Genomic DNA, 56,321 nt, shown 5'->3' with positions numbered 1-56,321 from the left:
ATAGTCCCAGAAAGTGTAGAGCCCGGACGCATCGGTCGTGCTGCGCAGGGCTTCGGTCAGGCCGAGATTGAGGAGATCGCGGAAGGCCGCCCGCGTCTGCGGCAGGAAGAGCGCGTCGCTGACCCAGGCGGCCGGGTCGCGGGCGTCGCGCGGTTCGGGGATGACGTTGTAGTCGCCGGCCAGCACCAGCGGTTCCTCATGCTCCAGCAGCATCCGCGCATGGGCGGTCAGGCGATGCATCCAGCCGAGCTTGTAGGGGTATTTCTCGGTATTGGGCGGGTTGCCATTGGGCAGGTAGATCGAGGCGACGCGCACCACGCCGTCGCCCAGGGGCAATACACCCTCGAGATAGCGCGCCTGCTCGTCGCCATCATCGCCCGGCAGGCCGCGGCGGACATCCTCCAACCGCGAACGACTGAGGATTGCAACGCCGTTGAAGGTCTTCTGCCCGTGGATCTCGACCTGCCAGCCGGCCGCCTCGATCTCGGTGCGCGGGAAATCGGCATCGACACATTTGATCTCCTGCAGGCAGAGCGCGTCGGGCTCGGCCTCCTTCAGGAAGTCCAGGAGATGGCCGAGGCGCTGCCTGACCGAATTGACGTTCCACGTGGCGATCCGCACGAGATGCTCCGATTCAGACGAGCCGCAGATAAGCGGTAGCGCCGCCGCCAAGGCAAGCCGGTTTCGACCGCAAACGAAAAACTCCCCGCATCGCTGCGGGGAGTCGTTGTCTACGATCGCGCTGTCGCCTGCTGTCAGGGGCAGGCGCGGACGACGCCGCCTGAGGCGATATAGGTCCCGGTCTCCGGATTGTAGCTGCGGAAGCGGCGCGAGCAGTAGGCGACTGCGTCGGTGTCCTCAACGCTATAGCCATAGGCGCGCGGTACAGGCCGAGCATAGACCACCGGCGGCGCGACATAGACCGGCTCCGGTTCGTAGTAGACTGGCGGCGGGGCGGCCAATGCGCCGGCGGCGAGCGCACCACCGACGATTCCGGCCGCGATGCCAGCTCCTACGGCCGGACCGCGACGATAGCCGTAATAACGCGGGCCATAGCCATAGCGACCATAGTACTGCACGTTCTGGACGAGATCGCTGCCGGGCTGCACGGCCGCGACGGCCGAGGCTGCGGGAGCGAGCGGGGCCGCCGCAGCCGGAAGGGCGAGTAGAGTGCCACCGGCAAGGGCGGCAGCGACGGCGAGCGTCCTGATCATGACGAAACTCCTCTGCGATACCTGGCGAGCGGAACTCCGCATGTTCCCCCGTTTGGCTTCGAATGTAGCGGTCCGGTGACCACAAGGAAAGTTAGCAGTCAATCCGGGCTTAAATGGGTCGTCACGCTCGCGTCGCTTTTGCCCTCGAAAGCAGCTTCGGAGTGCTTGCACCGGCGGAAATTCCCCGTCATCTAGCGTTGCACTCACGTATCGATGATCTGCTTGAAAGGATCGGAACCCGACTATGGCGCAACCGCGCGAACCGTCCGCCCAGCCTGCCGCGCTTGGTCCCCTGAGGCCGCTACCGGCCTTGATCTTCAGCTCGCGCTGGTTGCAGCTGCCGCTCTATATCGGCCTCATCGTAGCGCAGTGCGTCTATGTCTTCCTGTTCCTCAAGGAGCTCTGGCATCTCGTCACCCACGCCTTCGATTTCAGCGAGCAGCAGATCATGCTGGTCGTGCTGGGGCTGATCGATGTGGTGATGATCTCGAACCTGCTCATCATGGTCATCGTCGGTGGCTACGAGACCTTCGTCTCGCGGCTGCGACTCCAGGGCCATCCCGATCAACCGGAATGGCTGAGCCACGTCAACGCGAGCATCCTCAAGATCAAGCTCGCCATGGCGATCATCGGCATCTCGTCGATCCATCTGCTGAGGACCTTTATCGAGGCCGGCAATATCGGCATCGAGGGCAAGGCGAACTACACCGAGACCGGCGTCCTGCTGCAGACGCTGATCCATGTCGTCTTCATCCTCTCGGCGCTCGGCATCGCCTGGGTCGACAGGATGACGTCGACGCCCGGCAAGGGGCACTGAGAACGACCTTTCGAAACAGAAACGCCCCGCCGATCCGGCGGGGCGTTTTACTTTTGGGTGCGCAGGTCTTTGACGGAACGATGCCGTCATCCCGGACAAGCTGCGGAGCAGCGCAGCTCCGGGATCCATCGTAGAATTCCGGAGTCCTCCGATGGATCCCGGGGCAAGCCCGGGATGACGCGGCGGTTCCGGGAAGAGCTAGCCGCGTTCATGGCCAGCTCGGATGCCTATTGCCCGCGGCCGCTGCGGGCGGCGAAGCGGATCGCCTCCTCGGCGGCGCGGAACAGGGCCTTAGCCTTGTTGATGCATTCCTCCTGCTCGGAGGCCGGGTTCGAATCGTAGACGATGCCGGCGCCGGCCTGGACATGCATGCGCCCGTCCTTGACCACCGCCGTGCGCAGCACGATGCAGGTATCCATCTCGCCATTGGCGCCGAAATAGCCGATGCAGCCGGCATAGGCGCCGCGCGCATCGCGCTCCAGCTCGTCGATGATCTCCATCGCCCGGACCTTCGGCGCGCCCGACACTGTCCCGGCCGGGAAACCGGCGATGAGGGCGGCGAGCGAATCGTGCTTCGGGTCGATCCTGCCTTCGACATTCGAGACGATGTGCATCACCTGGCTGTAGCGCTCGATGAAGAACGAATCGGTGACCTTGACCGAGCCGATCTCGGCGACGCGGCCGACATCGTTGCGCCCGAGATCGAGCAGCATCAGGTGCTCGGCGCGCTCCTTCGGGTCGGCGAGCAACTCCTCGGCCAGGGCATTGTCCTCAGCCTCGGTCGCGCCGCGCCGTCGCGTGCCGGCGATCGGCCGGATCGTGACCGTATCGTCGCGCAAGCGCACCAGGATCTCGGGGCTGGAGCAGACGATCTGGAAGTCGCAGAAATCGAGATAGCAGAGGAAAGGCGCCGGATTGACGCGCCGCAGCGCCCGGTAGAGCGCGAAGGGCGGTAGCGCGAAGGGCGCCTCGAAGCGCTGCGACAGCACGACCTGGAAGATGTCGCCGGCGCGGATGTATTCCTTCGCCTTGTCGACCATCTCCAGATACGCGGCCTCGCTCGTGTTCGAGGTGGTGACCGGCTCCGGCAGGTTGGCGATGTCGACCTCGGCCTCGGCGGGGAGGGCGCCTTCCAGCGCCTGCACCACGGCTTCCAGCCGCTCCTGCGCCCGTTCATAGGCATGGCGCGCGCCGACGCCCGGCATATGCCGGACTGGTGTTACGACATGGATCTCGTCGCGCACCGCGTCGAAGACCACCATCAGCGTCGGCCGGGTCAGGATAGCGTCGGGCACGCCAGTGCCTGTTTCCTTCGGCTCCGGCAAGCGCTCCATCAGGCGAACCATGTCGTAGCCGAGATAGCCGAAGACGCCGGACGCCATCGGCGGCAGCCCTTCGGCCTCCGGAATGGCGCTCTCCTCGAGCAGAGCGCGCAGGCTCTCGAAGGCCGGGCGCGGATCGGCAAGGAAGCTCTCGCCCAGCGCCGGCCGGCAGAGCGAGGCCTGACCGTGATGGCAGCGCCAGATCAGGTCGGGCTCCAGCCCGATCATCGAATAGCGGCCGCGCACTGCGCCGCCCTCGACCGATTCGAGCAGGAAGGCCGGGCCGCTGGTGGCATGGCGCAGCTTCAGGAAGGCGGCGACCGGCGTCTCGCAATCGCCAACCAGCACCCGTCGCAGCAATTGCGGGGCGCCGGTCTCGTAGGTCTGCGCGAAGCGCTCGAACTCCTGGAGCGGCTGCATCGTCAGTTCTGCGCCCCGCCCGTCGCGTTGCGGAAGGCCGCCTCGTTGATGCTGACGCCGAGCTCGGCCTGCCGCTTCGCGACATATTGCAGCATGATGTCCTCGCTCACGCTCTGCGAAAGCAGGCGCTCGAAATTGCCGGCTTCCTGCGTGGTCCGGACATAAGGCGCGACGGTGGCCGAATCGACCCGGAACAGGATGCGCGAACCGTCGACCCCGGCGGCCGAACCGCTCTTGCCGGCGGCGGTGCCGAAGACCTGCGCGACGACCGTGCCCGGCAGCTCAGGGCGCTGGTCCTGGCGGCCGATATCGGCGGCGGTCTCGATGGTGAGCCCGGCCGAGGCGGCGACCGCGTCGAAGTTCTCGCCCTTGTCGAGCCGCTCCGACAGCTCACGCGCCTTGGCGGAAAGCCTGGATGCCGTCTCGTCGGCGCGCCACTGCTTCTCGACCTCGGCCTTGACCTCGTCGAAGGTCCGCTCGCGCGCCGGATCGATCTTGGTGACGTCGAACCAGACATAGCCGGTGTCGCGGCCCAGGCGGATCGCCTCGTTGTCGACGCCGATATCAGAACGGAAGATGGCCTGCAGCGTGGCGTCGGCGCCCGGCAGTGCCTCCTCCTTCGAGCCGTCCGGACGCGTGAGGCTCGCGCTCATCGGGCCGGCATTGCGCAGCTTGAGATTGAGCTCCTTGGCGATCTCGGCGAGCGGCCGGGCCGAGGCGCGCTGATCCTCGATCTTGTCGTGAAGCTCGGTGACCTGGCTCGCGGCGCGGCTCGTCGCCAGTTCCTGCTTCACCTCGGCCGCGACCTCCTCGAACGGGCGGACATGCGCGGCGTCGACCTTGGTGACGCGCAGCAGCACGGTGCCGAAGGCGCCCTTGACCGGGGCGCTGACGGCGCCTTCCTCCAGCGCGAAGACTGCCTCGCGCACCACGGGGTCAACCATCTGCGCGCGGGTGAAAGTGCCCAGCGTCAGGTCGTTGAAGGCGACGTTCCGCTCGGTCGCGATCTCGTCGAAGGTCTCGCCGCCGTCGATCTTGGCCTTGGCCGCCTTCGCTTCCTCTTCGTTCGGAAACTGGATCTGCTGCACGGTGCGGGTTTCGACCGCGGTGAAGCGCTGGGCCTTGGTTGCTTCGTAGCGGGCCTTGGCCTCCTCGTCGGTGACCTTGGCCGGATCGGCCAGCGTTTCGGCGGTGATCGAGAGGATGGCGGCCGTGCGGAACTCCGGCGCGCGGAAGGCGATCTTGCGGTCGTTGAAGAAGGTCTTGAGCTGGTCCTCGCTCGGCGCCGCGATCTCGCCGGCCGCGCTCGCTGGCATCCGGGCGAAGGTGATGGAGCGCTTCTCGTTGCGCAGTCGGCTGCCAAGCTCCTGCAGCGCGACCGGAGCGACGAGGCCGCCGGTCAGCATCTCGGACAGCTGCTGGCGCAGGATGGTCGAGCGCTGGAGCGCGACATAGCTCTGCTCGGTATAGCCGTTCGAACGCAGCAATTCGTTGAAGCGGGCGGGCGAGAATTGGCCGGAAGCGTCGCGGAAGACCTGGTCGTCGAAGATCAGGTTACGGATCGTCTCGTCGGAGACCGCAAGCCGCATGCTCCGCGCCGTCTGGTCGAGCGTCGACTCGGTGAGCAGGCGGGAGAGCACCTGCCGGTCGAGACCAAGCGCGCGCGCCATCTCAGGGGAGATCTGGCGGCGCTGCTGGCGGATCAGGTTCTGGATCTCGTTCTGATAGGCCGTGCGCATCTGCTCGATGCCGATCTCGGCCTTGCCGATCTTGGCGACTTCGTTGCGGCCATAGCCGCGGAAGATGTCACCCACGCCCCAGATCGCGAAGGCGAGGATCAGGATGCCGAACAGGACACTGATGACGAGCTTGCCGAGCAAACCCTGACTCGCCTTGCGGATGCCCTGCATCATCATGGAAGCTGTCTTTCCCTGAACCTGTTCGTGGCGCGCAAACGAGCCCGCGCGCGTATTTTCCGGCGCTGCTTATAGGAACCGATGGCGAAAGCCGCAATCGCCCTGCCGCCGCTGGTCGCGTTTCGCCTTTCGAGCCCTCATCCTGAGGAGCCGCGTCAGCGGCGTCTCGAAGGATGCTTCAGGAGGCTCCCGAACCATCTGGAACATCCTTCGAGACGCCATTCCTCTTGGAATGGCTCCTCAGGATGAGGGTTGAAGGGGACAAAGCGAGCGTTCTGCTTCACGACCACGCGATTGCGGCGCCGGCCGGGCGTTGCTAGAGCCGGGATAACGAATTTCGGAGGATCGACGTGACGCGCAGCATCAAGCCGCTGGTGGCGGGCAACTGGAAGATGAACGGCCTGAAGGCCGACCTTGTCATCGCGGCCGAGGTGGCCAAGGGCTACGACGCCACCCTGAAGCCGAATGTCGACCTCGCCATCTGCCCGCCCGCCAGCCTGCTGTTCACGGCGACCGCTGCCCTGATCGGCTCGCGCATCGCGACCGGCGGGCAGGATTGCAGCACGCAAGCCTCCGGCGCCTTCACCGGCGAGGTCTCCGCCGCCATGCTGGCGGACGCCGGCGCAAGCTTCTGCATCGTCGGCCATTCCGAGCGCCGCACGCTCCATGGCGAGACCAATGCCACGGTCAAGGCCAAGGCCGAGGCCGCGCAGAGGGCGCTGCTGGTGCCGATCGTCTGCGTCGGCGAAACCAAGGACGAGCGCGAGGCCGGCAAGGCGCTTGCCGTCGTCAAGAAGCAGTTGCGCGGCTCGGTGCCGGACGGCGCGACACCTGATACGCTCGTCGTCGCCTATGAGCCGGTCTGGGCGATCGGCACGGGGCTGACGCCGACGGCGGCGGATGTCGCCGAGATGCACGAGGCGATCCGCGCCGAGCTCGGCCGCTTGCTGGGCAAGCAGGCCGCTGCCGGTGTGCGGCTGCTCTATGGCGGCTCGGTCAAGCCCTCGAATGCCGCCGAATTGATGAATGTCGCGAATGTCGACGGAGCGCTTGTCGGCGGCGCCAGCCTCAAGGCCGAGGAGTTCCTGGCAATCGCGCGGGCCTGCGCCGGCTGATCACAGGCTGCAAATCGGCCGTCGTGCAGGGGTGGCGCTGCCGGTCGGCACATGTTATGTGCCCCGCCGAATTCGCCTCGACCTTTCGAGGAGGAGCGGGTAGCCCTTGGCGGCGGCCCGCGCCATGCCCATTTCGTGAGACCATGCAGAACGTTCTCATCGTCATCCACCTGATCATCGTCGTCGCGCTCGTCGGCGTCGTGCTGCTGCAACGCTCCGAAGGCGGCGGCCTCGGCATGGGTTCCGGCGGCGGAGGCGGCGTCGGCGGCTTCATGACCGGACGCGGCCAGGCCAATGCCCTGACCCGCGCGACCGCGATTCTCGCCGGCCTGTTCTTCCTGACCTCCATCGTGCTGGCCGTGATGGCCACGCGCGGCCGCGTCCAGCGCTCCATCATCGACGGCGCGCCTGCGACCTCTGCCCCGGCCACGCCCGGCGCGCCTGCGGGGCCGAGCGCCCCGAATGCCGGCGGCGTCCTCGACCAGCTGCGCCAGATGCAAAACCAGAATCAGGGCGGTGCACAGCCGCCGACGCCGCCAGCGGCGCCGCAGCAATAAGATGGGGCAGGGCCGGGAAACCGGCCCTTCTCTTTTGAGTTTGGAGGGGCCGGGCGACCGGCCTTCTCTTTTGTGGACAAGCGCGCAGGGCAAGGCGGGACTGCTCAGAACGCGCTTAGCGAATCGAACCCGTGGCGATAGAGGTGAACTCCCATGACGCGGTATGTTTTCATCACCGGCGGCGTGGTGTCCTCGCTTGGCAAAGGCCTGGCGGCGGCGGCTCTCGCAGCCCTTCTCCAAGCGCGCGGCCATACGGTCCGCCTGCGCAAGCTCGACCCTTACCTGAACGTCGATCCGGGCACGATGAGTCCGTATCAGCACGGCGAGGTCTTCGTCACCGACGATGGTGCCGAGACCGATCTCGACCTCGGCCATTACGAGCGCTTCACCGGCCGGCCCTGCAACCGGGGTGACAATATCACCACCGGCCGCATCTACATGGACATCCTGACCAAGGAGCGCCGCGGCGACTATCTCGGCGCGACCATTCAGGTCGTTCCCCATGTCACGAACGCCATCAAGGAATTCGTGCTCACCGGCAACGAGGGCTACGACTTCACGCTGGTCGAGATCGGCGGCACGGTCGGCGATATCGAGAGCCTGCCCTTCCTCGAATCGATCCGCCAGATCAGCCAGCAGCTCCCGCGCGGCCAGTGCATCTTCGTGCACCTGACGCTGCTGCCCTATATCCCGACAGCCGGCGAACTGAAGACCAAGCCGACCCAGCATTCGGTCGCTGAACTGCGTTCGATCGGCATCCAGCCCGACATCCTGCTCTGCCGTACCGACCGCGAGATCCCGCGCGAGGAACGCCGCAAGCTCGCGCTGTTCTGCAATGTCCGCGAGACTGCGGTCATCGAGGCCCGCGACGTCGCCTCGATCTACGACGTGCCGCTCTCCTACCATGCCGAGGGGCTCGACACCGAGGTGCTTGCCGCCTTCGGCATGGACGCCAAGGCCGAGCCCGACGTGACCGGCTGGAAGCGCATCTCCGACCGGGTGAAGAACCCCGAGGGCGAGGTCACCATCGCCGTCGTCGGCAAGTATACCGGCATGAAGGACGCCTATAAGTCCCTCATCGAGGCGCTGACCCATGGTGGCATCGCCAACAATGTGAAGGTCAATCTCGACTGGATCGAGTCGGAGGTTTTCGAGAAAGAGGACCCGGCGCCCTTCCTCGAGCATGTCCACGGCATCCTCGTGCCCGGCGGCTTTGGCCATCGCGGCGCCGAAGGCAAGATCAAGGCGGCGACCTTCGCGCGCAACCGCAAGGTGCCCTATTTCGGCATCTGCTTCGGCATGCAGATGGCGGTGATCGAGGCGGCTCGTTCGCTGGCCGGCATCGAGAACGCCAATTCGACCGAGTTCGGCCCGACGCAGGAGCCCGTCGTCGGCCTGATGACCGAGTGGATGCGCGGCAACGAGCTGGAAGAGCGCGCAGCCGGTGGCAATCTCGGTGGCACGATGCGCCTCGGCGCCTATGCCTCGACGCTGGCGGCCGGATCGAAGATCGCCGAGATCTACGGCTCGACCGAGATCTCCGAGCGCCATCGACACCGCTACGAGGTGAATATGGGCTATCGCGAGCAGCTCGAAGCCAAGGGCCTGCGCTTCGCCGGCCTCTCGCCTGACGGCCTGCTGCCCGAGACGGTCGAATATCCCGACCATCCCTGGTTCATCGGCGTGCAGTACCATCCCGAGCTGAAGTCGCGCCCCTTCGAGCCGCATCCGCTCTTCGCCAGCTTCATCGAGGCGGCGAAGGCCCAGAGCCGCCTGGTCTGACGCAAGAGGTTGCCTGGACAATTGCGGGGGAGCCCCCGCTCGGAAGCGCCCTTGTCGTTCCGGGGCATCGCGTCAGCGAAGAGCCCGGAACGACAATCGTGTGGCGCGAAGCCGCTATGACCAAGCGCCCGGCGCATCCTCCTTTTAGATGATGGCTTGCGCAGTTTTCTTGCTAACCTGACTATTCGGCATCGTGGACTTGGTGTCCTCGCAGCGGCACGGGGCAGGGCGGCATGACGATCTCGATGGCGGGCCTGCCCGCATTCCTCCTCTATTTCGTCGTCGGAGCGGCCCTGATCGCCGCTTTCGTCGCGATCTACCTGCGCATGACAACCCATGACGAGATCGCCCTGATCCGCGGCGGCAATCTCTCGGCGGCTATCGCGCTCGGCGGCAACACGGTCGGCTTCTCCTTGCCGCTGGAGCAGGCGATCTCGCAGGCCAGCAGCATTCCCGACTGCGTGCTCTGGGCGGTTGCCGCGATGATCATCCAGTTCGCAGCCTATGGTGTCGCGCGCCTTCTGATCCCGGAGCTGTCTCGGAAGATCGAGGAGGACCGCTTGCCTTCGGCTGTGATGCTCGCCGTGATCGCCGTCGTATCCGGGACGCTGGCCGCGGCCAGCATGACGGAATGAGGTGGCGATGAAGCGCTCCTCGCAGATCGGACTCGGGGCTGCCGGCGTCCTCCTCGTCGCCACCGTCTGGTCAATGACCGGCGACAGCCAGGAGGAGAACCTCGTCTACAACAGCCTGAGTGATTGCCGCGCCGCGGGGCAGCTCACGGCGCAGCAATGCGAGACCGCCTTTTCGGAGGCGACCGCCACGCGTCTGAAGGATGCGCCGAAATTCCAGAGCCAGAGCGCATGCGAGGCGCAGTATGGCGCCAATGGCTGCGGTTCGGCGACCATCGGCGGCGCGCAATACTTTATCCCGGCGCTGGCCGGCTTCATGCTGGCGCGCGGCCTTGCCGGCGGCCCGGCGCAGCCTCTGATGCCGCCGACCGCCGCCGCCTGCCCGCCGGGCTCGGCGCAGCCGGAATGCCAGCAGGCCCGCGCCGCGACGTCGTCCTCGTCTTCGGGCTCATCAGGCGGCAGCAGCTCCTATCGCAGCAGCCGGTCGCGTGCCTATTCAACGACATCCGGGAGCAACGTCACAGCCGCCTTCGCCGGTGGCGCCCGCGGCGGCAGCGTCTCGACGACAAGTGTCTCCTCGCGCGGCGGCTTCGGCTCGACGGCGCGCTCCTATTCCTCGCATTCCTCGTCCTGACATGCGGCGCGTCACCTTGTCTCCACGCTCCGACTGGGTCGAGCAGGTCGAGCGCCTGGGCTTTGCCTTCCATACGATCGACGGCGAGACCTATTGGGACGAAAGCGCCGCTTTCGCCTTCACGCTCGAGGAGATCGAGCGCGATATCGAGGGGCCGACGGATGCGATCGAGCAGCTCTGCTTCGCCTTCATCGAGACGGCGCTCGACCACGAGGAAGCGCTGACCAAGCTCGCGATTCCCGCCGAGCACTGGGACTATATCCGCGAGAGCTGGAAGCGCGGCGAGCGCAATCTCTATGGCCGACTCGATCTCGCCTATGACGGGCGGGGGCCGGCCAAGCTCCTCGAATACAATGCCGATACGCCGACCGCGCTCTTCGAATCGAGCGTCGTGCAGTGGGACTGGCTGGAACAAGCGATGGCGCGCGGCGCGATCCCGAAGGGTAGCGACCAGTTCAATTCGTTGCATGAGCGCCTGATCGCGGCCTTCAAGGGCCTGCGAGAGCCGTCGCCCTACCGCCTGCACCTGACCTGCGTGCAGGGCAGCCCCGAGGACAAGGGCACGGTCGATTACCTCACCGATTGCGCCGTGCAGGCCGGGCTCGACGCGCGCTTCACCTATATCGAGGAGCTCGGGCTGCTCAGCGACGGACGTTTCTGCGACGGCGCCAACCAGCCGATCGAGACCTTGTTCAAGCTCTATCCCTGGGAATGGATGTTCCGCGAGAGCTATGGCAAGGCGCTCGCCGGCTCTGGCTGCCAGTTCATCGAACCGCCCTGGAAGGCGATCCTGTCGAACAAGGGCCTGCTCGCCTGCCTCTGGGAGATGGAGCCCGGCCATCCCAACCTGTTGCCGGCCTTCTTCGAGGGCGATCCGCGCTGCGCGACGCTCTCAGGCAAGCATGTGCGCAAGCCGCTCTATTCGCGCGAGGGCGCCAATGTCACGCTCATGGAGCGCGGCCGCGTGCTGGACAGCGATGACGGACCCTATGGCGCCGAGGGCCACATCCTGCAGGATGCCGCGACCAATCTGTTCTCCGCTGAGGGCAAATACGCCGTGCTCGGCTCCTGGCTCGTCGCCTCGCAGGCCTGCGGGCTCTGCGTCCGCGAGGATGCCTCGCCGATCACCAAGAATACGTCGCGCTTCCTGCCGCACTATATCGAGCCCTGAACGCGCGACATGACCGCGCCCCGATCTGTGCTAGCCTTGGGCTCCGATACGCCTGTCGACGGAGCCTGCCATGTCTGCAACAGCCTCAACGCCCCGCGGTCTCGACCATCTCGTCATCGGCGTCCGTGACCTCGATGCCGCCTGGCACTTCTATGAGAAGCTCGGCTTCCGCGTCGGATCCCGCAACCGTCACCCCTGGGGCACCGAGAATCGGATCGTGCAGTTTCCCGGCTCCTTCCTCGAGTTGGTGACGATCGCCGACGATGCCGCCATCCCGCCCCATGGCGAGCGCCGCTTCTCGTTCGGCGCCTTCGTGCGGGAGGCGCTGGCGGGGCAGGGCGAGGGGCTCTCCATGCTGGTGCTGGAGAGCAAGGACGCCAAGGCCGATTCTGCGGCCTTCAAGGCACTAGGGATCGGCGATTTCGAGCCCTTCTTCTTCGAGCGCCGGGCGAGGCGCCCGGACGGCAGCGATGTCCGCGTCGCCTTCGAGCTGGCCTTCGCCGCCGATTCGCGCGCCCCCGAATGTGGCTTCTTCGTCTGCCAGCAATTCGAGCCACAGAATTTCTGGAACCCCGAGTTCCAGCAGCACCCGAACGGTGCGACCTCGCTTTCCGCCGTGGTGATGCTGGCGGAGGAGCCCGCCCTCCACCGCAGCTTCCTCTCGGCCTTCAGCGGCGGTGCCGAGGTGCTGGAGGGCAATGAGGACTACGTCCTCGCCCTGCCGCGCGGGCGCATCGACGTGCTCGATCCCGAGGCGGCGCAGGGCGCCTATCTCGTCGAGCCCGATACGACGCCGGCCCGCTTCCTCGGCTTCTGCGTCTCCGTGCCCGACCTCGAAGCCGTGGCAGAGCGCCTCACCGAGAATGAAGTGTCATTCCAGCGTGGCGAGGAGCGGCTCTTCGTGCCAGCCGAAGAGGCTTTCGGCTGCATGGTGGCGTTCGAGCAGGGGTAGGGCGCGCTGATTTCTGACGGAACCACGCCGTCATCCCGGACAAGCTGCGCAGCAGCGCCGATCCGGGATCCATCGTAGAGCTCCGGAGCCCTCCGATGGATCCCGGGGCAAGCCCGGGATGACGGCGGTGGTTCCGCGGAGAACTGCCGGCGTCAACCCTTCGCCTCGACCGGCGGCAGCGAAGCCAGCAGCCCGATCAGGGCACGGTCATGCAGCACGACCATGCGCTCCTTCGGCTTCAGCCAGATCGCGGCGTCGTCGACCGTCTCGGCATCGACGAGCTTGGCCTGCGCCACGGCGCGGTCGGGCTCGATCTCGCCACGACGGCGCGACTGGCCATAGGGCAGCATCAGCTCATGGGCGTGACGCAATTCGGCATCGCCATGGAGCGCCTTGATCGCGTCTGCATCATCATAGCCGGCCTTCTCGAACTCGGCCTGCAATTCGTTGGCGCGGGTGGCGATCGCGGGCGGGGCGCCTTCCTCCGGCGTCATCAGGAGCTTGTGACGCTTGAGCCAGAGGCCGATGGCGAGCTGACCCGAGGCCCAGGAGAGCGGGATCGCCAGCACGAGACCGACGATCGTCGGCGACATCCAGGCAAAGAGCGAGGTCGCGATCATGAAGGCCGAGAGGCCGGTGACGACGCCGAGCACAGTGTGAGTTCGGTGACGGCGGATGATGTCCTTGAGCGGGATAGAGCCGTCGTCTCGCCGCTGCGGGTTCCAGCCGGTGTCGCGGCCGAGCAGGATCTGGAAGACCGAGCCGGACTGGATCAGCATCATGATCGGCGCGAAGAAGGCCGAGAACAAAACCTCGATCAGCGCCGAGACGATCAGGCGGATCGCGCCGCCGCCGGCCTGTCGGAGCTTGGTGTTGAACAGCGTCAGCAGGAGGCCGAACAGCTTCGGCGCCAGCAGGATCGCCATGGTGATCGCGAACAGGCGCAAGGCGCGCTCGGGGTCGAAACGCGGCCAGACCGGGAAGAGCGTGAATTCCTGCGTGAAGTACTCGGGCCGCGCGTAGTTGACCTGCAGCACGATCAGGATGCCGACCACGAGCTGCATCAACCAGAGCGGCGAGGCTAGATAGCCCATGATGCCGGTGGCGAAATGCTGGCGCGTCGGCAGGATGAAACCCTTGGCGCCCATGATCCGCGAATGCTGGAGATTGCCCTGGCACCAGCGCCGGTCGCGCACGGAGATGTCGATCAGCGAGGGCGGGCTTTCCTCATAGGAGCCCGTCAGGTCCGGCAGCATGTAGACCGACCAGCCGGCGCGGCGGATCAGCGCCGCCTCGACGAAATCGTGGCTCAGCACATGCCCGCCGAAGGGTGGCTTGCCCTTCAGGTCCGGCAGGCCGCAATGATCGGCGAAGGCCCGCGTCCTGATGATCGCGTTATGGCCCCAGTAGTTGCCGTCGCGGCCGGACCACATGGCAAGGCCCGTCGCGATCACCGGCCCGTAGACCCGTGCCGCGAATTGTTGGAGCCGCGCGAAGAAGGTGTTGCGGTTGATGATCAGCGGCAGCGACTGGATGATGCCGGCGTCGGGGTCGTTCTCCATCGCGGCGGCGAGGCGCACGATGCAGGTGCCGGTCATCAGGCTGTCGGCGTCGAGCACGACCATGTGCTCGTAGAGCCCGCCCCAGCGTGTGACGAAATCGGCGATGTTGCCGGCCTTGCGGTGGTGGTTCTTCGGCCGGTGTCGGTAATAGACACGGCTATTCGGTCCGAGCCGCTCGCGCAGCGCCAGGAAGGCGCGCTCCTCCGCCACCCAGACATCCGGATTGGTCGTGTCGGAGACGATGAAATAGTCGAAATGGTCGCCGAGCCCTGTCGCCTCGACTGATTCGCGAATCGCCGCCACCGCCGCGAAGATGCGCGCCGACGACTCGTTGTAGATCGGCATCACCACGACGGTGCGGTGTTTCAGGCTTTCCGCCCGGTCCGCCCGGCCGGCGCCGAAGAGCACGCCGAAGAAACCGAGCAGCGCGCTGGTGAAGGCGAGCGCGATCCAGGAGAAGTTGATCGTGAACAGCACAAGCAAGGCGTACTGCAACGAGGTCGTGCGGCTGACCGACACGACATTGTACATTTCCCAGGCGCCATAGGCGGTCAGCGCGAGCCCGCCGCCGAAGACGAAGAGGCGCTTCAGCCAGGGCGTCTTCCAGTTGGCCGGCGCGGCCGGCATGCGGCGATCCGAAGCCTTCCAGCTCCGGAACGACTGCACGGGCATGACGAGCGGCTCTTCGGGAGGCGTAGCCGGCTCGCGGGCCGCGCTGTAGCTGCGCTGTTCCGTTTCCATGGCGTCGCGGCGGGTTGCCGTTACCAGGTCCATCGATTCAACCAGGTCTCAGAGACGGGCTGACCGCCCGATTGCAGGACGAGCCGGAGCTCGGAGAGATTATCGTTGCCGGGGTCGACCTCGAAGCCCACCCGCATCAGCTTGCGCTCGGGATAGGGCCAGAGTCTGACATTATGCACGGCGCCGGGCTGGGCCGTGATCGTCGCCCGCGTCGAGGCGACGAGGGCGGCGTCCGCGAGCTTGTCGCCGGTGAAGTCGATGACGAAGCGCCGGCGGCGCCCCTGTGAGCCCTTGCCCTGCCGGGTGCGCGTCGCGATTGCCAATGGCGGACGCTCCGGCGGCTGCCAGCACCAGGCCTGGCGATAGCTCAGCGAGGTCTCGCTGCCGGCCGCGAGCGGCTGCTTCGGCCGCCAATAGGTGATGATGTTCTTGTTGACCTCGGAATCGCTGGGTATCTCGATCAACTGGACCGAGCCCGCGCCCCAATCGCCGAGCGGCTCGTTCCAGACACTGGGCCTGAGCTCGAAGCGCTGGTCGTCGTCCTGGAAGGCCGCCGGATCGCGCTCGCGCTGGACCAGGCCGAAGCCCTTGGGGTTCTCGTCGACGAAGGAGGAGACCTGCAGGGTCGCGGGATTGTTGACCGGCCGGTAGATCCACTCGCCGCCGCCCGACTGCATCTGCACGCCGGAGACCTCGCCGATCGAGGGGCGGATGTCGTCGAAGGCGCGCCGGCTCTGCGGACCGGAGAGGAAGGTCGCGCTGGTGCAGCCGAAGCCGACATGGTCCAATGCCTGGCGCGCGAACAGCGTCATCTCGACATCGATGAAGGTGACGTCGCCCGGGCGCAGCGTCATCCGCACGGCGCCGGCGACGCTCTCCGAATCGAGCAGGCCGTGAATCACCAGCGAGCCCACGGCGGGGCTCGGACGCTCGATCCAGAACGCCCGGAAGAAGGGCAGTTCCTCGCCGCGCGTCTCGCCCGGGCGCAGAATCAGCGCACGCGCCATCGCGCCGAAATTCTGGCCGCGCGCCAGGGCGCGGAAGAAGGTGCCGCCCTGGAAGACCGCGACCTCGAAGGGGCGTTCCAGCCCGGCCGCGATCCGCATGCCCGAGAACTGCAGGTCGGCATTGCCCGTCGGCGGTGCGACACGCCCATAGTCGAACTTGCTACGATCGAAGCCGATGCGGCGCACCGTGCCATCCTCGATCGTGAACAGGCTGACGGGATTCGAGAAGACGAAGCCGCGATGCAGCGGCTCGAGCGTGAAGCCGCGATTCTCGCCGGCCCAGACCGTGGCGCCCGGCTGCATCCGAATCCCGGCATATTGATCCGCGGGCAGGGCGGTGTAGCCCTCCGGCAGGTCGTTCGTGGCCAGCGGAATCAGCGGGCGCTGGGCCAGGGCCCTGGCGGCATCGACGACTGCCGCGGGGTCGAAACGCTGTCCGTCCACGAGCGTGGGGATATTGAAGGAAGCCGCGCCCGTCGGGGCCTGTGCCGCGGCAGGCCCGGCCAGCGAGAGCAGCGCTGCGCCGCCAGCGGCGCCTTCCAGAAACTGCCTACGATTCAAGGGTTTCGACATGGGATCCATACTACGCGGGCGACGCCCTCGCCCTTCGCGCTTCTAGAGCATTTCCAGTTCGCCTGAAAAGCCTTTCCGATCGGGAAGATGCACGCCTTTTGGAGGGTGCGATCTTTCGAAATCAGGCCGGAGCAAACCTGTCGCGAGAGCCGCCCCCGAAAGCACCTTGCGCTGCGATTGAACTTTGCCAAAAGGCGAGCGGATCGGCTATCCACGGCGCCTGCAACGCCAGCATGCGTGAATGCGACAGTGATGCGCGGGCAGTGGTGCAACCATGCCCTGCAAGGGAAACGAGAAACATGACCGAAATGCAGCCGGCCCGATCCTGCCTCGCGATCGTCCTGGCCGCCGGAGAGGGCACCCGCATGAAATCGCGGCGCCCCAAAGTGCTCCATGCGGTCGCTGGACGGTCGCTACTAGGCCATGTGCTCGCGGCGGTCTCGGAAGCCGGCGCCGACGACGTCGCCGTCGTGATCTCCTCGGAGCGCCCCGAGGTAGGCGAGGAGGCGCACAGGCTTGTTCCGCATGCGCAGATCGCGATCCAGCACGAGCGCCGGGGCACGGCGCATGCGGCGCTCGCGGCGAAGGCTGCACTCGCCAAGGCTCATGACGATGTTATCATCGCCTTCGGCGACACGCCGCTTGTGCGCCCGGAGACCTTCGCGGCCCTGCGTCAGGCCTTGTCGGGCGGGGTTGCTGTCGCCGTGCTTGGCTTCGAGGCGAAGGATCCGACAGGCTATGGCCGGCTCGTCGAGAATGACGGCCATCTCGAGGCCATTGTCGAGCACAAGGACGCGACGCCGAAACAGCGCCGCATCACGCTCTGCAACGCAGGCCTGATGGCGCTCTCCGGCGAGCACGCCCTGTCGATCCTGGAGGCGATCGGCGACGACAATGCCCAGCGCGAGTTCTACCTGACCGATGCGGTCGAAGTCGCCCGCGCACGCGGGCTCGACGCGGTCGCGCTGCGGGCGCCGGAGAACGAGGTTCAGGGCGTCAACGATCGTGCCCAGCTCGCCGCCGCGGAGGCTGAATTCCAGCGCCGCAAGCGCCTCGCCGTCATGCTCGGCGGCGCGACGCTGATCGCACCCGAAACCGTCTTCTTCAGCTACGACACCGAGATCGGTTGCGATGTCGTGGTCGAGCCGAACGCCGTCTTCGGGCCGGGCGTGCAGGTTGCCGACGGCGCCGTGATCCACGCCTTCTCGCATCTGGAAGGAGCCCGGATCGGTCCCGATGCCAATATCGGCCCGTTCGCGCGGCTGCGGCCGGGAACAAAGCTGGCCGAGAAAGCGAAGGTCGGCAATTTCGTCGAGGTGAAGGCGGCCGATATCGGCCCCGGCGCCAAAGTCAACCACCTCACCTATATCGGCGATGCCTCGGTGGGCGCGGCGGCGAATATCGGCGCCGGCACGATCACCTGCAACTACGACGGTTTCAACAAGTCGAAGACGACGATCGGCGCGAATGCCTTCATCGGCTCGAATTCGTCGCTGGTGGCTCCGGTGACGATCGGCGAGGGCGCCTATATCGGCTCCGGCTCGGTGATCACCGACGATGTCGCGCCGGACGCGCTCGCCATCGGCCGCGGCAAGCAGGTCGAGAAAGAAGGCTGGGCGAAGTCGTTCCGCGCCGCCGCTGCGGCCCGGAAAGCCGCCAAGAAGGCGGCCGAATAGCACGGAATCGTGGCGGTTCGGGCCATTCGCCGTTCACAGTTCGTCATGTAGATTGATTGGGCACGCGCGCCGTTCGCGGCTATGCGCTTTGCCGACAACAACGGCTTGAGGGGGTGACCCATGTGCGGCATCGTCGGGATTCTGGGCAAGGAAGCGGTCGCGACGCAGGTCGTCGACGCACTGCGCCGACTGGAGTATCGCGGCTACGATTCAGCAGGTGTCGCGACGCTGGAAGGTGGACAGCTCACCCGCCGCCGTGCCGAGGGCAAGCTCAAGAATCTCGAAACCCGCCTGTCGAGCGAGCCGCTCGAGGGCCTGATCGGCATCGGCCACACCCGCTGGGCCACGCATGGCAAGCCCAACGAGACGAATGCCCATCCGCATGCGACCGCGAAACTCGCCGTCGTCCATAACGGCATCATCGAGAATTTCCGCGAATTGCGCGCCGGGCTCCAGGCCGACGGCTACGTCTTCGAGACGGAGACCGATACCGAGATCGTCGCCCATCTCGTCACCCGCGAGCTCGACCGTGGCAAGAGCCCCGTCGATGCAGTCGCGGCCAGCCTGCCGCTTCTGCGCGGCGCTTTCGCGCTCGCCTTCCTGTTCCAGGGTGAGGAAGACCTGCTGATCGGCGCCCGCAAAGGCTCGCCGCTGGCGGTCGGCATCGGCGACGGCGAGATGTATCTCGGCTCGGACGCGCTGGCGCTCGCGCCCTTCACCAATCTCATCGCCTATCTCGAAGAGGGCGACTGGGTCGTGCTCCATCGCCGTGGCGCGACCTTCTACGACCGGACCAACACACAGGTGGAACGCCGCGCGCAGCGCGTCGCTGCCGGTGCTTTCCTGGTCGAGAAGGGCAATCACCGCCACTTCATGGCCAAGGAGATCTACGAGCAGCCGGAGGTCGTCGGCCATACGCTGACGCAATATCTCGACATGGCCGCCGGCAAGGTGCGCCTGCCCTTCGGCGACAAGATCGACTGGAAGGGCCTCTCGCGCCTGACGATCAGCGCCTGCGGCACGTCCTACTATGCCGGCCTCATCGCGAAATACTGGTTCGAGAAGCTGGCGCGCCTGCCGGTCGAGATCGATGTCGCCTCCGAGTTCCGCTATCGCGAGGCGCCGCTGCCGGAGCAGGGCCTGGCGCTCTTCATCTCGCAGTCCGGTGAAACCGCCGACACGCTGGCTGGGCTGCGCTACGCCCGCCAGAATGGGCAGGCCATCCTCTCGGTCGTCAACGTGCCGACCTCGACGATCGCGCGCGAGAGCGACGCCGTCGCGCAGACGCTCGCCGGCCCGGAGATCGGCGTCGCCTCGACCAAAGCCTTCGTCTGCCAACTCGCCGTGTTCGCCGCGCTCGCGCTTGCTGCGGCGCGTGCCCGCGGCACGCTCTCGGCCGAGGAGGAAGCCGGCCATGTGCAGCATCTGATCGCGCTGCCCGGCCTGATCGCCAGGGCGCTGGAACTGGAGCCCGAGATCGAGAAGCTCGCGCGCGAGCTCTCCAAGGCCAAGGACGTGCTTTATCTCGGCCGCGGCACCAGCTTCCCGCTGGCGCTCGAAGGCGCACTGAAGCTCAAGGAAATCAGCTATATCCATGCGGAAGGTTATCCGGCGGGTGAACTCAAGCACGGGCCGATCGCGCTCATCGACGAGGACATGCCGGTCATCGTCGTAGCCCCGCATGACGCGCTGTTCGAGAAGACGGCGTCCAATATGCAGGAGGTCGCCGCGCGCGGCGGCCGGATCATCCTGATCACCGATGCCAGGGGCGCCGCCGAAAGCGGCATCGAGCCCGAGGCGACGATCATCATGCCGGACATGGACCCGACCTTCGCGCCGATCGTCTACGCCCTGCCGATCCAGATGATCGCCTACCAGACAGCGGTTTTCATGGGCAAGGACGTCGACCAGCCGCGCAACCTGGCGAAATCCGTCACGGTGGAGTGACGGCGGGCGGGTTTGCCGTCATTCTCGGGCTTGCCCCGAGAATCTCCGCCCGACGGAGGCGCTAGAACCTCCTCATCATGAGATGCTCGGGTCAAGCCCGAGCATGACGCGCTCCGTCAGCCCTCCGGCCGGGTCGAAACGTAAAGACCCGCGCCGACCAGACACAGCGCCGTCGTCGCCAAAGCGACCGGCGGCGCACTTGTTTGCGTCAGCAGTGCGAAACTCAGCGCCATCGAACCGCAGGCCAGATATTTCGCTTGCCGCGCGATGGCGCCGGTCTCGCGCCAGCGCAGGACATGCGGGCCCAGCCTCGGATGGCCGACGAGCCAGGCCTCGAATCGCGGCGAGGATTGCGAGAAGCACCAGGCTGCCGCGATCAGGAAGACGGTGCCGGGCATCAGCGGCAAAATGAGTCCGACCGCGCCGAGCCCGGTAAAGACCCAGCCCGCGGCGAACAGCAACGGCCGCGACCATCGGCGTCGCGGCTGATCGTTCTCGCTCACGGCCCTATCCTTGCTTGCCCGAAATGCGGGGATGGCGGATGCCGCCGCCTCGCTTATCTTTGTCATATCGCGGCGCGATACGGCGTCCGCAAGGGAATTGGAGATCGCAGCGGTGGGGTGGGACAACGAATGACAGCCGGCCCACCCGATCCCCGGCTCATCCTGCCCACGGAAATCCTGCGCCCGACCTGGGGCGCGCGCCTGCGCCGCTATTTCCTGACCGGGCTGGTCATCGCTGCGCCGCTCGCCATCACCGCCTCGGTGACCTGGTGGTTCATCAACTTCATCGATGGGCTGGTGAAGCCGCTCATCCCGAATTCCTACCTGCCCGATGCCTATCTGTCCTATCCGGTTCCCGGATTAGGCCTCATCATCGCGCTGGTCGGGCTGACGCTGCTCGGTTTTCTCACGGCCAATCTCGTCGGCCGCTCGCTGATCAATGCCGGCGAGGCGATCCTCGACCGCATGCCGGTGGTGCGCAGCCTCTACAAGGGCGTGAAGCAGGTCTTCGAGACGATCTTCTCGCAGTCCGGCACCTCGTTCCGGAAGGTCGGTATGGTGCAGTTCCCACAGCCGGGCATGTGGTCGATCGTCTTCATCGCCCAGGAGGCGGCGCCCGAGATCGCCGGGCGCCTGCCGGATGGCCAAGAGCCTGGCGACGAGCAGATCGGTGTCTTCCTGCCTTGCACCCCGAACCCAACCACCGGCTTCTTCTTCTACCTGCCGCGGCGCGAGGTCATCGAACTCTCGATCTCGGTCGAGGACGGCGCCAAGCTGATCATGTCGGCCGGGCTGATCCAGCCCGGCGATCAGAACGGCAAGCCGAAGCTGGACGTGAAGCCCCCGGTCAGCGCTTGAGCGGCACCCAGATCTCGACGGTGCCGTTACCCGTCGCGCCGTCGAAGCGCTCGTCCATGCGCTCAAGCGTGACACCCATCGCTGGCTCGCGCCCCGATTTCGGGAGCCAATCCTGCCAGATCGCCTTGTAGGTCTGGGCGATGCCGGTGATATGGCCGCGATGCTCGAACACGGCGCAGAGCTGCTCCGGCACGCTCAGCCGTGCGAACTCGTCGCTGAGATCGCCGAAGGACGAGACTTCCGCCCCGGCGATATAGTCGAAGGCGCCGCTGTCGTCGCAATTATAGCTCGCGCCATAGGCGACATAGCCGCGCTGGCCGGGGATATGGCCGAAATGCGGGGCGATCTTCTGCCAGAGCAGCGGGATGCCTTGCGTCTTGTCCATCGAGAAATGGCCACTGAAACCGGCGATCAGCACCGGCTTGCCGGTGACGATGCGCGGCTCGGCAATGGGAGCAGGGGTGATGTCATGCATGTTCAGCGACTCCACGAGAGCGAGCGAAGAGAGGTCGCGCCGGGCGCGTAGCTCTTCCGGCGTGAGGCCGAACTGCTCGCGAAAGGCGCGGGTGAAGGCTTCGTGGGAGCCATAGCCCCAGTCGAGCGCGACCGAGAGGATATCGGGCGCGCCATCGGCGAGCTGGCGTGCCGCCTCCGACAGTCGGCGCTCGCGCACATAGCGCATCACCGAACGGCCGGTCGCCACGCCGAAGGCGCGACTGAGATGGAAGCGCGAGACGCCGCTGACCTCCGCGATCTCGTCGAGCGTGAGCTCGGCGGTGAAGCGGCTCTCGATGCACCAGATGGCTGCCTTGACCGGGTCCATGTTCTCTCCACGAAGCGCCGGCACCATGGCGGATGCGGGACGGCCGCGCTTGATCAGGATTGCTCTTGGTCTTGGCCGTCATTCTCGGGCGAAGCGAAGCGCGGACCCGAGAATCTCTTTCAGAAGGAGGCCTGGAGCCCCCGCGTCACAAGGTGCTCGGGTCAAGCCCGAGCATGACGGCGAGCTTTACCCCGCCCTGAGCAACCGGATCGCGACGTCGCGCTCGAACAGGTAGAGCAGCACCCTTATCGCCTGGCCGCGCGGTGTCTCCAGATGCGGATCGCGCTCGATCAGGAGCCGCGCGTCATCGCGGGCGGCAGCCAGCAGGTCGCCGTCGATCTCCGGCCGGGCGATGCGCCAGTCCGGCGAGCCCGACTGCTTGGTGCCGAGCACCTCGCCTTCACCGCGCAGGCGCAGGTCTTCCTCAGCGATGCGGAAGCCGTCCTCGGTCTCGCGCATGATTGTAAGGCGGGCTTCCGCGATCGGCCCGAGCGGCCCCTTGTAGAGCAGCAGGCAGGTCGAGGCGGCCGAGCCGCGCCCGATCCGCCCGCGCAACTGGTGCAACTGGGCGAGACCGAAGCGCTCGGCATGCTCGATCACCATGACGCTGGCATTGGGCACGTCGACGCCGACCTCGATCACCGTGGTCGAGACCAGGATGCGCGTCTCGCCCGCGACGAAGGCGGCCATGGCGGCGTCCTTTTCCCGGCCCGGCATCTGGCCGTGCAGCAGGCCGACCTTGTCGCCGAAGATGTCGCGCAGGGCGTCATAGCGCTCTTGCGCGGCGGCGACGTCGAGCGTGTCGGATTCCTGCACGAGCGGGCAGACCCAATAGGCCTGCGCGCCGCTCTCGACGGCCCGGCCGATGGCGCCGACGACCTCGTCATAGCGTTCGGACGAGATCGCGCGGGTGACGATCGGCTTCCGGCCCGCCGGCTTCTCGGAGAGGATCGAGATATCCATGTCGCCGAACCAGGTCAGCGAGAGCGTCCGCGGGATCGGCGTCGCGGTCATCACCAGCACGTCGACGGCCTCGCCCTTCGATCCCAGCAACAGGCGCTGATGCACGCCGAAACGGTGCTGCTCGTCGACCACGGCGAGCGCGAGATCATAGAAGGCGACGCCTTCCTGAAAGAGCGCATGGGTACCGACTGCGATGTCGATCGAGCCATCGGCCAAACCGGCGAGTACCTGCTTACGGCCGGCGCCTTTCTCGCGCCCGGTCAGCAAAGCAAGCTTCAGCCCGGCCTTCTCGGCCAGCGGCGCCAAGCGCTCGGCGTGCTGGCGGGCGAGGATTTCGGTCGGCGCCATCAGCACCGATTGCCGTCCGGCCTCGGCGGCGGCGGCCATCGCCATCAGCGCGACCACTGTCTTGCCGGAACCGACATCACCCTGAAGCAGCCGCAGCATCTTCTCCGGCCTGGCCATATCGGCGTGAATATCAGCGATGGCCTTGCGCTGGCCCTCGGTCAATTCGAAGGGCAGGGCGGACTGGATACGGAAGCGCACCCCCCCGTCGCCGGTGGTGGCACGCCCCGCGATCTTCTTCTGCTGGCGGCGCACGAGGGCGAGGGCGATCTGGCTCGCCAGCAATTCGTCATAGCCGATACGTCGCCGCGCGACCGTGTCGCCCTCGGCGGCCTTCCGATCGACCGGGTGATGCAGCGCTTCGACGGCTTGATGGAACGAGGGGAAATCGCTCTTGGCGAGGAAGGCCGGGTCCTGCCATTCCGGCATCTCCGGGCAGCGCTCGGCCGCCGCCTGCACGGTCCGCATCATCATGCGCTGGCCGATACCCTCGGTCAGCGGATAGACCGGCTCGAAGGCCGGCAATGTCGCCGCGAGCTTGGGATCGAGGATGCGCTCGGGATGCACCATCTGGCGCATGCCTTCCCAGAGTTCGAGCTTGCCGGAGATCAGGCGATAGGCGCCGATCGGCAGGGTCTGCACCAGATGCCGGGAATCGGCATGGAAGAAGACGAGCGTGACGTCGCCGGTCTCGTCCTCGACGATGATGCGATAGGGCGCCTTCTTGCCGGCGGGCGCCGGACGATGCTCGCTGACGCGGGCAGTGAAGGTCGCGACATCGCCGATCGGCGTATCGGCGATCGAGGGGCTCGGCCGCCGGTCGACCGCGCCGGTCGGGAGCTGGAACATCAGGTCGACGACGCGCGCCGGCCTCGTCTCGTCGCCAAGAAAGCGGTCCAGCACCTTGCCGAGCTTGGGCCCGACGCCGGCAAGCGTCGTGACGGGGGCGAAGAGCGGATCGAGGATCGAGGGGCGCAAGACGTCTCGGCAATTGTCAGGAGCGCGAAGATCACAGCGGCTGCACCGCTGACTTCGCCGGGTTGCATCGCTATATAGCCTGCTCAGGCAGGCTCCGCGACGGGGCCGGCCCGTTCGTCATTGCGCCATCCCCCAGGTTTTAGGACCTGGTGTTTTCTTGCCGAGGTTCCCATGTCCGGTTCGACCCGCTCCAGCGCCGATCTCGACCCGCGCCGCCGCAAGATTCTGTTCCGTGCCTGGCATCGCGGCATGCGCGAGATGGACCTGATCATGGGCCGCTTCGCCGACGATGCCATTGCCGGCTTCAGCGGTTCCGAGCTCGACGAGTTCGAGCGCCTGATCGAGGTGCTGGACCGCGACCTGCTGAGCTGGGTAACCGGAGAGGCTCCCGTTCCGGCGAACTACGACACGGACCTGTTCCGCAAGCTTCGGGCATTCCACCATCACGACAAGCCGATTCATGTGTGAACACTGGTCAAGTGCGCGCTGTCATCCCGGGCGTAGCGAAGCGTAGACCCGGGATCCATTCCGGAACGCCGCCGATAGAGGTTCAGGCATGGATCCCGGATCGGCGCCGCTTCGCGGCTTGTCCGGGATGACCTCAGATAATTGAGAAAACGACGACTTCGATGAGCATTCCTCCTCCCAGCCAGATCGCGAAGCCCCAACTTGACCGCCTGCTCGACGCGCTGAAGCGCGGCGACAAGCCGACGCTTGCCGGCGTGCCGGATGGGTTCGACGCCGTCGTCCTCGCCGACCTGACCCGCGCCCGTGCCAAGAAAGCCGAGGGGCCGGCGCTGCTCGTCTTCATCGCGCGTGACGGCCAGCGCCTGCAGGTGCTTGAGAACGCCCTGCAATTCGTCGCACCCGACCTCGAGGTGATGAGCTTCCCGGCCTGGGACTGCCAGCCTTATGACCGCGTCTCCCCGGCACCGGCCATCGTCGCGCACCGGATGACGACGCTATCGCGGCTCGCCAAGACCAAGTCGGGCGACCGGCCGCGCCTGCTCTTGACCACCGTCAATGCCGCGCTCCAGCGCGTCCCGGCTTTCGGGAAAGTGGCGTCGGAGAGCTTCTCGGCAGCGCCGGGCAACATGGTCGATATCGAGGAGCTGGCGCGCTGGCTCGACATCAACGGTTACTTACGCACCTCGACCGTGCGCGAGACCGGCGAATTCGCCGTGCGCGGCGGCATCGTCGACCTCTTCCCGCCGGGCATGCCGGCGCCGATCCGGCTCGACTTCTTCGGCGACACGCTGGAATCGATCCGCACCTTCGATCCGGAGACGCAACGCACCACCGGGCAGTTGCGCGGGCTCGATCTCGTGCCGATGTCCGAAGCGCAGATGACGAGCGAGAGCATCCGCCGCTTCCGCCAGTCCTATATCTCGACCTTCGGCACGCCCGGACGCGACGACACGCTCTATGAAGCGGTGAGCGAAGGCCGACGCCCGGCCGGCCTGGAGCACTGGCTGCCGCTGCTTGCCGAAAAGCTCGACACGCTCTTCACCTATCTACCCGACGTGCCGCTGGTGCTCGACCATCAGGCCGAGGATGCCGTCGGCGAACGCATCAGCCTGATCAAGGACTATTACGACGCCCGCAAGGCCGCGCTGGAGCAGGGCGGGGGCGGCGGCATTCCCTATAAGCCGCTGCCGCCCGACGCGCTCTATCTCTCGCCGGCCGACTGGCGCGCGGTGATCGACATCTCGGGCGTCGCGACGCTCACGCCGTTCCAGCTCCCCGAGAGCGAGGGCAAGCTCATCCTCGATCTCGGCGGCAAGCATGGCCGCAGCTTCGCGGCCGAGCGTGCGGGCGATTCCGGCAGCGTCTTCGAGGCGGCCGTCGCCCATGTCCGCGCGTTGGAGGCCGACGGCAAGCGTGTGATCCTCGCCGCCTGGTCGGAAGGCTCGCGCGAGCGCCTTGCGCATGTGCTTGAAGATCACGGGCTGAAGAGCGTCCAGATGACCGGCTCGCTGCGCGCCGCCTTCGATCTCAAGCCCGGCACGGTCGCGCTCGCAGTCTGGGGTTTCGAGACCGGGTTCGAGGCCGGGCGCCTCGCCGTCATCGGCGAGCAGGACATTCTGGGCGACCGGCTCGTGCGTCCCCGCCGCAAGACCAGGCGCCCGCAGGATTTCATCGCGGAGCTGTCCTCGCTCGCACCGGGCGATCTCGTCGTTCATGTCGACCACGGCATCGGCCGCTTCATCGGCCTGCAGACGATCACGGCCGCCGGCGCGCCGCATGACTGCCTCGAAATCCATTATGCCGGCGATTCCAAGCTCTTCCTGCCGGTAGAAAACATCGAGCTTCTGTCCCGCTACGGCTCGGAGGACACCGAGGTTCAGATCGACCGGCTCGGTGGCGGCGGCTGGCAGGCGCGAAAAGCCAAGCTCAAGCAGCGCATCCGCGAGATGGCGGGCAAGCTCATCCAGATCGCGGCGGCCCGCGCGCTCAAGGATGCGCCGCGCCTCGTCCCGCCGGCCGGCGTCTACGATGAGTTCATCGCCCGCTTCCCCTATGAGGAGACGGAGGATCAGCAGAACACCATCGATGCCGTGCTCGACGATCTCGCCGCCGGCCGGCCGATGGACCGGCTCGTCTGCGGCGATGTCGGCTTCGGCAAGACCGAGGTCGCATTGCGCGCCGCCTTCGCCACCGCGCTCAACGGCAAGCAGGTCGCGGTTGTCGTGCCGACGACGCTGCTCGCGCGCCAGCACTATCGCAACTTCGCCGATCGCTTTGCCGGCTTGCCGGTCAATGTCGGGCAGGCCTCGCGCTTCGTCGGCAGCGCCGATCTCAAGGCGGTGAAGCAGGGCGCCAAGGACGGCACGATGGACATCGTCGTCGGTACGCATGCGCTGCTCGGCAAGGGCGTCGACTTCAAGGATCTCGGCCTCGTCATCGTCGACGAGGAGCAGCATTTCGGCGTCGCCCATAAGGAGAAGCTGAAGGAATTGCGCGCCGAGGTGCATATGCTGACGCTCTCGGCGACTCCGATCCCGCGCACGCTCCAACTCGCCATGACCGGGGTTCGCGAGCTCTCGATCATCGCGACGCCGCCGGTCGACCGCCTGGCTGTCCGTACCTTCGTCACGCCCTTCGACCCGCTGATCGTGCGCGAGGCGCTGCTGCGCGAGCGCTACCGGGGTGGCCGCAGCTTCTATGTCGTGCCGCGCATCGAGGACATCGCCGAGGTCAAGGACTTCCTCGACAAGCAGGTGCCCGAGTGCAAGGTCGGCATCGCCCATGGCCAGATGGCGGCCGGCACGCTGGAAGACGTGATGACGGCCTTCTACGAGGGCCAGTACGACATCCTGCTCTCGACCACGATCGTCGAGTCGGGCCTCGATATCCCGACCGCTAACACGCTGATCGTCCACCGCGCCGACATGTTCGGCCTCGCCCAGCTCTACCAGCTCCGGGGCCGCGTCGGCCGCTCGAAGACGCGCGCCTATGCGCTCTTCACCGTGCCGGCCAACCGCAAGCTGACCGAGCAGGCCGACAAGCGCCTCAAGGTCCTGCAATCGCTCGATACGCTCGGCGCCGGCTTCCAGCTCGCCAGCCACGATCTCGACATCCGCGGCGCAGGCAACCTGCTCGGCGACGAGCAGTCCGGCCATATCAAGGAGGTCGGCTACGAGCTCTACCAGCAGATGCTGGAGGAGGCTGTGGCGGCGCTCAAGGCCGGCATCGAGTTCGAGACCGAAACACAATGGTCGCCGGCGATCCAGGTCGGCGCGCCCGTCATGATCCCCGAGCACTACGTCGCCGATCTGACGCTGAGGCTGACGCTCTACAAGCGCCTCTCGACCATGGACGACGATGCCGAATTGCAGTCCTTCGGCGCCGAGCTGGTCGACCGCTTCGGCCCGCTGCCGGAGGAGGTCAACCAGCTGCTGGAGATCGTCGCGATCAAGGCGCTCTGCAAGCGCGCCAATGTCGAGAAGGTCGAGGCCGGGCCGAAGGGCATCATCGTCGCCTTCCGCAACAACGAGTTCGCCAATCCGGAAGGGCTGGTGGGCTTCGTCGCCAAGCAGGGCTCGCTGGCGAAGGTGCGTCCCGACATGCGCGTCGTCTTCATCGACGATTTCGAGACGGTCGAGCAGCGGCTCAAGGCGACGCGCCGGCTGCTGACCGACCTCGCACGGATCGCCGAAAGGAAGAAGGCGGCCTGAGCGGGGGCCTCACGCAGTACGTCATTCTCGGGCGGAGCGAAGCGCAGACCCGAGAATCTCTTGCAGGAATGGGCGCGTTTTCGTCCTGAGATGCTCGGGTCAAGCCCGAGCATGACGGCCTGTGGGATAGCGTTCCATCGTCATTGCGAGGAGCGGAGCGACGAAGCAATCCAGGGGGCTTGGGTCGAAGCCTTTCACCCAGTCCTCTGGATTGCTTCGCTTCGCTCGCAATGACGGCTTGGTTCCCGCGGCCCTTTACAGATCGAAGAACACCGTCTCGTTCTCGCCGGCGAGGTTGATGTCGAGCCACCATGTCCCGTCCGGCTTGCGCTGGGCGACCAGGGTGTGGCGGCGCGCCTCGGGCACCAGATTGAGGATCGGATCGGTCTCGTTGCCCTCGCCATCGGCGAAATAGAGCCGGGTCGGCAATCGCTTCAGCAGGCCGCGGCCGAAGACCGAGAGCGCGATATGCGGCGCCTGCAGGCTGTTGCCGGGGCCGGGCACGCGGCCGGGGCGGATCGTGCGGAAGCGGAAGACGCCGTCCTTGTCGGTCGAGGCACGGCCGAAGCCGACGAAATGCTGGTCGAGCGCCACATCGGCGCGATCGTCGTCAGGGCTGGCATAACGGCCTTTGGCGTTGGCCTGCCAGATCTCGATCATCGCGTCCTCGATCGGCTTGCCGTCGGCGTCGTAGACGCAGCCGGCGAGCGCGATGACCTCGCCCTCTGGCGTGCCCGAGACATTCGAGGCCGAGAGCAGGAAATGCTCCGGCGGCATCAGGTCGGGGCGGGCGCCCATATCGGAACGGCCGACCAGATCGGCGCCGCCCTTCCAGGGCAGGCCGTAATGGAAATAGGGGCCGACCGTCTGCCATGGCGTCTGGCCGAAGATCGACGGGTCCTGGCTGTCCTGCCGCGGCGCGGCGTTGCGGCTCTCCAGATCAGTGATTGCCAGATCAGTGGTCGTCGTCATGGTCGTCCTCGAACGGCGTCTGGTCGCGGCCCTTGAGCACGATGTCGAAGACATAGCCCAGCGCCCAGTTCGGCTCGGTGGTGCCGATATCGAAGCGCGAGACCATGCGCTGGCGATAGGGCATCGGCACAGCATTCGCGATCGGGTCGATCTCGATCAGCGGGTCGTCGGGGAAATACATCTGCGTGACCAGCCGCGTCGCGAAGGCCGGGCCGAGCAGCGAGAGATGGATATGGGCCGGGCGCCAGGCGTTCTTGTGGTTGCCCCAGGGATAGGCGCCGGGCCGGATCGTGACATAGCGGTAGCGGCCTTGCTCGTCGGTGATGACGCGGCCGACGCCGGTGAAATTCGGGTCGAGCGGCGCCGGCCAGTCGTCCTTGGCGTGGATATAGCGGCCGGCGGCATTGGCCTGCCAGATCTCGACGACGGTGTTGGGCACGGGCCTTCCGTCCTCGTCGAGCACGCGGCCGGTGACGACGATGCGCTGGCCCTGCGGCTCGGCCTTGTGCTGGGTGGTGAGATCGGCCATCGCCGGGCCCATCAGGCGCGACCAGTCGGTCGGCCCAGTGACCTCGGTCAGCGTCTGCGGGATCGCGATCGGGGCCAGGCGCGGGCTGCGCGCGACGGTCGAGCGGTAATCCGGGGAGAGCGCGGCCGGCTGCCCGGCATCGAGCCCCGCATAGGGAAGGATCAGGCTGCTCATCGTGAAGGTCCTTTCACGGACATGGCGCGTCGCTCCTCAGCCATGGCTCGGCGCGGGAACGCTGATCGGGCGTGCCAGCCTCGATTGCGCGGTGAGGCGGATGCCGGCATTGGCGGCGCCATAGCCGGTATAGCCATCGCGCTGGACGATCTCGAAGAACAGGCCGCCATCCAGCGTCTGGGTATAGGCCTGACGGAACGCGCCGCCGGCATCGCTGTCATAAAGGATGTTCAGCGCCTTCATCGCGTCGATCTCCTCGCCCGTCAGGTCCGAGCGGGCTTCGAGGTCGTCATAGTAGTTCTCGGGAATGGGTAGCATGGCGACGCCGTTCGCAACCAGCCGCTTCACGGTCGCAGCGATGTCGTCGGTCGCGAAGGCGATATGTTGCACGCCGGAGCCGAAGAAATCGGTGATGAACCGAGCCGAGAGCGTGCGATGGCTCTGCGAGCCGTTGAGAATCAGGCGCAGGCCGTGGCCGTTGCGGCCATCGAGGCCGCTTTCGATCACCTGGCTCTGGACCACGCCGCCCGGATCGAGCACGGCCTGGCTCGGTGTCTTCCGCGTCTCGAACAGCGAGGAATAGAACAGCAGCCAGGTCAGCATCTCCTCGTACTGCATGCTCTGCGAGACATGGTCGACACCGGTGAGCCCGGCATCGTCCGAGACCTCGCCCGTCGCCTCGAAATCGACCTCGGCCCAGCGGCCCAGCGCCGAGGCCTTGTCGAGGAAATAGAGCAGGCTGCCGCCGAGCCCGCGCACGGCGGGGATGTCGAGCTCATCCGGCCCGATCGCGCCGGCATGAGGCACGTCGAGCAGGGCGGTGGCGCGGGCGATCGCGGCCTGTGCATCGGGCACGCGCAGGGCGAGCGCGCAGACCGAGGTGCCATGGGTGATCTGATAGCTATGGGCGAAGCCGTCGGCCTCGCTGTTCAGGACGATGCGGATATCACCCTGGCGCCAGAGATCGACATCCTTGGAACGATGCGCGCCGGAGCGCGCGAAGCCGAGCGCCCGCAGCAGCCGCTCGAAACCGGGTCGCTCGGCCTCCGACACCGAGAACTCGATGAACTCGACCGCTTCGACCGGGGCGGGTGGCGGCATCGGTACGGCGCCAGGCACCGGCTTGCCGACTTGCCTTGCGGTCTCGTCGAGCAGCCAGATCAGCGAGCGATGACCATCGAGCGCGACGGAGCGTGCCGAGCCGGCCCGGAAGCGGTCGTTGAAGATTTCAAGCGAGAGCACGCCGTCATAGCCGGTTGAGACCAGCGCGCGCATGAAGCCGGATAGATTGAGATCGCCCTGGCCCGGCAGGCAGCGCCAGTGCCGGCTCCAGGAAAGCGGATCCATCTGCAGCAGCGGCGCATCGGCCATCTGCACCATCGCGATCTTGTCGCGTGGGATCGTGCCGATCGCCGCAAGATCGAGGCCACGCGCCAGGATGTGGAAGGAATCGAGGATGATCCCGACTTCCGGCCGGTTGGCGCGGCGCACGATCTCCCAGGCGTCGCGATAGTCGAAGACATGCCGCCCCCAGGCCAGCGCCTCGTAGCCGACGCGCAAGCCCCGCCGTCCCGCACGCTCGCCAAGCTCGGCGAAATCGGCGGCGAGCCTGTCGATGCCGGGCAGGGCTTCCGGCGAGACGCTGGAGCAGACGAAGAGCAGGTCGGTGCCCAATTCCTGCAAGAGATCGAACTTGCGTTCGGCCCGGTCGAAGACGCGCTGGCGGCGGCCCTCGGGCATGCCCTCGAAATCGCGGAAGGGCTGGCAGGTCACGATGTCCAGCCCGTGATCGGCGCAGATACGCCGGACTTCCGTTGGCGAGCCGGGAAAGGCGATCAGGTCGTTCTCGAAGATCTCGACGGCCTTGAATCCGGCGGCCGCGATGGCTTCCAGCTTCTCCTGAAGCGAGCCAGAGACGCAGACGGTGGCGATCGATGGAATCACGGCATGCCTCCTCTCAGGCCAGTCGCGCCACGGCGCGCAAATCCTCGGCCGTGGTCGACGGCAGGCCGAAGAATTCCAGGTAGGCGGGGATCTGCTCGAACAGCATGTCGGTGCCGACCTGCACGGCGCAGCCGCGCGCGCGGGCCGCGGCGAGGAACGGCGTAATCTCCTGCGCCATCACGACCTCGCCGACGAAGGCGGAGGCGGGCAGGCGCGAGATGTCGACCGGCAGCGGATCGCTCGGCTTCATTCCGAGCGGCGTCGCGTTGACGACGATGTCGAATCCGTCTGGGTCGTTCGAGCCAGTGGTGACACGAAGGGCAGGGTAATGCGCGATCAAGCGCTGCCCGAGTTCCTCGGCGTTCGTTGCTTGCATGTCGAAGAGACCGAGCTCTGCGACGCCGGCCTTTGCCAGCGAGGCGGCGATCGCCGAGCCGACGCCGCCGGCACCGACGACCAGCGCGCGGGCACCACCGAGCTTGTGCCCCTTGCGCAGGACGCCGCGCACGAAGCCTTCGCCGTCGAACATGTCGCCGCTGAGCCGGCCATCCGCTTCGAGCCGCACGGCGTTACAGGCGCCGGCGATGGCGGCGGTCGGCGAGAGCACGTCGACGAGCCCGGTCGTCGTGACCTTGTGCGGCATCGTCACCAGCGCGCCATGGGCATTGGACAACCGGAAGAACAACCTCAGGAAATCGGGGTAATCCTCACTGCGGCAGCCCATCGGCACGACGACGGCATCGATCCCCTCGCGCTGGAAATAGGGGTTGTAGATCATCGGCGCCTTGAAGCTCTCGGTCGGGTAGCCGAGATGGCCGATCAATCGCGTCGTGCCCTTGATCATGCGCTGGCCCTCGCCGGGGCGGGTTCCGCGGCGATCTCGACCGGAGCGCCGGTGCGCGCAGCCCGCTTCACCGCCTCGATGACGGCAAGCGTCGCCAGCCCCTCGCGGCCGGAGACGAGCGGAGCCTCCTCACCGCGGATCACCGCGCAGAAATGCCGGACCTGCGCCTGCAACGGGTCCTCGGGGACGAAAGGAATGCGCTCGCGCCGCAATGGCTCCCACCAGCCGCGCTTGTCGGTGTGGCTCCAGAGTTCGAGCGCCGGGATCGTCAGCGATCCATGCGTGCCACCGATCTGGTAGCAGGACTGGTCCTGGCGCGGATAGGCGGGGTTCTCTCCGGTCGTCAGCTCCCAGCTCCAGGGCGAGACCACCGTATCGGAGGCACTGACCGTACCAAGCGCGCCATTGGCGAAGCGCAGGATGGCGACGGCGGTCTCCTCGGCCGGATTGCCGCGCACGGCGTTGGAGCTCAGCGCCTGCACGCCGGTGATCTCGCCGCAGAGATAGCGGAACAGGTCGATATCGTGGATCAGGTTGATGAGGACAGGCCCGGCGCCCTCCTGACGGCGCCAGTCGACGTCGAAATAATCGTCCGGCTTCACCAGCCAGAACTGGCCGTTCAGCGTCAGGACGCGGCCGAGCCTGCCGGCATCGATCGCCTCGCGCGCCTTGCGGATCATCGGATTGTGGCGCCGGTGATGGCCGACGAGCAGCGGCACGCCGGCAGTCTCGGCGGCCTGGACGAGCTTGCGGGCGCTATCGACGCTGTCGGCCAGCGGCTTCTCGACCAGCATCGGCACGCCGGCTGCGACCAACTCCAGCCCGTTGGCGACATGGAGCTGGTTCGGGGTCGCGACGATGACGCCATCCGGCTTATCTGAAGCGGGGAGGGCGTCGAAACCCGGATACCAGGCGACGCCGATCTCCTCGGCGAAGGCCTTGCCTGTCGGCGCCGGATCGATGATCGCGGACAGGACGGCGCCGGGCTCCGCCCTGACATGGGCGGCATGACGCTTGCCGATCAGGCCCGCCCCCATCACCGCGATCTTCACCGGAGCCATCGGGGCGATCCTCACGCGGCCGCGTCGTCGATCAGCTTGGCGATGCGTCGCAAGCCGAGCTGATAGCCCTGCGTGCCGAAGCCGGCGATGACGCCGTCGGAGCGCAGCGAGACATAGGAATGGTGCCGGAAGGCCTCGCGCTTATGCACCTGCGAGATATGGCATTCGATCACCGGCCCCTCGAAGGTGTTGAGCGCGTCGAGCAGCGCGACCGAGGTATGCGTGAAGGCGGCCGGGTTGATGACGATGCCGGCGCCGTCCTCGCGCGCCTCGTGAATCCAGTCGATCAGCTCGTATTCGCGGTTCGACTGGTGGAAGCGCAGTTCCAGCTTCAGCTCCTCGGCGAGCTTGCGGCAGTCGCACTCGACATCGGCCAGCGTCTCGTGCCCGTAGATATGAGGCTGGCGCTTGCCGAGCAGGTTCAGGTTCGGGCCGTTCAGGACATAGACGAGGCGGGACATCGATCGCATTCCGTTGAGGTGTCCGGGCCAAGCCGGACGGGTGTTTCAGTGCTTGCTGAGGATTTCGCCGAGGAACTTCCGGGTTCGCTCATGGCGTGGATTGTGGAAGAACGCTTCCGGTGGGGCTTCCTCGACGATGGCGCCGGAGGCCATGAAGATGACGCGGTTCGCCACCTGCCGGGCGAAGCCCATCTCATGGGTGACGCAGATCATGGTCATGCCCTCCTCGGCGAGCGCGATCATGGTGTCGAGGACTTCCTTGACCATCTCGGGATCGAGCGCCGAGGTCGGCTCGTCGAACAGCATGACCTTGGGCCTCATGCAGAGCGCGCGGGCAATCGCGACGCGCTGCTGCTGGCCACCCGAGAGCTGGGCCGGATATTTCCCGGCCTGTTCGAGGATCTTGACCCGGCCGAGCAGTTGGCGGGCGGTGGCCTCGGCGTCTGCCCTGCTGGCGCCGAGCGAGCGCATCGGCGCCAGCATGCAGTTCTCCAGCACGGTCATGTGCGGGAACAGGTTGAAATGCTGGAAGACCATGCCGACCTCGCGGCGCACCGCGTCGATGGTCTTCGCGTCGTCGCCGAGCCTCGTGCCGCCGACCCGGATCTCGCCCTTCTGGTAGCTCTCCAGATGGTTGATGCAGCGGATCAGCGTCGACTTGCCCGAGCCCGACGGTCCGCAAAGCACGATGCGCTCGCCTTTGCGGACCGCAAGGTTGATATCGGTCAGGGCCTGGAACTCGCCATACCATTTCTCGACATGCGTCATGGCGATCATGGTATCCGTCGAAGCGGCGCTTTGAGCGGCTGGCTGGTTCATGGCCCTGCTCCCGTTTCCCGAGGCGTCAGCTCGCGGTGAAGGTGATGCCTTCGAGGCTGTCCGGGAACTTGTGCACCGGCACCTTCATCCACTTGTCGTAGACCTTCTGCAGCTCGCCATTGGCCTTGATCTTGTCGATGAAGCTGTTGATCGCGGCGTTGATCTCCTTCTCGCCGAGACGGGTGCAGGCACCGTTGTAGAGGTTCTGGAATTCGAGCTTGTTCTCGAATTCGCCGGGGCGGGCCTGCTCGATGCGCTGCATGTAGAAGATGTTGCCGCCGATCGCCTGGACCTGGCCGGAGACGAGCGCTTGGATCGAGGGCGCGTCGCCGTCATAGCGACGGATCGTCGTGCTGGCGGGCGCGTTCTTGGTCACCTGCGTGTCCTGCGCCGCGCCCTTGGCCACGGCGATCGTGTAGCGGCCCATGTCCTCGTTGGTGGTGATCTTGTCCTTCTTCGGACCGATGAACACGATGGTGTTGGCGACATAGGGCTTGGAGAACTGCACGGCCTTGGCGCGCTCGGGCAGCATCGCCATGGTCGCGAACAGCACGTCGACGCGGCCGGTGGTCAGCGCCGGGATGCGGTTGTTGACCTCGAGCGGTACGAACTCGACCTGCACGCCCAGTTCCTTGGCGAAGAGCGTCGCGATATCGGCGTCGAGCCCGTCCTGCTTGCCGGCGCTGGTGACGAAACCCCACGGCGGGTTGTCGCCCTGGATGCCGACGACGATCTTGCCCTTGGCCTTGATCTCGGCCGGAGTGACGGCCTGCGCCGGGGTGTCGAGCAGGGCGGGCATCGCCAGAGCGGCAGCGCCGGCGATGAGGACGCTGCGACGGGTGGTCTTGGACTTCGTCATGTTTCTCTCCCTCTTGGTGTTTGGTTGGTTCAGGCGGTGAACGGGTCAGCGCGCGGCGATGGCCATGCGGCGCTCGAGATGCGAGCCGTAGAGCGAGAGCGGCCAGCACAGCAGGAAGTAGAGGATGCCGACGATCCCGAAGACGAGGAGCGGCTGGAAGATCTGGTTGGAGACGATGTTCCCCGCGCGGGTCAGCTCGGTGAAGCCGACGATCGCGGCAAGCGAGGTGCCCTTGATCAGCTGGACCAGGAAGCCGATCGTCGCCGGCAGCGAGATGCGGATCGCCTGCGGCAGGATCACGTCGCGCATGCGGGAGACGTAGTTCAGGCTTAGCGCCTTGGCGGCCTCGGTCTGTCCCTTCGGCACGGCCTCGATCGAGCCGCGCCAGATCTCGCCGAGATAGGCGCTGGCATGCAGCGTGAAGCCGATCGCGACCGCGATCCAGGCATCGAGCTTCAGCCCGACCAGCGCCAGCCCGTAATAGACCACGAAGAGCTGCATCAGCAGCGGCGTGCCCTGGAACAGCGCGATATAGCCTGCCGTGATGCGCTCCATCAGGGGCCGCTCGGAGACCCGCATCAGCGCGATCGCGAGCCCGAACACGCCGCCGCCGACGAAGCCGACCAGCGAGAGCAGGACGGTCCATTTCAGGCCGGTGAGCAGGAAGAGGAATTCGTTCGATCCCATCGCGCCCTCACTTCACCGGATAGCTGAAGTAGCGGGTCGAGATCGCCGCGAAGAAGCGCATCATCACCCAGGAGATCACGAGGTAGAACAGTGTGATCGTGCCGTAGACCTCGAAGGAGCGGAAACTGTCGGATTCGATCCGCTGCGCCACCGAGGTCAATTCATAGGCCGAGATCGCCGAGGCGATGGAGGTGGTCAGCGTCAGCAGGACGAACTGGCTGGTGAGCGAGGGGAAGATCGCGCGCAGCGCTGGTTTCAGCACGATCAGGCGGAAGACCTGCGCCTTGTGCAATCCGAGCGCGAGGCCGGCCTCGATCTGGCCCTTGCTGATCGACTGGACGCCGCCGCGGATGATCTCGATCGCATAGGCGCCGCCATTGATGCCGAGCGCGATGATGGCGGTCGGCGTCGGGTCGAGCCTCAGGCCTGCCAGCGGCAGGGCGAAATAGATGAAGAATATCTGGACCAGGAAGGGCGTGTTGCGGATGAGCTCGACGAAGGCCTTCACCAGCCAGCGCACCGGAGCGATCCTGGAGTCGCGCAGGATCACGCCGCCGACGCCGATAACAATGGCCAGCGCCATGCCGGCGAGTGCCAGCAGGAAAGTGCCGAGGCAGCCCATCAGCAGGGCTGGCATCCCGTCGATCACCGGCGTGAAATCGAGCTTGTAGTTCATGGCGCTCCCTAGATCATCGCGCGCGCCACGGGGCGCGAGAACGATGATCTATCTCCTTGGTATTGCGTCGGATTCATCCGAAAAGTGGAAACCACCTTTCGGTCCGATGCAGTCGCGGTCGACCTTCTCAAAAGGGTCGATCCGGTTCCCGTCCGCAGTCGCGGCACCTCTTTTCGGGTACCTTTGTCTTCAGCTTCGCCGGCTTGCGCTCTGCCGACGACATGTTAATTGTACCATCTAGTTCATTTGGTCAAGTGCAATGTACCGCCTTGTCCATTTCAATGGGTGCGATCCGACTTTCGGGCCGGTTCCTGTGGAGGAAGCATGAGCAAGGCAGCGTCGGCGCCGAAGGGAACGGGCCGCAAGCCGGCGTCCTGGACGCAGGATCCGGAAGGCGTGCGCCGCAACATCCTCACTGTCGCGAAGGAGGAATTCGTCGAGAACGGGCTGAGCGGCGCGCGGGTCGACGAGATCGCGGCCCGCACCGCGACCAGCAAGCGGATGATCTACTATTACTTCGGGGACAAGGAGGGGCTCTACCGCGCCGTCCTCGAGGAGATGTACGAGCGCATCCGCGGCTTCGAGCGCAGCCTCGATCTCGCCAGCCTGCCGCCTGTGGAGGCGATGACGCTGCTGGCGGGCTTCACCTTCGACTACCACGCCGAGAACCCGGATTTCGTGCGGCTCGTCATGGTCGAGAACATCCACCATGCCCGCCATCTCGCGACCTCCGACCGGATCGCGGCGCTCAACCTCTCCGCCATCGACATGATCCGCGAAGCCTATGAGCGCGGCGTGGCGGCGGGGCTGTTCCGGCCGGGGATCGAGCCGATCGACATCCACCTGACGATCAGCGCGCTCGCCTTCTACAACGTCTCCAACCGCGCCAGCATCCGCCAGGTCTTCGGCCATGACATGGGCGCGCCCGAGGCTTTGGCGCGCCGCCGCGCTGCCGCGATCGATACCCTGCTGCGCATGCTGCGCGCCTGAAGCCTTGCCCGGGCGGAAGGGCAGGGCCACCGCCGTCAGTTCCGCGCCGCGACGAGGCCGGCCATCGCCTGGATGGCGAGCTCGTAGCCGGCGGCGCCCAGGCCGATGATGATGCCGGTCGCGGTCCGCGAGACCAGCGAATTGTGATAGATGCTCTCGCGCGCATGCACATTCGAGATGTGCAGTTCGATCTTCGGGCCGTCGAACATCTTGAGCGCGTCGAGCAGTGCAACCGAGGTGAAGCTGTAGCCGGCCGGATTGATGATGATCCCGCAGGCCTCCTGCCGCGCCTGCTGCACGCTTTCGACCAGTTCGCCCTCGAAATTGGTCTGGCGGAAATCGATGGTGAAGCCGAGCGTGCGCGCCTTCGCATCGCAGCGTTCGCCGATCTCGCTGAGTGTGGTCGAACCATAGATGTGCGGCTCGCGCTGCCCGAGCAGATTCAGGTTGGGGCCATTCAGGATGAAAATCCGGCGCGATGCCGCCGCTTCCTTATCCGCCATGACATCCTCCCAGGCGAGGCTCTGATGACCCCGCTCGCATGTTCTGAGGGAAACGTGATACAAGATGAAAATGAGATCAACTGATAATTCATAGATCATCAGTTGATTTATAGACGCGATCGCGGGGCGGCCCGTAGCGTTGTCACCGGACAGGAATGCGCGAGGGCAGGGAGCAGCATGACGGACGCGGCATTCGAGATCGGCGGCGACGAGATCCCGGTCCTCTCCACCGGCGAGCAGGCCTATGAGCGCATCAAGCACGACATCGTTTTCGGCGTGCTCCAGCCCGGCCAGCGCCTGCCGCTCGACCGCTTGAAATCGGTCTATGGCGTTGGCATCAGCACCTTGCGCGAAATCCTGAACCGGCTGGCGCCGGAAGGGCTCGTCGTTGCGGAAGGGCAGCGCGGCTTCCAGGTCGCCCCCTGTTCGGCGACGGACCTGAAGGAACTGGCGGATCTGCGCTTGCTGATCGAGAGCCACGCGCTGGCGCAGTCTTTCCGGGCCGGCGATGTCGAGTGGGAAGGGCGCGTCGTCGCCGCCCATCACAAGCTCGCCCGGATGGAGCAGCGCCTGCTCGCGGGCGACGAGTCCGGCACGCAAGCCTGGAAGCGCTACGATTTCGAGTTCCATCAGGCGCTGGTCTCGGCCTGCGGCTCGAAGGCGCTCCTCGATCTCCATGCCGGCATCTATGACCGCTATCTGCGCTACCAGATGGTCTTCTTCATCTTCTGGGGGCCGACCTCGACCGAGGACCACAAGGCCTTGCTCGACTGCGCGCTCAACCGCGACGCGACCAGGGCGCAAAGGCTGCTGCACGGCCATATCCATGGCTGCATCGACATGGCGTTGGAGCGCGGTCTGGTCGGTTGAAAACACCTGCCGCGCCGGCCCGGGATCATCCGAAAGTTTGCATGCGAAGTTGGATACTGTTAACGCTGTAGACCTGAAACGGCCTCCGCCGCCGGCTCCGAGCCGGGTCGAAAGAGGGGCCGGCGGGAGGTTCGAATGCAGCTTGTGGCCATCCAGCAGGCCGTAGCCGCGCGCAGTATCCTGGCGACCATGCCGCGCGTGATCGAAAGCGTCGGCCGCTCCGATTTTTCCAGAGGTCTCTTCGACATCGCCCGGCGCTTCACCGGCACCGAGATCGTGACCGCCTTCGTCGCGGCTCCCGACGGCGAGGTCCATACGCTGCTGGCCGAGAACCACTACAATTCCGGGCAGCCGGCGCTCGAGATCGCCCGCCGCTACGTCTCCCGGCACTGGCGCGCGGACCCTGCCAACGCGATCACCCTCGACGACGGCGGCGAAGCCGATTGCTGGGGCGTGCGGATGAAGGCCGGCGATATCGAAAGCTCGGCCTATCGTAGCGAATGCTATCTCGCGGTCGGGCTGTCGGAGCGCTTCTCGCTGTTGCAACGCCGCGAGGCCGGCACGATGAGGCTCAGCATCTATCGCCGCCGCAAGGAAAGCTTCAGCGAGGCCGAGATCGCCAATCTGGTCGAGAGCGCCCCACTGCTGATGGCCGCACTCTGGCGGCATTACGACGTGACGAAGCCGGCGGGCGGCCGTGGCGCCGCGAAGGATTTCCACACCCGGCTCGATAAGGTCGCGCCCGGCCTGTCGAAGCGCGAGCGCGATGTCTGCGCGCTCGTCGCGGCCGGCTTGACCTCGGAAGGCATCGCGCTCGAACTCGGCGTCGGCATCAACACCGTGCTGACCTATCGCAAGCGCGCCTATGCAAGGCTCAACATCTCATCGCAGAACGAGTTGATGCGCATCCTGATGTGAGGCTCAGCGCCTTCCGTCATTGCGAGCGTAGCGAAGCAATCCAGGGAGACCGGGTGAACTGATCAGCCAGCCCCCTGGATTGCTTCGTCGGCTTTGCCTCCTCGCAATGACGGGAAAGCCGGCTCAGATGGCGTCCGGCTGCCGGTCGGGCCTTGCCGCGATGAAGGCGGGCAGGGCGGCGCAATGCGCGTCGATCGCGACGAGCTTCGGATGGGGCGCAAGGTCGATCCCGTAGCGCCGGGCGCTGCCGATCTGCGGCACGAGGCAGATATCGGCCAGCGTCGGCGCAGCGCCGAAGCAGAACGGACCGGGCTGGTCCTGGATCAGCCTTTCGCAGGCACTCAGGCCCTCGCTCATTGCGGTGGTAAGCCAATCCTGCACGTCGGCTTCCGAAAAGCCCTTGCTGCGCAGGCGCTTCTGGATCTTCGGATTCTGGAAGGGATGGGTCTCGCAGGCGATGACCAGCGCGAAGGCCTCGACGCGGGCGCGCAAGGTATTGTCGGCCGGGAAGAGCGGCGGCTGCGGCACCTCGCGATCGAGCCAGCCGATGATCGCCAGCGACTGCGTGAGCACGGTGCCGTCATCGAGTTCCAGCGCCGGGATCAGCTTCTGCGGATTGATCGCCGCATAGGCAGGCTCGTTCTGGGCGCCGTCGCGCAGGTTGTGGATCACGCTCTGCGGCGTCACGCCCTTGAGGTTGAAAGCGATCCGCGTGCGCCAGGCAGCGGAAGAACGGAAATAGCCGTGCAGGATCATGTCGCTCCCCCAGTCAGGCCATGCGGTAGCCGCCATTGACGTCGATCGTCGCGCCCGTGATGTAGGAGGCCTGCTCAGACAGCAGGAAAGACACCGCCCCGGCGATATCCTCCGGCGTGCCGAGCCGGCCGAGCGGCACGGCCTGCGCCAGCGCGTCCATCGAGCCCGGCGCGGCCGAGCGCGGCGTTGCGGCGGCAAGCATGGGCGCGTCGATCACGCCCGGCGCGACGCAGTTCACGGTGATGCCGAGCGACGACAACTCGCGCGCCATCGCCTTGGTGAATCCGAGGATCGCCGATTTCGATGAGATATAGCTCGCCGAGCCGCGATAGCCACCGAGTTCGGCCGCGACCGAGCTCGTCGTGGTGACACGCCCGCCTTCGACAGGCATTGCGCGGCGGCGGCGGGCATAGGCCCGGATGCTCAGGAAGACGCCGCGCGTGTTGACGGCATGGGTCTTCTCCCAATCGTCCAGCGTCATGTCGAAGATGGTCGGCCGCTCGCCATCGGCCGCCATCAGGAGCACGCCGGCATTGCAGACCAGTCCGGTCACCGGGCCATGCGCAGCCTCGACCGCATCGAACAGTGCCTCCACGGAAGCCTCACTGGAGACATCGACCGCCCAGCCGCTATGGCCGGAGCCGGACAGGGTGGCTGCAACCGCGACCGCCGGCTCCTTCGTCAGGTCGCAGACCGCGATCCGCCAACCATCGGCCGCGAGTTTATGGGCGATGGCCGCGCCGATGCCGCGGCCGGCGCCGGTGACGAGGGCGAGCTTGCTCATGTCGGTCTCCGGTTCATTCGCTGTAGACGCCCTGCGCGAGCAGGGCCTTGGACGAAAAGTCGCGGCCATGGCCGCGCGTGAAGAAGCCGGCCGAGACGCCGCCATCGGCCATGATCAGCGCGCCGTTGACGTAGCTCGCGAGGTCCGAGAGCAGGAACAGGCAGACCGAGGCGACCTCGGAGGGCTGCGCCAAGCGTCCGAGCGGCGTGCGATCCTCCATCACGCCCGAGACGAAGCTCTCGGGGATGCCGCGGCGGATCATCGGCGTATCGGTCGCGCTCGGCCCGATGCAGTTCACCCGCACGCCATGCGAACCCCATTCGACGGCGAGGTCGCGTGTCAGCCCGACGACGCCGGCTTTCGAGGCGCAGTAATGCGCCCGACCGGACTGGCCGCCGAGCGAGGAGACCGAGCCGATCGTGACGATGACGCCGCGCCCGCGCTCCACCATGCGCCGGCCCGCCGCCTGGCAGGAATAGAAGGTGCCGGAGAGGTTGACGCCGATCACCGCTTCCCAGCTCTCGGCGGCCAATTCGGTCGCCGGGGCAGGGCGGGAGATGCCGGCCGCCGTGATCAGCCCGTCGAGCGGGCCGAGATCGCGCTCGATCGCCGCGACGGCCGTCTCGGTGGCGGTCGGGCTGCGCACGTCGAAGCTGATGGCGACCGCGCGGGCGCCGAGCGCCGCGATCTCGCAGACGGTGTCCGTCGCACCCTGCTCATTCGCGTCCGCAATGGCGACGGCGGCGCCTTCGCGCGCCAGTGCCAGCGCGCATTCCCGCCCGATGCCGGAGGCGCCGCCGGTGATCAGGACGATCCGGCCGGCAAGCCCGAGATTCGCAGCCATCGTCGCCTCCTGCTCGCGTTGGCCTCAGCCCAGCTTCTGGCCGCCGAAGGCGGGACGTTCCGCGATCTTGGCGAACCAGGCGGCGGCCTGCGGCCGGCCCTCGCGCCAGTTCAGGTCGGTGAAGCGCAGGTCGAGATAGGACAGCGCACAGTAGAAGGTGATCGTGCCGATATCGACGCGGTTGCCGAAGCCGGCGGCCTTGCCCTCGATCAGGTCGAGCGTGGCATGGACCTTGGCGAGCTGCCCGTCGATCCAGCGCTGCCAGCGCTGCTCCTCGCTGCGTAGCAGGCCCTCGTAGCGCGCGGCTAGCGCAGCATCGAGCAGGCCATCACCATAGCTTTGCTCGGTCAGGGCGTTCCAGCGGGCCTTCGGCTCGGCCGGGAACAGCGAACCGCCGCCGAGCCCGTCGAGATATTCGCAGATGACGCGGCTATCGGCGATCGTCGTGCCGTCGTCGAGCAGTAGGGTCGGCACCTGCCCGAGCGGATTGGTCTTGATGATGTTCTGCTCGCGCGCCAATGGCCCGCCTGCCTTGTACTCCTGCGAGACGTCGAGCATCTCGATCCGGTCGAGCAGGCCGAGCTCGGCGGCGGCGATGCGGACCTTCAAGACGAAGGGCGAGGTGGTGGACTGATAGAGCTTCATCGCGGCGATCTTTCTCAACGGGGCAGATGGTCGGTCTCGGCGGCGAGCGCGCGCCCGGCGATGAAGCCGAAGGTGAGCGCGGGGCCGAGCGTGATGCCGGCGCCGGGATAGGCGCCCGCCATGATCGAGTTCATGTCGTTGCCGGTGGCATAGAGCCCGGCGACGGGCCGCTCGTCGCGGCCGAGCACGCGGGCCTGTGGATCGCAGGTCAGGCCGGTCGCGGTGCCGATATCGCCCGGCCAGACCTTTACCGCGTAGAACGGCCCGGTCTCGATCGGCCCGAGGCAGGGATTGGGCTTGTTGTTGGGGTCGCCGAGATAGCGGTTGTATTCGCTCGAACCCTTGCCGAAGGCGGCGTCCGAGCCCGAGCGCGCGGCGTCGTTCATCCCGGCGACCGCAGCGGCCAGCGCCGGCATCGGCACGCCGATCCTGCCGGCGAGCGCCGCGATGCTGTCGCCTTCAAACAGATAGCCGGCTTCGACAAAGGCCTTTGGCGTCTTGAGGCCGGGATGGACGAGGCCGAGCCCGTATTTGTGCAAGAAAACGCTGTCGCAGACGAGGAAGGCGGGCACGGCACCGCTGGCATGCATCGCCTCGACGAAGCCGTGATAGGAGGTCGCTTCGTTGACGAAGCGGTTGCCCTTGCCGTCGACCGCAATCAGGCCAGGCTTGGCCCGGTCGAGGATCAGGTGCGGAAACTGCACCTCGCTGCCATCAGGCTTTTTCAGCACCGAGACCGGCGTCCAGAAGGCCGCGCCGATATTGTCGTCGCGCAGGGCGCCGCCCGTCGCGAGGCCGAGATTGATGCCGTCGCCGGTATCGGTCTTCGGCGCCATCGAGCGATGGACCTCAGCATGCGGCATGTGCTCGCCGCGCATCACGGCATTGGCCGGGAAGCCGCCGCTCGCCAGCACCACGCCGCGCCGTGCACCGATGCAGCGCTCGCCCTGTGGGCCCTTGACGGTGAGGCCGATGACAGTGCCGTCCTTCACGATCAGCGAGCCGGCCGGCGTCTGCGTGCGGATGTCGACGCCCGCCTGCCGCGCCGATTTCAGCAGGCGTCCCGCAAGCGCATTGCCCATCAGGAGACGTGCGCCGCGCGGATGGCGCAGGCGGTCGAGACCGTACTGGATCAGGAGCTTCGCGCTGTGCTTGAAATTCGCGAGGCTACGGAAGCGGCCGACCAGCGCGTCGATATCCTTGCGGTTCACCATCATGCCACCGAGCACGGTGAATTCCTTGAGCGGCGGGCGCAGCAGAGCGAAATCGGCGCCAAGTTCGTTGCCGTCATAAGGAGCAGGATCGATCGTGCGCCCCCCCTTGGAAGCGCCGGGCTGCTCGGGCTGATAATCCGGTGAATAGGCGCGCGCCTCGAATTTCAGTGCCGTCGCGCTCTCGAAGAAGCGGACCATCTCGGGCCCGTTGTCGAGGAAGGCACGCACCAGATCGGGCCGCAGGCGGTTGCCCAGCACGGCTTCGAGATAGGTCATCGCCGCTTCGCGCGTATCGGCATGGCCGGCCTTGGCGGCATGCGGGTTTTCCGGCACCCACATGGCGCCGCCCGAGACGGCGGTGCTGCCGCCGATATAGTCGCTCTTCTCGATCAACAGCACGTCGAGCCCGGCCTTGGCGGCGGTGATCGCCGCCGACATCCCGCCGGCGCCCGAGCCGACCACGACGACGTCGCGGATTTCGTCGAAGCTCTCGCTCATCGCCATGTCCTCAGCCGCCCATGCCGCCGCCGAGCGACTTGCCGCCGTCGACGAGCAGGACCTGGCCATAAATGAAATTGGTGCGCGGCGAGGCGAGGAAGGCGACGGCGTTGGCGATGTCCTCCGGCGCCGCGAGCGCTCCCGTTGGCTGCTGGGCGAGCAGGGCGGCGCGCGCCTCTTCCGACTGCTTCGCCACCATCTCGGTCGCGACCCCGCCCGGCGCCACCGCATTGACGGCGATGCCGCGCGGCAGGAGCTCCATCGCCATCGCCCGGGTCAAGCCGACGACGGCCGCCTTGGACGCCACATAGTGGGCGTGGTTGCGCGCGCCGAGGAATGTGCGCGAGGCGATGTTGACGATACGACCGCCCCTTTCCATCCGCCGCGCCACCGCCTGCGAGAGCAGGAAGAGGGCGGTGACGTTGACGTCCATCATCCGGCCGAAATCGCTCGCTGCGAGATCGAAGAACGGCTTGTTCTCGAAGATGCCGGCATTGTTGACGAGCACCTGTGCCACAGGCAGCCGCTCGGCCAGCGCGGCGAGGCCGGCGTGATCGGCGAGGTCGACCGGTTCGAAGAAGAGGCTGTGGCCCTGCGCCGTGAGTTCCGCCACCAGCGCGGCCGCAATTTCCGCCTCGCGGTCGAGGATGCCGACCGCAAAGCCGTCGGCGCAGAGCCGCTCGACGATGGCCCGGCCGATCCCGCGAGCGCCGCCCGTGACGAGGGCGATGGGTTTATCTTGCGGCGTAGCCATGAGCCGGTTCCTGTCTGCGTATAGCTCGGCTCAGCCGCCGAGATAGGTGCGGCGGACGCTGTCGTCCTGGCGCAGTTTTTCGGAAGGTCCCTCGAGGGCCATCTCGCCGTTCTCGAGGATGTAGGCATAGGTCGAGCAGCCCAGCGCGATCGCCGCGTTCTGCTCGACAAGGAGGATGGTGAGCCCGTCCTTGTTCAGCCGCTCGATGATCGCGAAGATCTGCTGCACCAGCACCGGCGAGAGGCCGAGTGAGGGCTCGTCGAGCAGGAGCAGGCGCGGGCCGGCCATCAGTGCCCGGCCGATCAGCAGCATCTGCTGCTCGCCGCCCGAGAGCGTGCCGGCCTTCTGCTGGAGCCTTTCCTTCAGCTTGGGGAAATATTCGAAGACCCGGTCGAGATCGCGCTTGATGCCGGCGGTGTCATTGCGGCGATAGGCGCCCATGTCGAGATTCTCGCGCACGCTCATGTCGCGGAAGACCTCGCGACCCTCGGGCACCTGCAGCACGCCGGCCGACACGACCTCATGCGAAGCCCTGGACTGGATCTCCTCGCCGGCGAAGCGGATCTTGCCCTTCGTCACCGGCACGAGGCGCGAGACGGTGTTGAGCGTCGTGCTCTTGCCGGCACCGTTCGAGCCGAGCAGGGCGACGATCGCGCCCTCCGGCACCTTGAGCGAGACGTCCGACAAGGCCTGGATGCGGCCATAGGCGGCGGAGATGCCGTCGATTTCGAGAAGATCAGGCATGTGCTGCCTCATGGGCCGCCTCGCGGCCGAGATAGGCTTCGATCACGGCCGGGTTGGCGCGCACTTCGGCGGCCGTGCCCTCGGCGATCTTGGTGCCGAAGCTCAGCACCGTGATCCTGTCCGAGATCGACATGACCAACTGCATGACATGCTCGACCAGGAGGATCGTGAGGCCGTCGCGCTCGCGCAATTCGCAGAGCAGGCGGTCGAGCGCCGCGATCTCGCGGTTGCGCAGGCCGGCGGCCGGCTCGTCGAGCAGCAGGAGCTTGGGGCGGATGGCGAGCGCGCGGGCGATCTCGACCATCTTCTGGTGGCCGAAATCGAGATTGCGCGCCTTGGTCTGCGCGTAGGAGGTCAGGCCCGTGCGCTCCAGCAACTCATCGACATGCTCGACGATGCCGCGCGGGCGGGCGCTGATCGCGTCGCGCCAGGAGCGGCCGGCATGGACATGGGCGCCGATCAGCACGTTCTCGAAGACGGTGAGCTCGCCGAAGAGTTCGAGGTTCTGGAAGCTGCGGGCGATGCCCAGACCCGCCATCTCGCGGGCCGGCATGCGGGTGATGTCGCGCCCGTCATAGGTGATGCGGCCTTCGCTCGGCGTGTAGAAGCGCGAAATGCAGTTGAAGGTCGTCGACTTGCCGGCGCCGTTGGGGCCGATCAGCGCATGGATCGACCCCTTCGCGACGGCCATGTCGAGCCCGCCGACGGCGGTGAGCCCGCCGAAGCGGATGGTGAGGCCCTCGACATCGAGGAAGGGGGCGGCGGTCTCAGCGGCCATGTTTTCAGCGACCATGGCGCGCCTCCCGGATGCGGTCGCCGATGAAGGCGAAGAGGCCGCGCGGCGCATACATCATGAACAGGATCAGGATCGCGCCGTAGATGATCTCCTGGTATTGCGGCGCCTGGCGCAGCACCTCCGAGATCAGCCCGAAGACGATCGCCCCGCCGATGGCGCCCGCGATCGAGCCGAGACCGCCGACGACGACCATGGTGAGCACGAGGATCGTGGTCTGGAAGCCCAGGCTGTCCGGGTGGATGAAGGTCTGGAACAGGCCGAACATGCCGCCGGCGAAGCCCGCGATCGCAGCCGAGAGCCCGAAGGAGACGATGCGGGCGCGGCGCACGTCGATGCCCATCGCCATCGCCGCGACCTCGGATTCCCGCACGGCTCGGAAGGAACGGCCGAGCCGTGAGCGCGAGATCGCGACGGTGAGCCCGATCATCACGAGGCAGAAGAACAGCACGAAGGGATAGGCTTGCTTGTCGCTGAGGATCTCGATCGGCCCGAAGCGGGCCGGGCTGATGCGGAGGCCGTTCGGGCCGTTGGTGACGCTGTCCCAGTTGGCGAAGACCCATTGCATCGCCTCGCCGAAGGCGAAGGTGGCGAGCGCGAGATAGATGTCGCGCATCCGGAGCGCGAGCGCACCGATGAACAGTCCGACAGCGCCGGCGACCAGCGCGCCGAACAGCATGGCGACGGGGTAGGGCAGGTCGACCGCGCGGTTGGCGAGCGCGCTCGCATAGATGCCGATGCCGTAGAAGGCGGCATGAGCCATCGAGAACTGGCCGGTCTCGCCGATGACGATGTGCAGGCCGAGGCAAAGCACCACGAAGACCAGCAGCAGGTTGGCGATGTAGACGACATAACCCGAGGTGAAGACGGGTAGCGCAACGGCGACGATCACGGCCGCGACGAGCCCGATCAGGGCGGTGCCGGAGAGCGCGCGCCTTGCCGGCACTGGTGATGCGAGAGGAGGCGACGACACGGGGCTTCAGACCTTCTTGATCGTCAGCTTCCCGCCGAACAGGCCCTGCGGACGCAGGACGAGCACGATCAGGATGGCGAGGAAGGGCGCGAGCACGATGGCGCGCGACGAGATGAACAGCCCGACCATGTTCTCGACGATGCCGATAACGAAGCCACCAACCACGGCGCCGGGCAGGCTAGAGAAGCCGCCGACAATGGCCGCCGCGAAGGCGAGCATGACGATCGAGCCCATATCGGCGGTCATCAGGATCTTCGGCGAGATCAGCAGCGCCGCGATGGCGGAGATCACGCCCGACAGGCCCCAGATCAGCATATGGCAACGGCGCAGGTCGACGCCGACGAGCTGGGCGGCCTTCGGGTTCATGCCGACGGCGCGCATGGCCCGGCCGGTCTTGGTGTAGTTGAACATCCAGAAGAAGGCGGCCATCACCGTCACGGCGGTGCCGAAGATCGCGAGGTCGAGCAGCGTCACCGAGGCTTGGCCGATCATGATGGAATCGGTCGGCACCAGCGCCGGGAAGGAGCGCGGCGTGTCGCCGAATCCGGTGCGGCGCACGAGGCCCTTCAGGACATAGGACAGGCCGAGCGTCGCGATGACGAGATAGACGAGGTCCTTGGCCGATTTCGCGACCTGATCGAGCACGAAACGGCGGAACAGCGCCATGGCGAGGAAGGCCACGACCAGCGTCGCCGGCAGCACGACCCAGATCGGCATCTTCTGGAAGACGAAGAGGTAGAGCGCGACATAGCCCGCCGCCATGAAGACCTCGCCCTGGGCGAAGTTCGGCACGTCCGAGGTCTTGAAGATCACCACGATGGCGAGCGCCAGCAGGGCATAGACACTGCCCGAGACGAGGCCCGAGGCGATGCCTTGCTGCAGGAAGATCAGCGCGAGTTGCAGGTCCATATCCGGCCCGATGCTCAGGTCAGGGAAGGGCGGCGGCGCGAATACCGCCGCCCGGTCTCATGAGGGAGGGCCGAATGGCCCGCCCGTAGCGATCACTTCGCCTGGTAGGTCCAGCGGCTGGTGAAGACGCCCGGCAGCGGGGCCATCGTCGTGCCGTCATATTTGATGAAGATCGTCGAGCGGTTGGCGGCGCGCTGCTCCGGGCCGAACTGCATGCGGCCGGCCATGACGCCCGAGTCGAAATCCTGCGTCTTCAGCGCGGTGAGCACCTTCTCGCGGGTCGGGTTCGGGCCGGCATCCTGCAGCGCCTTGACCAGCGACATCGCAGGCGGGATGCCATAGGGCATGTAGGTCTGCGGATGGTCGGGCTTGGCCGCGAGTTCCGGATAGGCCGCCTTGTACATGTCGTAGATCGGCTTCAGCTTGGCGCCGCCGGGGGAGTCGATCATGACTTCCTGGGTGTAGAAATTCTTGAGCGCGTCCTTGCCGACATTCTCGGCGAGCTGGTTCAAGCTCGCCGTGCCGGTGACCGAAAGGATGATCGGCTTGTTGAAGCCCATCTCGGCCGCCTTCTTGATCAGCAGCGCCGCCGGGCGGGCATAGGTGACCAGCAGGATCGCGTCCGGATTGGCGGCGCGCACCTTCAGGAAGGGCGCGGTGACGTCGTTGATGCCGGGATTGATCGACTCGACCGAGAGCTTCACGCCGTTGACCTCGGCGTCCTTCTTCGAGCCTTCCAGGTTCCAGGCGCCATAGGCGTCGTCATGGTTGATATAGGCGACGTTCTTGGCGCCGAACTGCTTGGCGGCGAACTCGACCATCGCGCCGCCGACGGCGTATTGCGAGATCGAATAGGCGCCGAAGATGTAGTCGGTCGGCGGGAACAGCGCGCCGTCGCCCGATGCGTTCAGCATCAGGTAGGGCACCTTGTTACGGACGACATAGTCCTTGGCGGCAACGACGGCGGCCGAGCACGAGCCACCATTGAGCATGAAGACGTTTTCCTGCTCGACCAGCTTCTTCACCGCCGCAACCAAGTCATTGGCGTTGCAGCGATCGTCCTCGACGACATACTCGATCTTGCGGCCGTGGATGCCGCCTTCCTTGTTGATCTTGTCGTAGTACATCTTCGCGGCGTTCACGACGTCGAAGCCATAGGCCATGTTCGGGCCCGATAGCGGGCCGAAGATGCCGATCTTGATCGCCTTGTCGGTGATGCCCGGCTCCTGCGCGCCGGCTGCGGCCCCGATCAGCAGGCTGGCGGCCAGCGTCAGGCCGGCTGCGGTCTTGTTCACGCTCATCGTCTCTCTCCCTGGTCGTCGGCTTGTTGTGTCGTTGAGGTCGTCGGCACATGGCGGCCCGATCCTGTGGGGATCATAGCGGGCCGGCGGCGGGCATCTGTCACAGCGACGTGGGACATCGCGGCGGTTAACCTTCCGAGCCATGCAGCGGCGCCAGCGAAGGCGCGCCATGGGCGGGGTAGGAGAGCTCGCGGAAGATATGGAAGGTGCGCATGATGTGCTTGCGCATCGCCTGCTCCGCCCGGTCGCCGTCGCGTGCCAGCAGGGCCTGCAGGATGATCTCGTGATCCTCGTTGCTGAGGCGGAATTCGGCCGGCGAGGTCATCCGGGCGACCGAGCCGTTGAAATAGAACCGGCCCGAGCGGAGGATCGCGTCACGCAGCTTCTCGTTGCGGGCGGCGCTGACGATGATGCCGTGAAACTCGCGATTAGTCTCGACGCGGGTGCGGTCGTCGGCCGGGTCGCTGGCGACGCGGCGGGCATGCACGGCCGCGACGGCCGCGATCTCGTCATCGGTTGCCCGCTCGGCGGCGAGCCGCGCGGCATAACCCTCCAGCGCGGCACGGACTTCCGAATTCTCGCTGGCCTCGACGGCGGTGATCTCGCGCACGGCCCAGCCGCGGCGGCGCGGCACGATCAACTGCTCGACGGCGAGCCGCTGCAAGGCCTCGCGCACCGGCGTGCGGCTGACGGCGAGCGCAGCCGCGATATCCGCCTCGATCAGCGGCTCGTTCGGGCGTATCTCGCCGGAGAGGATGGCGTTGCGCAGGGTTTCATAGGCATCGCCGGAGCGCCGCCGACCGAGCGTACCCTTTTCGGCGTCTCCCGGCGGCTGCTCCGAAGCAGCGAGTGTGAAGCGCTTCTGCATGCGATCCCCGAAGGCAGCGTCGATCCGATGATGCCGAAGCCATACCGCGTCCGCTGTCACCAGAGCAGGGGACAGCGGCGTTTGCTTCAGCCGCGCGCCGGCAGCACCTCGGCCCGGCACTCGCCGAAGCCGATATCGGCGAAGCCCTCGCGCCGGGCGCTGGCGCGCATGACGATCGCGTCGCCGTCGACGAGATAGGTCCGGCTTTCGCCATTGGGCAGCGCGATTGGCTCGCGGCCGCCGCGTGTGATCTCCATCAGGCTGCCGAAGGAGCCGGGGTCGCGGCCAGAGATCGTGCCGGAGCCGAAGAGATCGCCGGGTTCGAGATTGCAGCCGTTCGAGCTGTGATGGGCGACGAACTGCGCCGGCGTCCAGTAGAGATCGCGCGTGCTGCCGAGCGAGAGCCGGTGCGGCGCCAGGCCGTTCGCGCGCATGGAAGCGGTCTCGATGAAGACCTCCAGCGTGATGTCGAGCGCATGGGGTGCAGTGGTATCGGCTGGGCTGAGATAGGGCAGGGCTACCGGATCGCCTTCAGGGCGCGGCGTCTGAGCCTTCCGGAAGGGCGCCAGCGCCTCCGGCGTGACGATCCAGGGCGAGATCGTGGTGGCAAAGCCCTTGGACAGGAAGGGGCCGAGCGGCTGGTATTCCCAGGCCTGGATATCGCGCGCCGACCAGTCGTTCAGCAGGCAGAAGCCGGCGATCCGGTCATCGGCTTCGTCGATCGGAATGGCGGAGCCCAGCGTGTTGCCGGGACCGATCCAGATGCCCAGCTCCAACTCGTAGTCGAGATTGCGGCAGGGGCCGAAGCTGGGCTGCGTCTCGTCCGGCCGCTTGCGCTGGCCGTTGGGCCGCGTGAACGGCCCCCCCGAAGGCCGGATCGACGAGGCCCGACCGTGATAGCCGATCGGGATATGCTTGTAGTTCGGCAAGAGCGGGTTGTCCGGCCGCAGCAGCGAGCCGATATTCATGGCGTGCTGGATGCCGGCATAGAAGTCCGTGTAATCGCCGATCCGCGCAGGCAGGCCGAGCGTGCAATTCCGTGCCGGATGCAGCATCGGTTTCAGCGTAGCCTGCGCGGGCGAGCCTTCCGCCAGCAGGGCCGAGAGCCGCGCCCGCAGGCGCTTCCGGGCAGCCGTTCCGAGGCCAAGGAAACCGTTCAGGGTCGGAGCTGCGGCGGCTGCGACGATCTCCTCCAAGCCTGCGCAGAGATCGGACGCCGCAAGCGCCGCCAGGTCAAGAATCTCGTCACCGATGGCGACGCCGCCGCGAGCCGCTTCGCCCTCGGGCGAGAACACGCCGAAGGGCAGGTTCTGGATCGGGAATTCCGCATGATCCCGCGCCGACTTGACCCAGCTCCGCAAGGCCGGATCGTGGCTGGCGTCGAGCGCGACGGCGGAGGAGGTGGGGCTAGGCGGGTTTTCGGCCCGCGCTTCGAGAGTGCTGCCCTGCATTGGCTCATCCGTTCCGTTCTGACTCGGCCAGTTCGGCAGCGAGCCTAGTCGGAAGAGTGGGCCGGGCTCTGTCCCCAGCGCTTGGGACGCGGGGCGCTCAATCGACGGGGAAACGCTCCTCCATCAGCGCGAGCGCTTCGAGCAAGGGTTCGGCATGGGGGCCGAGCGCGGCGAGGATGCCCGCCTCGAAAGCCAGTGCGCGGGGCACGATCTCGCGATAAGCATGTAGGCCAGACGCCGTCAGGGACAGGCTTTCCTCGCGCCGGTCCTGCTCGCTCTCGCGCCTGACGAGCCAGCGCCGCTCCTCCAGCGCCCGCACCGCCCGGCTGACCTTGGTCTTGTGCATCGAGGAATGCTTGCCGATGGCCTTCGCCGTCATGGTGCCGAACTGGGCGAGGGTGGCCAGCACCCGCCATTCCGGCACGGTCAGGTCGTGATGCGGCCCATAGACCGCCCGGAACTGTTGCGAGACAGCCGAGCTCAGGCGGTTGAGGCGATAGGGCAGAAAGAGTTCGAGCGCGAGTTTCGACATGCCTTGTTAGTTACAAAATCGACAGTTACCAAAGCAACCATCTCGAACAGAGCCCACGCAGGGCATGCCGCCGGCCCAAGGCCGTCGCGAGGAGAGGGCGCCATCATGAACGTTCAGAACCCGGCCCATGCCGGTGCCGCCAGGACTGAGAGCGCCATCGCGACCGGTTACATGTCGGGCTTCGGCAACGGCTTCGAGACCGAGGCACTGCCGGGCGCCCTGCCGCTGGGACGCAATTCGCCGCAGAAATGCGCCTACGGGCTCTATGCCGAGCAGCTTTCCGGCTCGCCCTTCACCGCGCCGCGCACCACCAACGAACGCTCCTGGCTCTACCGCATCCGGCCGACCGTGGCGCATTGGAACGAATTCCGGAAGGTCGATGCCGGGTTCTGGCGCACGGCGCCGGCCCGCGAGGTCGACATGCCGATCGCGCCGCTGCGCTGGAGCCCGATCCCGATCCCGTCGGAGCCGATCTCTTTCGTCGAGGGCATCCGCAGCATGACCACCGCCGGCGATGCCGGCAGCCAGGGCGGCATGGGCGCGCATGTCTACCTGATCACGCGCTCGATGGTGGACGAGTACTTCTATAATGCCGATGGCGAGATGCTGTTCGTGCCGCAGCAGGGCGATCTCAGGCTCTGGACCGAGTTCGGCATCATCGACATCGAGCCCGGTGAGATCGCCGTGATCCCGCGCGGCGTGAAGATCCGCGTCGAGCTCCGGGACGGCCCGGCCCGTGGCTATATCTGCGAGAACTATGGCGGCGCCTTCACCTTGCCGGAGCGGGGGCCGATCGGCGCCAACTGTCTCGCGAATCCGCGCGATTTCCTGACACCGGTCGCAGCCTATGAGGATCGCGACGCGCCCTCGAAGATGTATGTGAAATGGGGCGGCAATCTCTGGGCCGCCGATATCGAGCATTCGCCGCTCGATGTCGTCGCCTGGCATGGCAACTACGCCCCGTACAAGTATGATCTCAGGCGCTTTTCCCCGGTCGGACCGATCCTCTACGATCATGCCGATCCCTCGATCTTTACGGTGCTGACCTCGCCGTCTGAGACGCCCGGCACCGCCAATATCGACTTCGTCATCTTCTCGGATCGCTGGCTGGTGGCCGAAAACACCTTCCGGCCGCCCTGGTACCATATGAACGTGATGAGCGAGTTCATGGGGCTGGTCTACGGCGTCTACGACGCCAAGACCGGCGGCGGCTTCGTGCCGGGCGGCATCTCGCTGCACAACACCATGCTGCCGCACGGGCCGGACATGGATGCCTTCGAGAAGGCGAGCAATGTCGAATTGAAGCCGCACAAGCTCGAGGGCACGCTGGCCTTCATGTTCGAGACTCGGTTCCCGCAGCAGGTCACAGCCTTCGCCGCCGGTTCGGATTCACTCCAGCGCGATTATGGCGGCTACGGCCACAAGCTGACCAAGCATTTCGATACGAACAAGCCTTGAGCTTGGGAGGGCGCGCCGGCCGCAAGGCGGCCGAATAAACAAGACGGCAAACAGACGGTAGCCAAGTCATATCGGCTGCCGATCCTGAGTTGGTCTCAGGAGTGGGGCGTAACCCGATTATTGGCACAGCGACGCAAAATTCTTCAATGAAACCGGTCGATATGGCTCCCAATTGCCCGCGCGGTGTAGCCCGATTGAACGTCGTACAAGCCTGTATGTAGCCCGATTAAGCGTTGTGGAGCCTGCGACGTTTAATTGGGCTACATAACGGCAAGGCGGATGGCGCGACGGGGCAAACCGACAGCAGGCCAACTTGTTCATTGAGCTCTGCGTTGGGGGCCGATCCCCGTTTCGACCTTATGCTCCGACCTTGCGAGGGCGACGATATCGTCTAGGAGCCGGACTACGCGGTTGGCTCCTTCAGGAGTTTGGTCCCACAGAGCGAGCACGCTCTGTGCGGCTGCTCGTGCGAGCTTCTCTTTCGCCCCGACGCGAACTTGTCGTGCACCCAGCTTCTTGGCAGAGGCTGGGGCGACCTTTAGTGCCCTGCAAATTTGCAGGACGTTGCCGCTCAGTGTCTTGAATTGCCCTCTGCAAATCCGGCTGGCCTGACTTGAGTGTACGTCCGCCGCTTTGCCTAACTCGGCATAGCTCATCCCAGCAATTTTCCGCTGTTTTTCGAGCATCTCGCCCAAGAGGGCGCTTGATTCTTTGCCAAATTTCATGCAAATTTGCATATCTTAATCCGTTGTGCGCGGCGGTGAGAAACCCATCCAGTGAAGCGCCGGCATTTGTGCTGGTGCG

The 56,321-nt window shown here is 66.4% G+C and carries 52 protein-coding genes (1 of these 52 running past the window's edge); 17 read left to right on the top strand and 35 right to left on the bottom strand.

Translation table 11 applies throughout. The features are described 5' to 3' along the window. Positions 1–621, bottom strand: partial view of an exodeoxyribonuclease III gene (xth, locus tag Q0Q02_RS13005; protein WP_293810014.1) — the 5' portion only. The gene continues 159 nt to the left of window position 1, outside the view; only the first 621 of its 780 coding nucleotides appear in the window; it begins with the start codon at positions 619–621; the stop codon falls past the left edge of the window. Between the two features lie 134 nt (positions 622–755). After that, entirely contained in the window at positions 756–1,214 is a 459-nt protein-coding gene (locus Q0Q02_RS13000; RefSeq protein WP_293810013.1) for a BA14K family protein, read from the bottom strand. Positions 1,215–1,458: 244 nt separating this feature from the next. Here Q0Q02_RS13000 and Q0Q02_RS12995 point away from each other — a divergent pair, with 244 nt between their 5' ends. Continuing rightward, positions 1,459–2,031 (top strand): TIGR00645 family protein, encoded by a 573-nt coding sequence (locus Q0Q02_RS12995; RefSeq protein WP_293810011.1) that lies wholly within the window; start codon positions 1,459–1,461, stop codon positions 2,029–2,031. 227 nt (positions 2,032–2,258) lie between these two features. Here the strand turns inward: Q0Q02_RS12995 and trpE are convergent, their stop codons facing one another. Beyond that, complete coding sequence (gene trpE, locus Q0Q02_RS12990) at positions 2,259–3,773, bottom strand: anthranilate synthase component I (protein ID WP_293810010.1); 1,515 nt, start codon at positions 3,771–3,773, stop codon at positions 2,259–2,261. A 2-nt stretch (positions 3,774–3,775) separates the two neighbouring features. Then, complete coding sequence (locus Q0Q02_RS12985; RefSeq protein WP_293810008.1) at positions 3,776–5,689, bottom strand: SurA N-terminal domain-containing protein; 1,914 nt, start codon at positions 5,687–5,689, stop codon at positions 3,776–3,778. Positions 5,690–6,039: 350 nt separating this feature from the next. Here Q0Q02_RS12985 and tpiA point away from each other — a divergent pair, with 350 nt between their 5' ends. From tpiA to Q0Q02_RS12950, 7 genes are all read left to right on the top strand, one after another. Continuing rightward, positions 6,040–6,804 (top strand): triose-phosphate isomerase, encoded by a 765-nt coding sequence (tpiA, locus tag Q0Q02_RS12980; RefSeq protein WP_293810006.1) that lies wholly within the window; start codon positions 6,040–6,042, stop codon positions 6,802–6,804. A gap of 143 nt (positions 6,805–6,947) precedes the next feature. Next, positions 6,948–7,361, top strand: coding sequence for a preprotein translocase subunit SecG (secG, locus tag Q0Q02_RS12975; RefSeq protein ID WP_199086330.1), 414 nt, complete (start codon positions 6,948–6,950; stop codon positions 7,359–7,361). Between the two features lie 153 nt (positions 7,362–7,514). Further along, on the top strand, positions 7,515–9,143 hold the full coding sequence (locus Q0Q02_RS12970; protein ID WP_293810005.1) for a CTP synthase: 1,629 nt from the start codon (positions 7,515–7,517) through the stop codon (positions 9,141–9,143). 233 nt (positions 9,144–9,376) lie between these two features. Then, positions 9,377–9,778, top strand: a complete 402-nt coding sequence (locus tag Q0Q02_RS12965; RefSeq protein WP_293810003.1) for a DUF350 domain-containing protein — start codon at positions 9,377–9,379, stop codon at positions 9,776–9,778. Positions 9,779–9,785: 7 nt separating this feature from the next. Further along, a complete protein-coding gene (locus Q0Q02_RS12960) occupies positions 9,786–10,409 on the top strand; it encodes a DUF1190 domain-containing protein (protein ID WP_293810002.1) in 624 nt (207 codons plus the stop codon). A 1-nt stretch (position 10,410) separates the two neighbouring features. Next, positions 10,411–11,580, top strand: coding sequence for a glutathionylspermidine synthase family protein (locus Q0Q02_RS12955; protein WP_293810000.1), 1,170 nt, complete (start codon positions 10,411–10,413; stop codon positions 11,578–11,580). Positions 11,581–11,650: 70 nt separating this feature from the next. After that, the gene (locus tag Q0Q02_RS12950; protein WP_293809998.1) at positions 11,651–12,532 is read left to right on the top strand and encodes a VOC family protein; all 882 of its coding nucleotides are present in this window, start codon (positions 11,651–11,653) and stop codon (positions 12,530–12,532) included. 152 nt (positions 12,533–12,684) lie between these two features. Here Q0Q02_RS12950 and mdoH read toward each other — a convergent pair whose 3' ends face one another. Continuing rightward, positions 12,685–14,835 carry a glucans biosynthesis glucosyltransferase MdoH gene (gene mdoH, locus Q0Q02_RS12945; RefSeq protein WP_293810037.1) on the bottom strand — a complete coding sequence of 717 codons (2,151 nt, stop codon included), beginning with the start codon at positions 14,833–14,835 and terminating at the stop codon, positions 12,685–12,687. Positions 14,836–14,855: 20 nt separating this feature from the next. Further along, on the bottom strand, positions 14,856–16,415 hold the full coding sequence (locus Q0Q02_RS12940) for a glucan biosynthesis protein (protein WP_293809996.1): 1,560 nt from the start codon (positions 16,413–16,415) through the stop codon (positions 14,856–14,858). A 308-nt stretch (positions 16,416–16,723) separates the two neighbouring features. Here Q0Q02_RS12940 and glmU point away from each other — a divergent pair, with 308 nt between their 5' ends. Then, positions 16,724–18,091, top strand: coding sequence for a bifunctional UDP-N-acetylglucosamine diphosphorylase/glucosamine-1-phosphate N-acetyltransferase GlmU (gene glmU, locus Q0Q02_RS12935; RefSeq protein ID WP_293810035.1), 1,368 nt, complete (start codon positions 16,724–16,726; stop codon positions 18,089–18,091). 120 nt (positions 18,092–18,211) lie between these two features. Beyond that, positions 18,212–20,038: a glutamine--fructose-6-phosphate transaminase (isomerizing) gene (glmS, locus tag Q0Q02_RS12930; RefSeq protein WP_293809994.1), complete on the top strand. Its 1,827-nt coding sequence runs from the start codon at positions 18,212–18,214 to the stop codon at positions 20,036–20,038. Positions 20,039–20,154: 116 nt separating this feature from the next. Here the strand turns inward: glmS and Q0Q02_RS12925 are convergent, their stop codons facing one another. Next, positions 20,155–20,541 carry a YbaN family protein gene (locus tag Q0Q02_RS12925; RefSeq protein WP_293809992.1) on the bottom strand — a complete coding sequence of 129 codons (387 nt, stop codon included), beginning with the start codon at positions 20,539–20,541 and terminating at the stop codon, positions 20,155–20,157. A 129-nt stretch (positions 20,542–20,670) separates the two neighbouring features. Between Q0Q02_RS12925 and Q0Q02_RS12920 the strand changes: the two genes are divergently transcribed. Then, positions 20,671–21,399 (top strand): DUF502 domain-containing protein, encoded by a 729-nt coding sequence (locus tag Q0Q02_RS12920; RefSeq protein WP_293809990.1) that lies wholly within the window; start codon positions 20,671–20,673, stop codon positions 21,397–21,399. Here the strand turns inward: Q0Q02_RS12920 and Q0Q02_RS12915 are convergent. Then, entirely contained in the window at positions 21,389–22,222 is an 834-nt protein-coding gene (locus Q0Q02_RS12915; RefSeq protein ID WP_293809989.1) for an AraC family transcriptional regulator, read from the bottom strand. The two genes, Q0Q02_RS12920 and Q0Q02_RS12915, sit on opposite strands and share 11 nt — an antisense overlap. 186 nt (positions 22,223–22,408) lie before the next feature. Beyond that, positions 22,409–24,508 (bottom strand): ATP-dependent DNA helicase RecG, encoded by a 2,100-nt coding sequence (recG, locus tag Q0Q02_RS12910; RefSeq protein WP_293809987.1) that lies wholly within the window; start codon positions 24,506–24,508, stop codon positions 22,409–22,411. 171 nt (positions 24,509–24,679) lie between these two features. Here recG and Q0Q02_RS12905 point away from each other — a divergent pair, with 171 nt between their 5' ends. Continuing rightward, complete coding sequence (locus tag Q0Q02_RS12905; RefSeq protein WP_293809985.1) at positions 24,680–24,976, top strand: succinate dehydrogenase assembly factor 2; 297 nt, start codon at positions 24,680–24,682, stop codon at positions 24,974–24,976. 161 nt (positions 24,977–25,137) lie between these two features. Next, positions 25,138–28,686 (top strand): transcription-repair coupling factor, encoded by a 3,549-nt coding sequence (mfd, locus tag Q0Q02_RS12900; protein ID WP_293809984.1) that lies wholly within the window; start codon positions 25,138–25,140, stop codon positions 28,684–28,686. A gap of 255 nt (positions 28,687–28,941) precedes the next feature. On the opposite strand, the gene pcaG is transcribed toward mfd, so the two are convergent. The 10 genes from pcaG to Q0Q02_RS12850 form a co-directional block, all read right to left on the bottom strand. Continuing rightward, positions 28,942–29,658, bottom strand: coding sequence for a protocatechuate 3,4-dioxygenase subunit alpha (pcaG, locus tag Q0Q02_RS12895; protein ID WP_367275032.1), 717 nt, complete (start codon positions 29,656–29,658; stop codon positions 28,942–28,944). Then, a complete protein-coding gene (gene pcaH, locus Q0Q02_RS12890) occupies positions 29,642–30,361 on the bottom strand; it encodes a protocatechuate 3,4-dioxygenase subunit beta (RefSeq protein ID WP_293809982.1) in 720 nt (239 codons plus the stop codon). Before pcaH ends, pcaG begins: the two co-directional genes overlap by 17 nt. Positions 30,362–30,397: 36 nt before the next feature. Continuing rightward, on the bottom strand, positions 30,398–32,305 hold the full coding sequence (locus Q0Q02_RS12885) for a sugar phosphate isomerase/epimerase and 4-hydroxyphenylpyruvate domain-containing protein (RefSeq protein WP_293809980.1): 1,908 nt from the start codon (positions 32,303–32,305) through the stop codon (positions 30,398–30,400). A gap of 13 nt (positions 32,306–32,318) precedes the next feature. Further along, positions 32,319–33,149 (bottom strand): shikimate dehydrogenase, encoded by an 831-nt coding sequence (locus Q0Q02_RS12880; protein WP_293809978.1) that lies wholly within the window; start codon positions 33,147–33,149, stop codon positions 32,319–32,321. Further along, positions 33,146–34,210: a Gfo/Idh/MocA family oxidoreductase gene (locus Q0Q02_RS12875; RefSeq protein ID WP_293809976.1), complete on the bottom strand. Its 1,065-nt coding sequence runs from the start codon at positions 34,208–34,210 to the stop codon at positions 33,146–33,148. Before Q0Q02_RS12875 ends, Q0Q02_RS12880 begins: the two co-directional genes overlap by 4 nt. A gap of 11 nt (positions 34,211–34,221) precedes the next feature. Further along, entirely contained in the window at positions 34,222–34,671 is a 450-nt protein-coding gene (gene aroQ, locus Q0Q02_RS12870; RefSeq protein ID WP_293809974.1) for a type II 3-dehydroquinate dehydratase, read from the bottom strand. Positions 34,672–34,716: 45 nt separating this feature from the next. Then, positions 34,717–35,448, bottom strand: a complete 732-nt coding sequence (locus tag Q0Q02_RS12865; RefSeq protein ID WP_293810031.1) for an amino acid ABC transporter ATP-binding protein — start codon at positions 35,446–35,448, stop codon at positions 34,717–34,719. Between the two features lie 67 nt (positions 35,449–35,515). Then, positions 35,516–36,349, bottom strand: a complete 834-nt coding sequence (locus tag Q0Q02_RS12860; RefSeq protein WP_293809972.1) for a transporter substrate-binding domain-containing protein — start codon at positions 36,347–36,349, stop codon at positions 35,516–35,518. Positions 36,350–36,394: 45 nt separating this feature from the next. Next, positions 36,395–37,036 (bottom strand): amino acid ABC transporter permease, encoded by a 642-nt coding sequence (locus Q0Q02_RS12855; protein ID WP_293809971.1) that lies wholly within the window; start codon positions 37,034–37,036, stop codon positions 36,395–36,397. Positions 37,037–37,043: 7 nt separating this feature from the next. Continuing rightward, entirely contained in the window at positions 37,044–37,712 is a 669-nt protein-coding gene (locus Q0Q02_RS12850; protein ID WP_293809969.1) for an amino acid ABC transporter permease, read from the bottom strand. 324 nt (positions 37,713–38,036) lie between these two features. On the opposite strand from Q0Q02_RS12850, the gene Q0Q02_RS12845 reads away from it, so the two are divergent. Continuing rightward, positions 38,037–38,702: a TetR/AcrR family transcriptional regulator gene (locus Q0Q02_RS12845; RefSeq protein WP_293809967.1), complete on the top strand. Its 666-nt coding sequence runs from the start codon at positions 38,037–38,039 to the stop codon at positions 38,700–38,702. Positions 38,703–38,737: 35 nt separating this feature from the next. Here the strand turns inward: Q0Q02_RS12845 and aroQ (Q0Q02_RS12840) are convergent, their stop codons facing one another. Then, positions 38,738–39,205 carry a type II 3-dehydroquinate dehydratase gene (gene aroQ / locus Q0Q02_RS12840; RefSeq protein WP_293809965.1) on the bottom strand — a complete coding sequence of 156 codons (468 nt, stop codon included), beginning with the start codon at positions 39,203–39,205 and terminating at the stop codon, positions 38,738–38,740. 177 nt (positions 39,206–39,382) lie between these two features. Here aroQ (Q0Q02_RS12840) and Q0Q02_RS12835 point away from each other — a divergent pair, with 177 nt between their 5' ends. Beyond that, positions 39,383–40,075, top strand: a complete 693-nt coding sequence (locus Q0Q02_RS12835) for a GntR family transcriptional regulator (protein WP_293809963.1) — start codon at positions 39,383–39,385, stop codon at positions 40,073–40,075. Positions 40,076–40,210: 135 nt separating this feature from the next. Beyond that, the gene (locus Q0Q02_RS12830; protein WP_293809962.1) at positions 40,211–40,993 is read left to right on the top strand and encodes a LuxR family transcriptional regulator; all 783 of its coding nucleotides are present in this window, start codon (positions 40,211–40,213) and stop codon (positions 40,991–40,993) included. 123 nt (positions 40,994–41,116) lie between these two features. Here Q0Q02_RS12830 and maiA read toward each other — a convergent pair whose 3' ends face one another. The 14 genes from maiA to Q0Q02_RS12760 form a co-directional block, all read right to left on the bottom strand. Next, positions 41,117–41,749 (bottom strand): maleylacetoacetate isomerase, encoded by a 633-nt coding sequence (maiA, locus tag Q0Q02_RS12825; protein ID WP_293809960.1) that lies wholly within the window; start codon positions 41,747–41,749, stop codon positions 41,117–41,119. Between the two features lie 13 nt (positions 41,750–41,762). Beyond that, positions 41,763–42,533: an SDR family NAD(P)-dependent oxidoreductase gene (locus Q0Q02_RS12820; RefSeq protein WP_293809959.1), complete on the bottom strand. Its 771-nt coding sequence runs from the start codon at positions 42,531–42,533 to the stop codon at positions 41,763–41,765. Positions 42,534–42,546: 13 nt separating this feature from the next. Continuing rightward, entirely contained in the window at positions 42,547–43,377 is an 831-nt protein-coding gene (locus tag Q0Q02_RS12815; protein ID WP_293809957.1) for an SDR family NAD(P)-dependent oxidoreductase, read from the bottom strand. Positions 43,378–43,401: 24 nt separating this feature from the next. Then, positions 43,402–44,022 (bottom strand): glutathione S-transferase, encoded by a 621-nt coding sequence (locus tag Q0Q02_RS12810; RefSeq protein WP_293809955.1) that lies wholly within the window; start codon positions 44,020–44,022, stop codon positions 43,402–43,404. A gap of 14 nt (positions 44,023–44,036) precedes the next feature. Next, positions 44,037–45,734, bottom strand: a complete 1,698-nt coding sequence (locus Q0Q02_RS12805) for an FAD-dependent oxidoreductase (protein WP_293809953.1) — start codon at positions 45,732–45,734, stop codon at positions 44,037–44,039. A 10-nt stretch (positions 45,735–45,744) separates the two neighbouring features. Continuing rightward, entirely contained in the window at positions 45,745–46,488 is a 744-nt protein-coding gene (locus Q0Q02_RS12800) for an SDR family oxidoreductase (RefSeq protein ID WP_293809951.1), read from the bottom strand. 30 nt (positions 46,489–46,518) lie between these two features. After that, positions 46,519–47,232: an ABC transporter ATP-binding protein gene (locus Q0Q02_RS12795; protein WP_293809949.1), complete on the bottom strand. Its 714-nt coding sequence runs from the start codon at positions 47,230–47,232 to the stop codon at positions 46,519–46,521. Continuing rightward, complete coding sequence (locus Q0Q02_RS12790; RefSeq protein ID WP_293809947.1) at positions 47,225–48,025, bottom strand: ABC transporter ATP-binding protein; 801 nt, start codon at positions 48,023–48,025, stop codon at positions 47,225–47,227. Before Q0Q02_RS12790 ends, Q0Q02_RS12795 begins: the two co-directional genes overlap by 8 nt. After that, a complete protein-coding gene (locus Q0Q02_RS12785) occupies positions 48,015–48,971 on the bottom strand; it encodes a branched-chain amino acid ABC transporter permease (RefSeq protein ID WP_293809945.1) in 957 nt (318 codons plus the stop codon). Before Q0Q02_RS12785 ends, Q0Q02_RS12790 begins: the two co-directional genes overlap by 11 nt. Before the next feature lie 33 nt (positions 48,972–49,004). Continuing rightward, positions 49,005–49,907: a branched-chain amino acid ABC transporter permease gene (locus tag Q0Q02_RS12780; RefSeq protein ID WP_293809943.1), complete on the bottom strand. Its 903-nt coding sequence runs from the start codon at positions 49,905–49,907 to the stop codon at positions 49,005–49,007. A gap of 92 nt (positions 49,908–49,999) precedes the next feature. Then, the gene (locus Q0Q02_RS12775) at positions 50,000–51,208 is read right to left on the bottom strand and encodes an ABC transporter substrate-binding protein (RefSeq protein ID WP_293809941.1); all 1,209 of its coding nucleotides are present in this window, start codon (positions 51,206–51,208) and stop codon (positions 50,000–50,002) included. Positions 51,209–51,335: 127 nt separating this feature from the next. Next, a complete protein-coding gene (locus tag Q0Q02_RS12770) occupies positions 51,336–52,076 on the bottom strand; it encodes a GntR family transcriptional regulator (protein ID WP_293809939.1) in 741 nt (246 codons plus the stop codon). Between the two features lie 86 nt (positions 52,077–52,162). Further along, a complete protein-coding gene (gene fahA / locus Q0Q02_RS12765) occupies positions 52,163–53,527 on the bottom strand; it encodes a fumarylacetoacetase (RefSeq protein WP_293809937.1) in 1,365 nt (454 codons plus the stop codon). A gap of 97 nt (positions 53,528–53,624) precedes the next feature. After that, positions 53,625–54,059, bottom strand: coding sequence for a MarR family transcriptional regulator (locus Q0Q02_RS12760; protein ID WP_293809936.1), 435 nt, complete (start codon positions 54,057–54,059; stop codon positions 53,625–53,627). A gap of 105 nt (positions 54,060–54,164) precedes the next feature. Here Q0Q02_RS12760 and hmgA point away from each other — a divergent pair, with 105 nt between their 5' ends. Next, the gene (gene hmgA / locus Q0Q02_RS12755; protein WP_293809934.1) at positions 54,165–55,517 is read left to right on the top strand and encodes a homogentisate 1,2-dioxygenase; all 1,353 of its coding nucleotides are present in this window, start codon (positions 54,165–54,167) and stop codon (positions 55,515–55,517) included. A 317-nt stretch (positions 55,518–55,834) separates the two neighbouring features. On the opposite strand, the gene Q0Q02_RS23815 is transcribed toward hmgA, so the two are convergent. After that, positions 55,835–56,203 carry a helix-turn-helix domain-containing protein gene (locus tag Q0Q02_RS23815; protein ID WP_367275034.1) on the bottom strand — a complete coding sequence of 123 codons (369 nt, stop codon included), beginning with the start codon at positions 56,201–56,203 and terminating at the stop codon, positions 55,835–55,837. Between the last annotated feature and the right edge of the window lie 118 nt (positions 56,204–56,321).

The organism is uncultured Allobosea sp. (assembly GCF_945956895.1).
Lineage (GTDB): Bacteria > Pseudomonadota > Alphaproteobacteria > Rhizobiales > Beijerinckiaceae > Allobosea.
Note: the sequence above shows the minus strand (reverse complement) of the source record. Positions and strands in the feature narration are given on the sequence as shown.

Excerpts from the sequence above, each read along its gene's own strand:
- Q0Q02_RS12985 (WP_293810008.1), bottom strand. The coding sequence starts at position 5,689 with ATGATGATGCAGGGCATCCGCAAGGCGAGTCAGGGTTTGCTCGGCAAG.
- fahA (WP_293809937.1), bottom strand. The coding sequence starts at position 53,527 with ATGCAGGGCAGCACTCTCGAAGCGCGGGCCGAAAACCCGCCTAGCCCC.
- Q0Q02_RS12995 (WP_293810011.1), top strand. The coding sequence starts at position 1,459 with ATGGCGCAACCGCGCGAACCGTCCGCCCAGCCTGCCGCGCTTGGTCCC.
- Q0Q02_RS12970 (WP_293810005.1), top strand. The coding sequence starts at position 7,515 with ATGACGCGGTATGTTTTCATCACCGGCGGCGTGGTGTCCTCGCTTGGC.
- Q0Q02_RS12860 (WP_293809972.1), bottom strand. The coding sequence starts at position 36,349 with ATGACGAAGTCCAAGACCACCCGTCGCAGCGTCCTCATCGCCGGCGCT.
- trpE (WP_293810010.1), bottom strand. The coding sequence starts at position 3,773 with ATGCAGCCGCTCCAGGAGTTCGAGCGCTTCGCGCAGACCTACGAGACC.
- Q0Q02_RS12830 (WP_293809962.1), top strand. The coding sequence starts at position 40,211 with ATGCAGCTTGTGGCCATCCAGCAGGCCGTAGCCGCGCGCAGTATCCTG.
- secG (WP_199086330.1), top strand. The coding sequence starts at position 6,948 with ATGCAGAACGTTCTCATCGTCATCCACCTGATCATCGTCGTCGCGCTC.
- Q0Q02_RS23815 (WP_367275034.1), bottom strand. The coding sequence starts at position 56,203 with ATGCTCGAAAAACAGCGGAAAATTGCTGGGATGAGCTATGCCGAGTTA.
- glmS (WP_293809994.1), top strand. The coding sequence starts at position 18,212 with ATGTGCGGCATCGTCGGGATTCTGGGCAAGGAAGCGGTCGCGACGCAG.
- Q0Q02_RS12950 (WP_293809998.1), top strand. The coding sequence starts at position 11,651 with ATGTCTGCAACAGCCTCAACGCCCCGCGGTCTCGACCATCTCGTCATC.
- Q0Q02_RS12795 (WP_293809949.1), bottom strand. The coding sequence starts at position 47,232 with ATGCCTGATCTTCTCGAAATCGACGGCATCTCCGCCGCCTATGGCCGC.
- Q0Q02_RS12845 (WP_293809967.1), top strand. The coding sequence starts at position 38,037 with ATGAGCAAGGCAGCGTCGGCGCCGAAGGGAACGGGCCGCAAGCCGGCG.
- Q0Q02_RS12770 (WP_293809939.1), bottom strand. The coding sequence starts at position 52,076 with ATGCAGAAGCGCTTCACACTCGCTGCTTCGGAGCAGCCGCCGGGAGAC.
- Q0Q02_RS12955 (WP_293810000.1), top strand. The coding sequence starts at position 10,411 with ATGCGGCGCGTCACCTTGTCTCCACGCTCCGACTGGGTCGAGCAGGTC.
- Q0Q02_RS12915 (WP_293809989.1), bottom strand. The coding sequence starts at position 22,222 with ATGGACCCGGTCAAGGCAGCCATCTGGTGCATCGAGAGCCGCTTCACC.
- Q0Q02_RS12865 (WP_293810031.1), bottom strand. The coding sequence starts at position 35,448 with ATGATCGCCATGACGCATGTCGAGAAATGGTATGGCGAGTTCCAGGCC.
- Q0Q02_RS12855 (WP_293809971.1), bottom strand. The coding sequence starts at position 37,036 with ATGGGATCGAACGAATTCCTCTTCCTGCTCACCGGCCTGAAATGGACC.
- Q0Q02_RS12760 (WP_293809936.1), bottom strand. The coding sequence starts at position 54,059 with ATGTCGAAACTCGCGCTCGAACTCTTTCTGCCCTATCGCCTCAACCGC.
- Q0Q02_RS12780 (WP_293809943.1), bottom strand. The coding sequence starts at position 49,907 with ATGGACCTGCAACTCGCGCTGATCTTCCTGCAGCAAGGCATCGCCTCG.
- aroQ (WP_293809974.1), bottom strand. The coding sequence starts at position 34,671 with ATGTCCCGCCTCGTCTATGTCCTGAACGGCCCGAACCTGAACCTGCTC.
- Q0Q02_RS12965 (WP_293810003.1), top strand. The coding sequence starts at position 9,377 with ATGACGATCTCGATGGCGGGCCTGCCCGCATTCCTCCTCTATTTCGTC.
- Q0Q02_RS12920 (WP_293809990.1), top strand. The coding sequence starts at position 20,671 with ATGACAGCCGGCCCACCCGATCCCCGGCTCATCCTGCCCACGGAAATC.
- mdoH (WP_293810037.1), bottom strand. The coding sequence starts at position 14,835 with ATGGAAACGGAACAGCGCAGCTACAGCGCGGCCCGCGAGCCGGCTACG.
- glmU (WP_293810035.1), top strand. The coding sequence starts at position 16,724 with ATGCAGCCGGCCCGATCCTGCCTCGCGATCGTCCTGGCCGCCGGAGAG.
- Q0Q02_RS12800 (WP_293809951.1), bottom strand. The coding sequence starts at position 46,488 with ATGGCTACGCCGCAAGATAAACCCATCGCCCTCGTCACGGGCGGCGCT.
- Q0Q02_RS12820 (WP_293809959.1), bottom strand. The coding sequence starts at position 42,533 with ATGAGCAAGCTCGCCCTCGTCACCGGCGCCGGCCGCGGCATCGGCGCG.
- Q0Q02_RS12875 (WP_293809976.1), bottom strand. The coding sequence starts at position 34,210 with ATGGCTCCGGTGAAGATCGCGGTGATGGGGGCGGGCCTGATCGGCAAG.
- pcaH (WP_293809982.1), bottom strand. The coding sequence starts at position 30,361 with ATGAGCAGCCTGATCCTTCCCTATGCGGGGCTCGATGCCGGGCAGCCG.
- aroQ (WP_293809965.1), bottom strand. The coding sequence starts at position 39,205 with ATGGCGGATAAGGAAGCGGCGGCATCGCGCCGGATTTTCATCCTGAAT.
- Q0Q02_RS13000 (WP_293810013.1), bottom strand. The coding sequence starts at position 1,214 with ATGATCAGGACGCTCGCCGTCGCTGCCGCCCTTGCCGGTGGCACTCTA.
- hmgA (WP_293809934.1), top strand. The coding sequence starts at position 54,165 with ATGAACGTTCAGAACCCGGCCCATGCCGGTGCCGCCAGGACTGAGAGC.
- Q0Q02_RS12815 (WP_293809957.1), bottom strand. The coding sequence starts at position 43,377 with ATGGCTGCGAATCTCGGGCTTGCCGGCCGGATCGTCCTGATCACCGGC.
- Q0Q02_RS12905 (WP_293809985.1), top strand. The coding sequence starts at position 24,680 with ATGTCCGGTTCGACCCGCTCCAGCGCCGATCTCGACCCGCGCCGCCGC.
- Q0Q02_RS12835 (WP_293809963.1), top strand. The coding sequence starts at position 39,383 with ATGACGGACGCGGCATTCGAGATCGGCGGCGACGAGATCCCGGTCCTC.
- Q0Q02_RS12790 (WP_293809947.1), bottom strand. The coding sequence starts at position 48,025 with ATGGTCGCTGAAAACATGGCCGCTGAGACCGCCGCCCCCTTCCTCGAT.
- Q0Q02_RS12810 (WP_293809955.1), bottom strand. The coding sequence starts at position 44,022 with ATGAAGCTCTATCAGTCCACCACCTCGCCCTTCGTCTTGAAGGTCCGC.
- maiA (WP_293809960.1), bottom strand. The coding sequence starts at position 41,749 with ATGATCCTGCACGGCTATTTCCGTTCTTCCGCTGCCTGGCGCACGCGG.
- Q0Q02_RS12850 (WP_293809969.1), bottom strand. The coding sequence starts at position 37,712 with ATGAACTACAAGCTCGATTTCACGCCGGTGATCGACGGGATGCCAGCC.
- Q0Q02_RS12960 (WP_293810002.1), top strand. The coding sequence starts at position 9,786 with ATGAAGCGCTCCTCGCAGATCGGACTCGGGGCTGCCGGCGTCCTCCTC.
- mfd (WP_293809984.1), top strand. The coding sequence starts at position 25,138 with ATGAGCATTCCTCCTCCCAGCCAGATCGCGAAGCCCCAACTTGACCGC.
- Q0Q02_RS12805 (WP_293809953.1), bottom strand. The coding sequence starts at position 45,734 with ATGAGCGAGAGCTTCGACGAAATCCGCGACGTCGTCGTGGTCGGCTCG.
- pcaG (WP_367275032.1), bottom strand. The coding sequence starts at position 29,658 with ATGACGACGACCACTGATCTGGCAATCACTGATCTGGAGAGCCGCAAC.
- Q0Q02_RS12940 (WP_293809996.1), bottom strand. The coding sequence starts at position 16,415 with ATGTCGAAACCCTTGAATCGTAGGCAGTTTCTGGAAGGCGCCGCTGGC.
- Q0Q02_RS12880 (WP_293809978.1), bottom strand. The coding sequence starts at position 33,149 with ATGATCAAGGGCACGACGCGATTGATCGGCCATCTCGGCTACCCGACC.
- Q0Q02_RS12775 (WP_293809941.1), bottom strand. The coding sequence starts at position 51,208 with ATGAGCGTGAACAAGACCGCAGCCGGCCTGACGCTGGCCGCCAGCCTG.